Source organism: Paenibacillus paeoniae (assembly GCF_003388735.1).
Taxonomy (GTDB): domain Bacteria; phylum Bacillota; class Bacilli; order Paenibacillales; family Paenibacillaceae; genus Pristimantibacillus; species Pristimantibacillus paeoniae.
Genome location: NZ_QUBQ01000001.1, coordinates 1,210,332 through 1,267,756 on the forward strand (window position 1 = coordinate 1,210,332; position 57,425 = coordinate 1,267,756).

Annotated in this window: 64 protein-coding genes (2 of these 64 cut by a window edge); 62 read left to right on the plus strand and 2 right to left on the minus strand. The window is 50.0% G+C overall.

Translation table 11 applies throughout. From position 1 onward, the window contains the following. From smc to trmD, 8 genes are all read left to right on the plus strand, one after another. Nucleotides 1-72, plus strand: the 3' end of a protein-coding gene (gene smc / locus DX130_RS05415) for a chromosome segregation protein SMC (protein ID WP_116043443.1). Its footprint begins 3,507 nt before the window's first position; the window shows 72 of its 3,579 coding nt (coding positions 3,508-3,579); its start codon lies beyond the left edge, outside the window; the stop codon is at nt 70-72. A gap of 47 nt (nt 73-119) precedes the next feature. Further along, the gene (ftsY, locus tag DX130_RS05420) at nt 120-1,133 is read left to right on the plus strand and encodes a signal recognition particle-docking protein FtsY (protein WP_116043445.1); all 1,014 of its coding nucleotides are present in this window, start codon (nt 120-122) and stop codon (nt 1,131-1,133) included. Nucleotides 1,134-1,408: 275 nt separating this feature from the next. After that, on the plus strand, nt 1,409-1,819 hold the full coding sequence (locus tag DX130_RS05425) for a putative DNA-binding protein (RefSeq protein WP_116045758.1): 411 nt from the start codon (nt 1,409-1,411) through the stop codon (nt 1,817-1,819). Beyond that, complete coding sequence (ffh, locus tag DX130_RS05430) at nt 1,798-3,186, plus strand: signal recognition particle protein (RefSeq protein WP_116043446.1); 1,389 nt, start codon at nt 1,798-1,800, stop codon at nt 3,184-3,186. Before DX130_RS05425 ends, ffh begins: the two co-directional genes overlap by 22 nt. A gap of 33 nt (nt 3,187-3,219) precedes the next feature. Beyond that, nucleotides 3,220-3,492, plus strand: a complete 273-nt coding sequence (rpsP, locus tag DX130_RS05435; protein WP_116043448.1) for a 30S ribosomal protein S16 — start codon at nt 3,220-3,222, stop codon at nt 3,490-3,492. 25 nt (nt 3,493-3,517) lie between these two features. After that, nucleotides 3,518-3,748: a KH domain-containing protein gene (locus DX130_RS05440; protein ID WP_116043449.1), complete on the plus strand. Its 231-nt coding sequence runs from the start codon at nt 3,518-3,520 to the stop codon at nt 3,746-3,748. 88 nt (nt 3,749-3,836) lie between these two features. Then, complete coding sequence (rimM, locus tag DX130_RS05445; RefSeq protein WP_116043451.1) at nt 3,837-4,361, plus strand: ribosome maturation factor RimM; 525 nt, start codon at nt 3,837-3,839, stop codon at nt 4,359-4,361. 4 nt (nt 4,362-4,365) lie between these two features. Further along, complete coding sequence (trmD, locus tag DX130_RS05450) at nt 4,366-5,115, plus strand: tRNA (guanosine(37)-N1)-methyltransferase TrmD (RefSeq protein WP_116043452.1); 750 nt, start codon at nt 4,366-4,368, stop codon at nt 5,113-5,115. A gap of 48 nt (nt 5,116-5,163) precedes the next feature. On the opposite strand, the gene DX130_RS05455 is transcribed toward trmD, so the two are convergent. Next, nucleotides 5,164-6,618, minus strand: coding sequence for an S-layer homology domain-containing protein (locus tag DX130_RS05455; protein WP_165861173.1), 1,455 nt, complete (start codon nt 6,616-6,618; stop codon nt 5,164-5,166). A gap of 198 nt (nt 6,619-6,816) precedes the next feature. Here DX130_RS05455 and rplS point away from each other — a divergent pair, with 198 nt between their 5' ends. The 7 genes from rplS to DX130_RS05490 all read left to right on the plus strand — a co-directional run bounded on the left by rplS (nt 6,817) and on the right by DX130_RS05490 (nt 12,466). Next, nucleotides 6,817-7,158: a 50S ribosomal protein L19 gene (gene rplS, locus DX130_RS05460; protein WP_116043456.1), complete on the plus strand. Its 342-nt coding sequence runs from the start codon at nt 6,817-6,819 to the stop codon at nt 7,156-7,158. A 185-nt stretch (nt 7,159-7,343) separates the two neighbouring features. After that, a complete protein-coding gene (lepB, locus tag DX130_RS05465) occupies nt 7,344-7,964 on the plus strand; it encodes a signal peptidase I (RefSeq protein ID WP_240644467.1) in 621 nt (206 codons plus the stop codon). Nucleotides 7,965-7,979: 15 nt separating this feature from the next. After that, the gene (gene ylqF / locus DX130_RS05470; RefSeq protein WP_116043459.1) at nt 7,980-8,867 is read left to right on the plus strand and encodes a ribosome biogenesis GTPase YlqF; all 888 of its coding nucleotides are present in this window, start codon (nt 7,980-7,982) and stop codon (nt 8,865-8,867) included. 2 nt (nt 8,868-8,869) lie between these two features. Then, nucleotides 8,870-9,502 carry a ribonuclease HII gene (locus DX130_RS05475; RefSeq protein WP_116043460.1) on the plus strand — a complete coding sequence of 211 codons (633 nt, stop codon included), beginning with the start codon at nt 8,870-8,872 and terminating at the stop codon, nt 9,500-9,502. Between the two features lie 210 nt (nt 9,503-9,712). After that, nucleotides 9,713-11,797 carry a hypothetical protein gene (locus tag DX130_RS05480; protein WP_116043462.1) on the plus strand — a complete coding sequence of 695 codons (2,085 nt, stop codon included), beginning with the start codon at nt 9,713-9,715 and terminating at the stop codon, nt 11,795-11,797. Further along, on the plus strand, nt 11,794-12,105 hold the full coding sequence (locus DX130_RS05485) for an EscU/YscU/HrcU family type III secretion system export apparatus switch protein (protein WP_116043464.1): 312 nt from the start codon (nt 11,794-11,796) through the stop codon (nt 12,103-12,105). The genes DX130_RS05480 and DX130_RS05485 overlap by 4 nt, the downstream gene beginning before the upstream one ends. Then, nucleotides 12,095-12,466 (plus strand): YraN family protein, encoded by a 372-nt coding sequence (locus DX130_RS05490; protein ID WP_116043465.1) that lies wholly within the window; start codon nt 12,095-12,097, stop codon nt 12,464-12,466. The genes DX130_RS05485 and DX130_RS05490 overlap by 11 nt, the downstream gene beginning before the upstream one ends. A gap of 72 nt (nt 12,467-12,538) precedes the next feature. On the opposite strand, the gene DX130_RS05495 is transcribed toward DX130_RS05490, so the two are convergent. Beyond that, the gene (locus tag DX130_RS05495) at nt 12,539-14,098 is read right to left on the minus strand and encodes a YifB family Mg chelatase-like AAA ATPase (RefSeq protein WP_116043467.1); all 1,560 of its coding nucleotides are present in this window, start codon (nt 14,096-14,098) and stop codon (nt 12,539-12,541) included. A gap of 314 nt (nt 14,099-14,412) precedes the next feature. On the opposite strand from DX130_RS05495, the gene sucC reads away from it, so the two are divergent. The 47 genes from sucC to tsf form a co-directional block, all read left to right on the plus strand. Then, on the plus strand, nt 14,413-15,573 hold the full coding sequence (gene sucC, locus DX130_RS05500; RefSeq protein ID WP_116043468.1) for an ADP-forming succinate--CoA ligase subunit beta: 1,161 nt from the start codon (nt 14,413-14,415) through the stop codon (nt 15,571-15,573). Between the two features lie 60 nt (nt 15,574-15,633). Then, nucleotides 15,634-16,566: a succinate--CoA ligase subunit alpha gene (gene sucD / locus DX130_RS05505; RefSeq protein ID WP_116043470.1), complete on the plus strand. Its 933-nt coding sequence runs from the start codon at nt 15,634-15,636 to the stop codon at nt 16,564-16,566. A gap of 275 nt (nt 16,567-16,841) precedes the next feature. Then, nucleotides 16,842-17,966, plus strand: a complete 1,125-nt coding sequence (gene dprA / locus DX130_RS05510) for a DNA-processing protein DprA (protein ID WP_116043472.1) — start codon at nt 16,842-16,844, stop codon at nt 17,964-17,966. A gap of 28 nt (nt 17,967-17,994) precedes the next feature. Beyond that, nucleotides 17,995-20,094: a type I DNA topoisomerase gene (gene topA, locus DX130_RS05515; RefSeq protein ID WP_116043473.1), complete on the plus strand. Its 2,100-nt coding sequence runs from the start codon at nt 17,995-17,997 to the stop codon at nt 20,092-20,094. A 609-nt stretch (nt 20,095-20,703) separates the two neighbouring features. Then, complete coding sequence (gene trmFO, locus DX130_RS05520; RefSeq protein ID WP_116043475.1) at nt 20,704-22,032, plus strand: FADH(2)-oxidizing methylenetetrahydrofolate--tRNA-(uracil(54)-C(5))-methyltransferase TrmFO; 1,329 nt, start codon at nt 20,704-20,706, stop codon at nt 22,030-22,032. A 172-nt stretch (nt 22,033-22,204) separates the two neighbouring features. Further along, on the plus strand, nt 22,205-22,750 hold the full coding sequence (hslV, locus tag DX130_RS05525) for an ATP-dependent protease subunit HslV (RefSeq protein ID WP_116043476.1): 546 nt from the start codon (nt 22,205-22,207) through the stop codon (nt 22,748-22,750). 24 nt (nt 22,751-22,774) lie between these two features. Then, on the plus strand, nt 22,775-24,175 hold the full coding sequence (hslU, locus tag DX130_RS05530; protein ID WP_116043478.1) for an ATP-dependent protease ATPase subunit HslU: 1,401 nt from the start codon (nt 22,775-22,777) through the stop codon (nt 24,173-24,175). A gap of 28 nt (nt 24,176-24,203) precedes the next feature. Beyond that, entirely contained in the window at nt 24,204-24,974 is a 771-nt protein-coding gene (codY, locus tag DX130_RS05535) for a GTP-sensing pleiotropic transcriptional regulator CodY (protein WP_116043479.1), read from the plus strand. A gap of 220 nt (nt 24,975-25,194) precedes the next feature. Next, nucleotides 25,195-25,605, plus strand: coding sequence for a flagellar basal body rod protein FlgB (gene flgB / locus DX130_RS05540; protein ID WP_116043481.1), 411 nt, complete (start codon nt 25,195-25,197; stop codon nt 25,603-25,605). Between the two features lie 3 nt (nt 25,606-25,608). After that, nucleotides 25,609-26,061 carry a flagellar basal body rod protein FlgC gene (gene flgC / locus DX130_RS05545; protein ID WP_116043482.1) on the plus strand — a complete coding sequence of 151 codons (453 nt, stop codon included), beginning with the start codon at nt 25,609-25,611 and terminating at the stop codon, nt 26,059-26,061. Between the two features lie 26 nt (nt 26,062-26,087). Then, nucleotides 26,088-26,393: a flagellar hook-basal body complex protein FliE gene (gene fliE / locus DX130_RS05550; RefSeq protein ID WP_116043484.1), complete on the plus strand. Its 306-nt coding sequence runs from the start codon at nt 26,088-26,090 to the stop codon at nt 26,391-26,393. Between the two features lie 42 nt (nt 26,394-26,435). Beyond that, nucleotides 26,436-28,013, plus strand: coding sequence for a flagellar basal-body MS-ring/collar protein FliF (gene fliF / locus DX130_RS05555; protein ID WP_116043485.1), 1,578 nt, complete (start codon nt 26,436-26,438; stop codon nt 28,011-28,013). 11 nt (nt 28,014-28,024) lie between these two features. Further along, nucleotides 28,025-29,038 carry a flagellar motor switch protein FliG gene (gene fliG / locus DX130_RS05560; protein ID WP_116043487.1) on the plus strand — a complete coding sequence of 338 codons (1,014 nt, stop codon included), beginning with the start codon at nt 28,025-28,027 and terminating at the stop codon, nt 29,036-29,038. Continuing rightward, a complete protein-coding gene (locus DX130_RS05565; RefSeq protein ID WP_116043488.1) occupies nt 29,031-29,870 on the plus strand; it encodes a FliH/SctL family protein in 840 nt (279 codons plus the stop codon). Before fliG ends, DX130_RS05565 begins: the two co-directional genes overlap by 8 nt. After that, nucleotides 29,857-31,182, plus strand: a complete 1,326-nt coding sequence (fliI, locus tag DX130_RS05570; protein ID WP_116043490.1) for a flagellar protein export ATPase FliI — start codon at nt 29,857-29,859, stop codon at nt 31,180-31,182. Before DX130_RS05565 ends, fliI begins: the two co-directional genes overlap by 14 nt. A gap of 7 nt (nt 31,183-31,189) precedes the next feature. Continuing rightward, nucleotides 31,190-31,636 (plus strand): flagellar export protein FliJ, encoded by a 447-nt coding sequence (fliJ, locus tag DX130_RS05575; protein ID WP_116043491.1) that lies wholly within the window; start codon nt 31,190-31,192, stop codon nt 31,634-31,636. A 29-nt stretch (nt 31,637-31,665) separates the two neighbouring features. Then, complete coding sequence (locus DX130_RS05580; RefSeq protein ID WP_240644319.1) at nt 31,666-32,577, plus strand: MotE family protein; 912 nt, start codon at nt 31,666-31,668, stop codon at nt 32,575-32,577. Nucleotides 32,578-32,631: 54 nt separating this feature from the next. Beyond that, the gene (locus DX130_RS05585; protein ID WP_116043494.1) at nt 32,632-34,014 is read left to right on the plus strand and encodes a flagellar hook-length control protein FliK; all 1,383 of its coding nucleotides are present in this window, start codon (nt 32,632-32,634) and stop codon (nt 34,012-34,014) included. Nucleotides 34,015-34,052: 38 nt separating this feature from the next. After that, the gene (locus DX130_RS05590; RefSeq protein ID WP_116043496.1) at nt 34,053-34,529 is read left to right on the plus strand and encodes a flagellar hook capping FlgD N-terminal domain-containing protein; all 477 of its coding nucleotides are present in this window, start codon (nt 34,053-34,055) and stop codon (nt 34,527-34,529) included. A gap of 2 nt (nt 34,530-34,531) precedes the next feature. Continuing rightward, a complete protein-coding gene (locus tag DX130_RS05595) occupies nt 34,532-34,918 on the plus strand; it encodes a TIGR02530 family flagellar biosynthesis protein (protein WP_116043497.1) in 387 nt (128 codons plus the stop codon). Between the two features lie 86 nt (nt 34,919-35,004). Next, nucleotides 35,005-35,817, plus strand: coding sequence for a flagellar basal body rod protein FlgG (gene flgG / locus DX130_RS05600; protein WP_116043499.1), 813 nt, complete (start codon nt 35,005-35,007; stop codon nt 35,815-35,817). A gap of 58 nt (nt 35,818-35,875) precedes the next feature. Then, the gene (locus tag DX130_RS05605) at nt 35,876-36,082 is read left to right on the plus strand and encodes a flagellar FlbD family protein (protein WP_116043501.1); all 207 of its coding nucleotides are present in this window, start codon (nt 35,876-35,878) and stop codon (nt 36,080-36,082) included. A gap of 17 nt (nt 36,083-36,099) precedes the next feature. Further along, nucleotides 36,100-36,564 carry a flagellar basal body-associated FliL family protein gene (locus tag DX130_RS05610; RefSeq protein WP_116043502.1) on the plus strand — a complete coding sequence of 155 codons (465 nt, stop codon included), beginning with the start codon at nt 36,100-36,102 and terminating at the stop codon, nt 36,562-36,564. A gap of 38 nt (nt 36,565-36,602) precedes the next feature. Next, the gene (fliM, locus tag DX130_RS05615) at nt 36,603-37,604 is read left to right on the plus strand and encodes a flagellar motor switch protein FliM (protein WP_116043503.1); all 1,002 of its coding nucleotides are present in this window, start codon (nt 36,603-36,605) and stop codon (nt 37,602-37,604) included. Next, the gene (gene fliY, locus DX130_RS05620) at nt 37,594-38,814 is read left to right on the plus strand and encodes a flagellar motor switch phosphatase FliY (RefSeq protein ID WP_116043504.1); all 1,221 of its coding nucleotides are present in this window, start codon (nt 37,594-37,596) and stop codon (nt 38,812-38,814) included. The genes fliM and fliY overlap by 11 nt, the downstream gene beginning before the upstream one ends. Nucleotides 38,815-38,834: 20 nt before the next feature. Further along, on the plus strand, nt 38,835-39,197 hold the full coding sequence (locus DX130_RS05625; RefSeq protein WP_116043505.1) for a response regulator: 363 nt from the start codon (nt 38,835-38,837) through the stop codon (nt 39,195-39,197). 11 nt (nt 39,198-39,208) lie between these two features. Next, nucleotides 39,209-39,853: a flagellar biosynthetic protein FliO gene (locus tag DX130_RS05630; RefSeq protein WP_116043506.1), complete on the plus strand. Its 645-nt coding sequence runs from the start codon at nt 39,209-39,211 to the stop codon at nt 39,851-39,853. Then, nucleotides 39,843-40,598 (plus strand): flagellar type III secretion system pore protein FliP, encoded by a 756-nt coding sequence (gene fliP, locus DX130_RS05635; protein ID WP_116043507.1) that lies wholly within the window; start codon nt 39,843-39,845, stop codon nt 40,596-40,598. The genes DX130_RS05630 and fliP overlap by 11 nt, the downstream gene beginning before the upstream one ends. Before the next feature lie 21 nt (nt 40,599-40,619). After that, nucleotides 40,620-40,889 carry a flagellar biosynthesis protein FliQ gene (gene fliQ / locus DX130_RS05640; RefSeq protein ID WP_116043508.1) on the plus strand — a complete coding sequence of 90 codons (270 nt, stop codon included), beginning with the start codon at nt 40,620-40,622 and terminating at the stop codon, nt 40,887-40,889. An 11-nt stretch (nt 40,890-40,900) separates the two neighbouring features. After that, the gene (gene fliR, locus DX130_RS05645; RefSeq protein WP_116043510.1) at nt 40,901-41,698 is read left to right on the plus strand and encodes a flagellar biosynthetic protein FliR; all 798 of its coding nucleotides are present in this window, start codon (nt 40,901-40,903) and stop codon (nt 41,696-41,698) included. 12 nt (nt 41,699-41,710) lie between these two features. Then, entirely contained in the window at nt 41,711-42,796 is a 1,086-nt protein-coding gene (flhB, locus tag DX130_RS05650) for a flagellar biosynthesis protein FlhB (protein ID WP_116043511.1), read from the plus strand. Between the two features lie 43 nt (nt 42,797-42,839). Continuing rightward, nucleotides 42,840-44,870, plus strand: coding sequence for a flagellar biosynthesis protein FlhA (flhA, locus tag DX130_RS05655; RefSeq protein ID WP_116043513.1), 2,031 nt, complete (start codon nt 42,840-42,842; stop codon nt 44,868-44,870). After that, on the plus strand, nt 44,867-46,084 hold the full coding sequence (gene flhF / locus DX130_RS05660; RefSeq protein ID WP_116043514.1) for a flagellar biosynthesis GTPase FlhF: 1,218 nt from the start codon (nt 44,867-44,869) through the stop codon (nt 46,082-46,084). Before flhA ends, flhF begins: the two co-directional genes overlap by 4 nt. Further along, nucleotides 46,077-46,946, plus strand: a complete 870-nt coding sequence (locus DX130_RS05665) for a MinD/ParA family protein (protein WP_116043516.1) — start codon at nt 46,077-46,079, stop codon at nt 46,944-46,946. Before flhF ends, DX130_RS05665 begins: the two co-directional genes overlap by 8 nt. A 26-nt stretch (nt 46,947-46,972) precedes the next feature. Continuing rightward, nucleotides 46,973-48,268 carry a chemotaxis-specific protein-glutamate methyltransferase CheB gene (locus tag DX130_RS05670; protein ID WP_116043517.1) on the plus strand — a complete coding sequence of 432 codons (1,296 nt, stop codon included), beginning with the start codon at nt 46,973-46,975 and terminating at the stop codon, nt 48,266-48,268. Nucleotides 48,269-48,311: 43 nt separating this feature from the next. After that, the gene (locus DX130_RS05675; RefSeq protein ID WP_116043519.1) at nt 48,312-50,372 is read left to right on the plus strand and encodes a chemotaxis protein CheA; all 2,061 of its coding nucleotides are present in this window, start codon (nt 48,312-48,314) and stop codon (nt 50,370-50,372) included. Nucleotides 50,373-50,385: 13 nt separating this feature from the next. Then, complete coding sequence (locus tag DX130_RS05680; RefSeq protein WP_116043521.1) at nt 50,386-50,847, plus strand: chemotaxis protein CheW; 462 nt, start codon at nt 50,386-50,388, stop codon at nt 50,845-50,847. A 3-nt stretch (nt 50,848-50,850) separates the two neighbouring features. Beyond that, on the plus strand, nt 50,851-51,471 hold the full coding sequence (locus tag DX130_RS05685) for a chemotaxis protein CheC (protein ID WP_116043522.1): 621 nt from the start codon (nt 50,851-50,853) through the stop codon (nt 51,469-51,471). Next, a complete protein-coding gene (locus tag DX130_RS05690; protein ID WP_116043524.1) occupies nt 51,468-51,959 on the plus strand; it encodes a chemotaxis protein CheD in 492 nt (163 codons plus the stop codon). The genes DX130_RS05685 and DX130_RS05690 overlap by 4 nt, the downstream gene beginning before the upstream one ends. A gap of 1 nt (nt 51,960) precedes the next feature. Next, complete coding sequence (locus DX130_RS05695) at nt 51,961-52,410, plus strand: hypothetical protein (RefSeq protein WP_116043525.1); 450 nt, start codon at nt 51,961-51,963, stop codon at nt 52,408-52,410. A gap of 4 nt (nt 52,411-52,414) precedes the next feature. Next, nucleotides 52,415-53,200 (plus strand): FliA/WhiG family RNA polymerase sigma factor, encoded by a 786-nt coding sequence (locus DX130_RS05700; protein WP_116043527.1) that lies wholly within the window; start codon nt 52,415-52,417, stop codon nt 53,198-53,200. A gap of 15 nt (nt 53,201-53,215) precedes the next feature. After that, on the plus strand, nt 53,216-54,622 hold the full coding sequence (locus DX130_RS05705; RefSeq protein ID WP_116043528.1) for a DUF342 domain-containing protein: 1,407 nt from the start codon (nt 53,216-53,218) through the stop codon (nt 54,620-54,622). Between the two features lie 37 nt (nt 54,623-54,659). After that, complete coding sequence (locus tag DX130_RS05710) at nt 54,660-54,986, plus strand: hypothetical protein (protein WP_116043530.1); 327 nt, start codon at nt 54,660-54,662, stop codon at nt 54,984-54,986. Nucleotides 54,987-55,022: 36 nt separating this feature from the next. Further along, nucleotides 55,023-55,604: a helix-turn-helix domain-containing protein gene (locus DX130_RS05715; RefSeq protein ID WP_116043531.1), complete on the plus strand. Its 582-nt coding sequence runs from the start codon at nt 55,023-55,025 to the stop codon at nt 55,602-55,604. Beyond that, nucleotides 55,597-56,151, plus strand: coding sequence for a hypothetical protein (locus DX130_RS05720; protein WP_116043533.1), 555 nt, complete (start codon nt 55,597-55,599; stop codon nt 56,149-56,151). The genes DX130_RS05715 and DX130_RS05720 overlap by 8 nt, the downstream gene beginning before the upstream one ends. 413 nt (nt 56,152-56,564) lie before the next feature. Beyond that, complete coding sequence (gene rpsB, locus DX130_RS05725; RefSeq protein ID WP_116043535.1) at nt 56,565-57,263, plus strand: 30S ribosomal protein S2; 699 nt, start codon at nt 56,565-56,567, stop codon at nt 57,261-57,263. A gap of 113 nt (nt 57,264-57,376) precedes the next feature. Continuing rightward, nucleotides 57,377-57,425, plus strand: partial view of a translation elongation factor Ts gene (gene tsf, locus DX130_RS05730; protein WP_116043536.1) — the 5' end (the start) only. The gene runs 602 nt beyond the window's last position; only the first 49 of its 651 coding nucleotides appear in the window; the start codon lies at nt 57,377-57,379; the stop codon falls past the right edge of the window.

Consider the following 57,425-nt stretch of genomic DNA (forward strand, 5'->3'; position numbering starts at 1 on the left):
ATGGAAGAGGGCGGCGTATCCAAGCTCGTATCGGTACGTCTGGAAGAAGAGCAAGAGCCAGTATCGGCTTAAGCAATCATATACAAGCAGGTTAGGACAGGTCAGGAGGAACGGCTGGAATGAGTTTTTTTAAGAGGCTGAAAGAAAGCATCGCTTCCAAGACGGAAGCGGTCACGAATGTATTTAAGGAAGGTTTGGCGAAGACGCGTACAGCATTCATTGAGAAGGTCGAGGAGCTGATTACTCGACGCAAGAAGATCGATGAAGAGTTTTACGAGGAGCTTGAAGAGATTCTGATCGGCGCGGACGTAGGCGTCAACACGGTTATGACGCTAATCGATGATTTGCGAGCGGAAGTGAAGAAGCGCAAGATCGAAGATGCGTCTGATCTGCAGCCGGTGCTGTCAGAGAAGCTGATCGGGTTGCTGAAAGGCGACGATCATGCGGAGCTGAGAATCGCCCCACCAGGTCAAATTACGGTCATTCTGTTTGTGGGCGTAAATGGTGTGGGCAAGACGACGACGATCGGCAAGCTTGCTCATAAGTTTAAAAGCGAGGGCAAAAGCGTGCTGATGGCGGCAGGCGATACATTCCGCGCAGGCGCTATCGAACAGCTTGAAGTCTGGGGACAGCGTGTTGGCGTTGACGTCATCAAGCAATCATCAGGCTCAGACCCTGCAGCTGTAATGTTCGATGCTGTTCAGGCAGCCAAGCAGCGCAAGGTTGACGTATTGTTATGCGACACGGCAGGACGCCTGCAGAACAAGTCGAACCTGATGGAAGAGCTGAATAAAATATTCCGCGTCATTCAGCGCGAACTGCCGGAAGCGCCGCATGAAGTGTTGTTGGTGCTTGACGCAACGACGGGTCAGAACGCGCTTAGCCAAGCGAAGCTGTTCGGAGAGAAGAGCGGCGTTACGGGCCTTGTTCTTACGAAACTTGATGGTACAGCCAAGGGCGGTATCGTTATAGCGATTCGCAATGAGCTGAACTTGCCGGTGAAGCTGGTAGGATTGGGCGAGAAAATGGGCGACCTGCAAACCTTTGATTCGGAGCAGTTCGTGCATGCTTTATTTGCAGGCTTAATCAGCCGCGAGTCGGAAGAGGAGCAACAGCCTCCTGCTGCGACTTAAGCGCAGGAATGGAATAGCTAGAGGAAGCGTCTGGTGACGACCGTTTTGCGGGCGACATTGGGCGCTTTGATTTACCACAGATTAGTTGTGGTCTGCAACGGGAAACGCCGGGCATTTGCGGGGGGTATTGGTGCTGCTGAATTGGAGGAGTAGAGTGACAAGGTTAAAAGCTTGACAGGGCAAATGTCATCATGTATGATAAGAGTCGTTGCAAGCGTGTAAAGTATTTTTCCTTGACAGTATCATACAGCGAGACGAAGAAGGAGGCGAAGGGGATGAAGGAACATACACCGGATGCCTTAGCCAGAACGACAAGAGTCAATTTGCTGTTCGACTTCTACGAGAGCTTGCTTACAGATAAGCAGCGTACTATACTTACTTATTATTATCACGATGATTTCTCGCTTGGCGAGATTGCGTCCGAATTCGGGATCAGTCGTCAGGCGGTCTATGATAACATCAAGCGTGCTGAGGGTATTCTCGAGAGTTATGAAGAGAAATTATCCCTGCTGGCAAGGCATGAGCGGCTGATGCAAATGACGGATCAGCTGGAGCGTGATGTGAAGGCTATCGTGACGAATGAATGGGATAAACAGTCGATCATCGACGCCATCGGGCAGTTTCGAGTGGCGGAAGGAACGGCAAGAGAAGGGGGCGGGAGTTCATGGCAGCATTTGAAAGCTTAAGCAATCGGCTTCAGAATGTATTCAGCAAGCTGAAGGGCAAAGGCAAAGTATCCGAAGCCGATGTCAATGACGCAATGCGGGAGGTTCGCCTGGCGCTTCTGGAAGCCGACGTTAACTTTAAAGTCGTGAAAGACTTCATTGCCAAGGTAAAAGAAAAGGCCATCGGCTTGGATGTATCCAAGAGCTTTACTCCAGGCATGGTCATCATCGATATTGTAAACAAAGAATTGACAGAGCTGATGGGCGGCACACAGGTGAAGCTTGTCAAGGCGAACAAGCCTCCGACTGTTATTATGATGGTTGGTTTGCAGGGTGCAGGTAAGACCACCACTTCTGGGAAGCTCGCGAAGCTGCTTCAGAAGGGCAATCATAAGCCGCTTCTCGTAGCCTGCGATATTTACCGTCCTGCCGCGATCAAGCAGCTTCAAGTGCTTGGCGAGCAGATTGGCGCACCGGTATTCTCGCTTGGCGACAAGACTTCTCCAGTCGACATTGCGAAGGCTGGCCTGCAGCACGCAAAGGATAACGGCAATGATTACGTCATATTCGATACTGCGGGACGACTGCATATTGATGAAGAGCTGATGGATGAGCTGAAGCGAATTCATGAGCATGTGACGCCGGATGAAGTGCTTCTCGTTGTCGATGCGATGACAGGTCAAGACGCGGTCAACGTTGCGCAGAGCTTCCATGAACAGCTTGAGCTGTCGGGTGTCGTTCTGACGAAGCTTGATGGCGATACGCGAGGCGGCGCAGCACTCTCTGTCAAAGCTGTAACGGGTTGTCCGATCAAATTCGCGGCGATGGGCGAGAAGATTGATTCTCTGGAGCCGTTCCATCCGGAGAGAATGGCTTCGAGGATTCTCGGCATGGGCGACATGCTTTCCCTGATCGAGAAGGCTCAAGCCGGTATCGATGCGGACAAAGCGGCCGAGATGGAACGCAAGATGCGTACCGCGGAATTTACGTTTGATGACTTCCTTGACCAGATGGAGCAAGTTCGCAAGCTTGGACCGCTGGATCAGATTATGGATATGCTGCCTGGTATGAATAAGATGAAAGGCGGCATGAAGGATCTGAAGGTTGACGAGAAGCAGATTGGCCGCATTGAAGCGATTGTTCGCTCCATGACGAAGGAAGAGAAGCAGAAGCCGGAGCTTCTTAACCATAGCAGACGCAAACGTGTTGCGACTGGCAGCGGCACGACAATCGTGGAAGTTAACCGTTTGATCAAGCAGTTCGATGATATGCGCAAAATGATGAAGCAATTCTCGTCCATGATGGGTCCGAAAGGTCCAAAGGGACTCAAAGGCGGCAAAAAAGGCCTGAAGGGCATGCTTGGCCGCAATATGAAGTTCCCGTTTTAATCGCAGTTCATTTTTCGAAGGAGGTGAATGATAATGGCAGTACGTATTCGCTTGAAACGTATGGGTGCTCACAAGGCTCCTTTCTACCGCGTAGTGGTATCGGATTCCCGTTCCCCGCGTGATGGACGTTTTATTGAAGAGATTGGTACTTACAACCCGGTTGCACAGCCAGCTCAAGTTACAATCGACGAAGAGAAGGCTCTGAAATGGCTTCAAACTGGAGCACAGGCATCCGACACTGTTCGCGACCTGCTTTCCAAAGCTGGTGTTCTGAAAAAGTTCCATGAACTGAAGCTACAGAAGTAACGGTTGAAGAGCGGAGGGCTTTGTGATGAAAGAATTAATTCTTGTCATAGCGAAGGCTTTAGTGGATCATCCGGACGAAGTGCGGGTCGGTGTGAAGGATGATGAGCGCAGCACGATTTACGAGTTATCGGTACATCCCGATGATGTAGGCAAGGTCATTGGCAAGCAAGGGCGTATCGCGAAAGCGATGCGAACGGTCGTGACCTCCGCTTCCGTGAAATCAAGCAAGCGTGTCATTGTCGATATTCTTTCATAATAGACTGGTATCTTCAGGGTCGGGACGAATGTCCCGACCCTCTTTGTCATGTTATAATAACGTTAACCAAAGAAGAAGGAATGATAGCATGAACGGGAAATGGTATACGGTAGGCAAGATCGTTAATACACATGGTATCCGTGGCGATGTGAAAGTATTGCCTCAAACGGATTTTGCGGAGGAGCGTTTTGCGCCGGGCAGCAAGCTGCTAATAGTTAACGAGGAGAACGGCGAGTCTCGGGAAGTTAAGGTTACAAGCTCGCGCGAACAGAAGAACGTCTATTATCTAAAGCTTGACAGCTTCAACAACATTAATGATGTCGAGAAGTTTAAGGGCTGGCTGCTGAAGATACCGGAGTCGGAGCAAGGCGAGCTGGAGGAAGGTCAATACTACTACCATCAGATCATCGGCTGTACGGTCGTTACGGAAGACGGGGAAGAACTAGGTGTCATCTCCGAAATCTTGAGCCCTGGCGCTAATGATGTGTGGGTCGTTGATCGTCCGAAGTCGAAGGGTAAGCAGCTTCTGCTGCCTGTAATTGACGAAGTCGTATTGGATGTCAACGTAACGGACAAGCAGGTTACGGTAAAGCTGATGGAAGGGTTGGTCTAGCACTGTGAGAATCGACGTATTGACGTTGTTCCCGGAGATGTTCGAAGGTGTCTTCGGGGCGAGCATTTTGGGCAAAGCGAAGGCCAAAGGAATCGTATCGCTGGAAGCGGTCAACTTCCGCGATTATGCCAACAATAAGCATAACACGGTAGATGATTATCCGTACGGCGGGGGCGGGGGCATGGTGCTGAAGCCTGATCCGGTGTTCGCGGCCGTTGAGGATCTCCAGAATGAGGCAGATAGTAAACCGCGCGTCATTCTGATGTGTCCGCAAGGAGAGACGTTCACGCAGCAGAAGGCGGAAGAGCTGTCTAAGGAAAAGCATCTTGTACTCATCTGCGGACATTACGAAGGGTATGACGAGCGTATTCGAGAGCATCTTGTGACTGACGAGCTGTCCATTGGCGATTATGTACTCACTGGCGGCGAGATTCCAGCCATGACAGTCATTGATAGCGTCGTTCGACTGCTGCCTGGCGTGCTGGGTAATGAGACGTCAGCGATTACCGATTCGTATAGCACAGGACTGCTGGAGCATCCCCATTATACCCGTCCTCCGGAGTTCCGGGGCTGGAGTGTTCCGGATATTCTCGTATCCGGGCATCATGCGAATATCGAAGCCTGGCGCAGAGAGCAATCACTTCTGCGGACGCTGGAGCGACGTCCTGACCTGCTGCAGACAGCGGAGCTGACCGCGAAGGAGAAGAAGTGGCTGGCTTCCTTGCCCAAGCAAAGCAAGACAGAACAACAATAAGGGAATGCGGCTTCCAGTGGAGGCTGCATTCCCTTATTGGCTTAATGGCTAATCTGCCGAATGAAGCGGCGTATAAAAGTCCTGGGTATAATACACTTGATAATATCCGCCAATTGCAACACCTGTTCCCATATGAGTCAGCTTGGCATTGAGCAACGTTTCGCGATGGCCGGAAGTCGAATTAAGCAGCGTATAATGCGTAATGATACTATTATCGAAGCCTGCGGCAATGTTTTCCGAAGCTAATTGGTAGGTAATGCCTCTTGCTTTCATTCGGTCGAACGGTGTTTTGTTGTCCAGATTTTTATGGCTGAAGAACTGTTTGTCCCGCATGTTCTCGCTATGGCCTCTTGCTGCAGCTCCGGCAAGCTTGTCCCATTGCAAGACAGGAATGCCCCTCACAGCTCGCTCCGCATTAACGAGGTCGAACAATTGCCTCTCCAGCGCATCCCGGAAAGCAGCGGTGTTGGCTCGCGGGTCGAGTTTCGATAACGTCCCTTTTTGTCGCAGAATGCCTGAGATGTTGTCCTTATTTTGTGTGTCGATCAGTAAAGTGGTTCGGATTCCGTCGGCAGTATAGGCGTAATAGGAGTCCTTCGTCTCCGTGTCAGTTGCACCAGCCAATTGCTTCTTGGCCTCACCGAGCGTCAGACCTGTTGTCAGGCCGCCGGGAAGATTCCAGCTTTTCCTCGAAACGGAGAACTGTGCTGCGATCTTGCCGTCCATGACGCCGTACATTGCGAGCTCAGCATTGTTCTTGTTATAGACGTACCAGTTGTACGGATATTCGCTCGGGTCGATGCGATCCGGCTTACCGAGCCGGAAGGTGAGCTTCTCTACTTCATCGCCGATGTCAATGCCATGCAAGCCGATTGGTTGCTGCTGCACCTTGGTACCTGATAATTGTTTCGTGTGATCTTTGAGCATAAAGATAAAAGTCAGGGCTTCTGCACGCGTTACGCCGCCATCGGGTACGAACCCCTTAATGGTGGCCGAAGTACGGCCCTTCGAGATGCCTTCGTCCAGCAGCCACTGAATCGCTTCGTTTTCAGAGTAGCGTTTGCCGCCGGCAGCCGTTGCCATGATTAAGGCAGCTTGTCCTCTTCGGAAGCCTCCGCGTTTGTTATTGAAGGTTACGGGCCAACCGTATTGGTCGGCAAATTGGTAATAAGAGTCGTACCATTGACCACCTGCTCCACCAGCTTTAATGTCTGTTCCGTATGCGCGAAGCAGCATAGCGAGAAATTCAGCTTCGTTGACCGGTCTGTCTGGTTGAAAGCTTCCATCCTCGTAGCCTTTGGCCAAGCCTTCGTTCAAGGCTCGCTCGATATACGATGAAGCCCAGTGGCCTTCCGTATCCGACCTGACATCGGCTTGCGCTTGCCCTGCTGGAGCGAAGGGAGAGAGGAGCAAGCCTGTCACCGACATGATCATCATGATTTTTTTTGCCATTGGCATGGGGACTGATTTTGGTCCGGGTTCCTTCTGAATCGGTAACATCATACACCTCCAATTAACTCTTATGTCAATGACAGTATACATGAACAGGGCGGGTGGAAGGAACCAGTTGATTTGTGCATCTAACTATGGTAAAATTTCTAATGTTGTTCATAAAGTCGGACGGTCCGCTATAAGCGAAGATCGGGCTCAGGGGAGCCTAGGGAGCTTACATGAACGTCTATGGTGGAAGGAGTGAACTCAATGAATATCGTACAAGCAATTACTCAAGAACAATTGCGTAGTGATCTTCCAAGCTTCCGTCCTGGTGACACGCTGAAGGTTTACGTTAAAGTTATCGAGGGAACGCGCGAGCGTATCCAACTGTTCGAAGGCGTTGTTATTAAACGTCGCGGCGGCGGAATCAGCGAGACTTTTACGGTGCGTAAAATTTCTTACGGTGTTGGTGTGGAAAGAACTTTCCCAATCCATTCGCCTAAGCTTGACAAAATCGAAGTGGCTCGCCGTGGTAAAGTGCGTCGTGCTAAGCTGTACTACCTACGTAGTCTGCGCGGTAAAGCTGCTAGAATTAAAGAGATTCGCTAAGAAGAAACGTCAAGAGGGGCTTGCGCAAACAAGCTCCTTTTCGTTTTTTTATCGCTACCCTTACATACTACAGCGTTAAAGGAAAGAAGGCGAAATGGATGGATTCACAACATCGCAACGAAGAGAAGAACCCAAACGAAACGGTCGACACTCCTGACAATCATACGAACCGTCAGTCCGAAGAGATGACTGGACGTTCCACCAGGCAGCGTCCCGCTGGCAAAAAAGGGGGAGCGTACAAGGAGATTGTAGAATGGATTAAAGCGCTCGTCATTGCGGTTGTACTCGTGTTTTTCATTCGCCAGTTCCTGTTCTCGCCATTTATCGTGGATGGTCCGTCCATGGAACCTAACTTTGAATCGGGCGAGCGGCTGATTGTGAATAAAATTTTGTATACGTTCCGCGAGCCAAAGTTCGGGGAAGTCGTCGTTTTCGACGTTCCGGAACAAGGCCGTAAGTTTATAAAACGCGTCATTGGTGTGCCGGGTGATAAAATTAAGCTGGAAGGCGACAATTTGTACATTAACGACGAGCTGGTTGAGGAGCCTTATATTAAAGAAGCAATCGAAGCCGCTCATGCTAATGGAGAACTGTACAATGGTGACGGCACAAGCTACAATTTCCCGAACGATATGGTGCAAGAAATGGTGGTGCCTGAAGGCAAGATCTTCGCAATGGGTGATCATCGTGACAATAGCACAGACAGCCGTATGATCGGCTTTGTAGACGACAAAGAAGTTGTAGGACGGGCGGATGTCATTTTCTGGCCGCTCGACAAGATCAGTTTTATCAAGCATCGGTATTAGACATGAGGTGAAGGCATGGCCATTCAATGGTTTCCGGGTCATATGACCCGTGCCAGACGGCAAATTCAAGACAAACTTAAACTTATCGACATTGCCATAGAGCTGCTTGATGCGCGTGTACCGCTGTCAAGCCGAAACCCGATGGTGGACGATATTTTGCAAAACAAACCGAGATTGATTGTGCTGAACAAGTCTGATCTAGCCGATCCGAAGACAACGGAGAAGTGGATGACTTATTTCGCCCAAGAGGGTCATGAATGCGTCGCTGTCGATTCCCATACGGGGACTAGGGTGGGCGATATTCCGACTAAGGCGAAGGAGCTTTTGCACGAGAAGATATCGAGGCAAATTGCCAAAGGCATTAATCCGCGCGCGGTGCGGGGCTTGATCGTCGGTATTCCCAACGTAGGGAAATCTACGCTGATCAATCGCCTTGCAGGCCGCAATATTGCAGCTACCGGTGATAAGCCGGGTGTCACGAAGGGCCAGCAATGGATTAAAGTGGGCACGGAGATGGAGCTTCTGGATACGCCAGGTATTCTATGGCCGAAGTTCGAAGATCAGCTCGTTGGTTATCGACTTGCCATGACCGGTGCTATCCGGGAACAAATTCTGAATGTGGATGATATTGCGTTTTTCGCTGTTCGTGAGCTAGCTGATCGGTATTGGCCTGCACTGCAGGAGCGATACGATCTAGTGAAGCCGCCTTCGGATCCGGAAGACAGCGAAGAAATCGTACGCATCATGGAAGATATCGGTCGTAAGCGCGGCTGCTTAATGGGAGGCGGGCGCGTCGATCTGGAGAAGGCGTCGGGCATTATTCTGCGTGATCTCAGAGCGGGCAAGCTGGGCAGAATTACGCTGGAAGCTCCTTACGACGATATGCCTGTGAGAAAGCTGTAGAAATACAGCGTTTCGGGGAAACGGGGGAAAGTCACGTGTTGGGATTGGAGCGTGCGGTCTGGGACGAAGGAATTGTTCGGATTGCGGGTGTGGATGAAGTGGGGCGGGGATGCCTATTCGGCGATGTGGTAGCTGGCGCTGTCATTCTGCCTCCGGGCCTTGTCATAGAAGGAATTAATGATTCCAAGAAGCTGTCGGAGAAGAAACGTGAGTATTTGTACGATATTATTGCAGAGCAGGCCATCTCTTGGTCTGTCGCACACGTCGATGCCGAGACGGTGGATCGGATCAACATCAAGCAAGCGGCTAGGCTTGCGATGAAGCTTGCGGTGGAGTCGCTTAGCGTTTCTGCCCAATACTTGCTGGTTGATGCAGAGAAGATTGATCTGGAACTGCCCCAGCAAGCCATCATTAAGGGTGATGCGACTAGCCAGTCTATTGCTGCGGCTTCCATTATGGCCAAAGTGACCCGTGACCGGCTTTGTGCGGGCGAGTGGGAACAGCAATATCCCCATTACGGCATAGCCATACATAAAGGATACGCTACCAAACTGCATCAGCAACGGTTGCTTGAGATGGGGCCGTCTCCACTTCATCGGCGCATGTTTTTGCGCAAGCTGCTTGGAGAAGTATAAATTAGATAAAAGCTAGCTAACGCTTGTTATTCGGCGAAGAACGCCTTGTTCGTTCCGTTGCCGATTTGCGGGCGTTTTTTTGTGGAAAAATTCGTATAGGGCATAAAGAATTAATGGATCTCGATCGGGCCTTCATGGAAGGGGCCATAGGACCGATATAATAGATATCTTTAGCGTGGGAAGCAATCCGCGGGTCGGGGGAGAAACAGTATGAATATCAGTCAAATGATGCGAGGGTTGCTGGGTGATGCGGTGAGCGGGGAAACCCGTGCGATGGAATTAAAAGTCGGCCAGGTCGTAAGAGGCGTCGTGGTACAGACATTCGAAAATAATGAAGCGCTTATTCAAATAAATGGCGCGCAAGTCCGCGCCAAGCTGGAGATGCCGATGACGACAGGCCAGTCGGCTATGTTGCAGGTGCAGCCCGAATCTAATAGCTCGGTCGTTTTGCTGAAGGCAGTTGATATCAGCGCGTCCGGCCTGCTGGACGATACTTTTCGTGATTATGCCAAGCAGCTTGGCTTGCCGGATCAGCGCTGGGCGCTTGATATTGTGAAGGATCTTCGAAGGGAAGGCTTCCCGTTCAACCGTACAACAGCGCAGGCATTCCAAGCGGCGATTGCAGCCATGCCGCGAGGCGCCGATCAAGAGCAGTGGATGACAGCCGCTGCGGCCGCTTTCAAACGGGGCTTGCCTATGACGGCAACTACGATCGCGTCGATGGGCCAGGTCATGTTCGGCCGGGCGCCGCATGAGCTTATGGATTCGTTGCAGCGTCAGCTAGGTGCGTTTGTTGGAGGTTCTGGCATGCCGGAAGCGGGCGGCGAAGCTAGATCGGCCCAGCATGCGGGAGCGCGTGTACTGGCGCTGCTGATGCAAGGAGATGCATTGCTTCGGGGAGGTCTAGCTTCAAGCAACAGTGGCAGCTCGGCGGCTGCCCCTGCTGCTCAAGGGCAACCGGCTGCTGCGGCCGCACAGACAACAGTTCCGGGACAATTCGCTCCACAAGTTGCCGCGGGAGTGCCGACAGGCGGAAATAATGCAAACCCGGCAGACAGCGCCAACACAAGCCCAGCAGGGGGCACCAGCGCAAGTCTGGCCGGAACTAACACAAGTTCTGCAAGCAGCGCCAATCCAGGCCCTGCAGGCGGGATCCATGCAAGCTCTGCAGGTAATCCGGGCACTGGCCAAGCCTCCGCCGCATCAGGTGCCAGTACAAATTGGCTGGGCGGGATGATGAAGTGGCTGGGCGTCGACCATGAGCTTCAGCTTGCCAAAGCAGCGACCACAGTCGAGAATGGCAGTCAGTCGGGGGCGGCGCAGTCGTCGAGGCAAGCCGCAGTCGAGGCTGGCATGTTGCGTCCCCAGACTGGAGCAGCGAGCGGGCAGTCTCAAGGTGCGGTTGCAAGCCAAAGCCAGGCTTCGCCCCTTACGGCTGGAGCCAACGGGGAGACGCTGGCATCCGCTGCAGCCCGGCCTGAGGCGTCTGTAGCGGGAATGAGAAGCGATGCGGCTGTTATAGCGCCTAGAGGAGCCGAGTCAGGCGCAGCAGAAGCGGGAAGGTCGCTAGCGGCTAATGCGCAGCCAACTTCGTCGCCATCTGCACAAGGCGCACAGCCGCACCAACCGTCCATGGGAGATGGCTGGAGTCGCGGAGACCAGACGCCTGCAGCATCCCAGACCGTCCAGCATGCGGCTGCGGCATCTCCAAGCGCGGTGCCAACGGAGACGCTTAAGAACGCATTGCTCACACTTGTGGGGGCAAGCGACACGCCTCCGGCAATTAAGGAAACGGCTCAGCAACTGATCCATCAGATTACAGGTCAGCAGCTTCTGCTTACGCCGGAACGCAACAGCTCTGTGTTTACTCATGTGACGATGTTCATTCCGCTGAAGGATGCGAATGGCGGAACGACGGCGTCGGTCCATATTCAAACTCGTCGGGGAAAAAGAGGAGAGCTTGACGCCGACAATTGCCGTCTGCTGTTCAATCTGTCCATGGCCTCGCTAGGCGACACGTTAGTAGATGTGAATGTGACGAACAAAATCGTCAGCTTGAATATATGGAATGATCATCCTGCAATTGCGGAGCTTATCGAGGGCTCGCGGGGGAATATTGCCACGCGACTTCAGGAAACGGGCTATCAGCTGTTATCGCTGCGCGCTACTCCGCTCCCAAGTCCGGAAGATAGCGCGGAAGCAGCGACTGCTGCGAAAGATAAGAAGATGCAGGCTCCACCTGATCTCTCGCAATTTTCCTCTACGCGCTACAAAGGGGTGGATTATCGGATATGAGTCAGGAGAATGAAGGCAGGGATAGGCCGTCGCCCATGCGCAAGGCCGTGGCGCTTAAGTACGAGCCTGGTGATCGTACGGCTCCTGTACTTGTAGCAAAAGGACAAGGATTAATCGCGGATCAGATTCTGGAAAAAGCAAAAGAGAACGGAGTGCCGGTTCAGGAAGACCCATCGCTTGTTGAGGTGTTATCCAAGCTGGATGTGGATCAGGAAATTCCTGCCGAGCTCTACGCTCTGGTAGCGGAGATTTTAACGTTCGTTTATCAATCGGACCGCAAAGCGAAGGAGATGAACGATGAGCGTTAACCGTCAGAGGCTAGGACGGATAGGGGAAGCGGAGGCGAGGCGTCGTCTGGAGTTGCTAGGTTACGTCATCTTGGTTGCCAATTGGCGTACCAGGCATGGGGAGTTGGATGTGGTGGCTGTAGATGGCGAACGTCTTGTCTTTGTCGAAGTCAGATCGCGCAGCGCCGTCAGCGGGGGCAGATACGGCACGGCTGCAGAATCGGTCGATCCCCGCAAGCAAAGGCAGGTACGCCTGCTCGCACAGAGCTATATGCACTTTACGAACCGGTATGACGCCTCCGTGCGCTTCGATGTGATCGCTGTGACGATAGGCGAGGAAGACAACATTACAGATTACAGGCATTACAAAGCCGCATTCTGAGCCGGAGGATGATCTCTCATCCGGATTCATGATGCGGCTTTATGGCTTTATATAGATGTTGATTTGAGGCTGTTACGTGATGCGAGCATCCATACGGCGATATTGTATGGCCTCGGCAACATGCTCGGCTTCGACTGAATCGCTGTTCTCGATGTCAGCAATCGTCCGGGCGAGCTTCAGCAGACGGTCATAGGCGCGCATGCTGATGCCAAGAATCTGGAACGCATTCTCGAGAAGCTTGTGAGCGTCCGGCTTGAGCGACGCAGCCTTGCGCAGTCCCTCTCCGTACAGTTCTCCGTTGGTTACAGCGCCCCATCTTCGGTTTCTTTCCTGCTGGATGAAGCGAGCGATTTCCACTTTGCTTCTTAGTTCGGCTGTGGAGCATACGGATTCGTTGCTCGGCTTCTCGAAGGAAATCGGCCTAGGCACTTCGAGCTGAAGATCGAGACGGTCGAGCAATGGGCCGGACAGTTTAGAACGGTAACGGATGATGGCTGAAGGGCTGCAGGTGCACCGCTTCTCCCCGTAATCATGTCCACAGTAGCCGCATGGACATGGGTTGTAGGAAGCGGCAAGCATTATGTTGGCCGGGAATCGGACCGTAGCCCGCGCTCTCGCAATCGAGACGATGCGATCCTCCAGCGGCTGTCTCAGCAGCTCCAGCACGATGCGTGGAAACTCGGGCAGTTCATCCAAAAACAATACGCCGCGATGCGCGAGTGTAACCTCGCCCGGCTTTGGAATGGAGCCGCCTCCGATGAGGCCGCCTGTTGAGATGCTGTGATGTGGGGCGCGGAAGGGTGGGCGGTCGATCAGTCCTCCGGCTCCTTCCGAAAGCTTGCCGGCTACACTGTATATTTTGGTAACTTCCAGTGCCTCCTGCTCGGACAAGGGAGGCAGAATACCTGGAAGCCGCCGAATCATCATCGTCTTTCCGGTTCCTGGCGGACCGCATAACAGAATATTATGTTTGCCGGCAGCAGCGATCAGCATAGCGCGTTTGGCTTGATGCTGGCCGATAATGTCGGCGAAATCCTCGCCGTTCCGACTGAGCGTGTCTAGGCCGGGTGTCGCTTCCGAGATTATATCGGCTGGAGTGTCGTTGAACTGATCCCAATAGGAGACAAAGCCGCTCCTTGGTTTTAATTCTTGCAAGTGGGACAGCGCGAAAATCTCGATACCGGAAATCCAGGCGGCTTCCTTTCTGTTGGCAAGCGGAAGGAGTACGCGCCTGATCCCCATTCGTTTGGCTTGCTCCAGCATGGCGAGCACGCCCGTGACGGGTTTAATACCGCCATTCAGGGACAATTCCCCAATAAGCAGAACACCTTCCAGGAGCCCAGCTTCCAATTGCTCGCTTGCGGACAGAATACCGGCGGCAATCGCCAGATCGAAGGCGGTGCCTTCCTTCCGGAGATCAGCAGGAGCAAGGTTGACCGTAATACGATCCATAGGGAAAGAAAATCCGCTGTTTTTCAGTGCAGCCCTTACTCGCTCCACGGATTCGCGGACAGCGGGATCTGGCAATCCAACCACGCTCACTTGCGGCAGTCCGCTGCTAATGTCGACTTCCACCGAAATGTTCTTGCCCTCCACGCCGAATACGCTTGCGCTATGCATAACGCTAAACAATAAAAAGCACCTCCCATTGACAATTAAGCCAATCACGCAGGTGCTTCCTCACGGATCTGTTTTTTCGATTGATTTCTATATTAGCGGTATGAAACCAGGCTGTCAATAACAGTATACACTGCGATTAAAAGACATTGAATAGGCTATACTAGTTGGCGTATGTCGACTTTGATCTCATTTTGAGATGATATCCATATCAAAAAGGTTTGCGCTTTCAAGGAAAAACTAAGGTACTGGACAAGGAAAAGTGCTACAATGATAAAGGTTTGTGTACATATGACTGATTCAAGTCTGTGAAATGGAGGATTTCAACAATGAATATCCATGAGTATCAAGGCAAAGCGGTGCTGAAACAGTATGGTGTAGTCGTGCCGGAGGGCAAAGTCGCATTCTCCGTTGACGAAGCTGTCGAAGCGGCACAAGCGCTAGGAACACCGGTGGTTGTCGTGAAGGCGCAAATCCACGCAGGCGGCCGCGGTAAAGCGGGCGGCGTTAAAGTAGCTAAAAACCTGGATGAAGTTCGCGCTTTCGCGAGCGATATTTTGGGCAAAGTGCTTGTGACTCACCAAACGGGTCCAGAAGGCAAAGAAGTAAAACGTCTTCTAATCGAGCAAGGCTGCGATATTAAGAAAGAATACTATATTGGCGTCGTACTGGATCGCGGCACTGGCCGCGTGACGATGATGGCTTCTGAAGAGGGCGGCACGGAGATTGAAGAGGTAGCCGAGCATTCCCCTGAGAAAATCTTCAAAGAAGTTATTGATCCAGCTGTTGGCATGCAAGCTTTCCAAGCGCGCAAGCTGGCTTACGCGATCAATATTCCAAGCGAGCTGGTGAACAAGACAGTTAAGTTCATGCTGGCTCTATACACGGCATTCGTCGAGAAAGACTGCTCGATCGCCGAGATCAACCCGCTGGTTATAACAGGCGATGGTAACGTGATGGCGCTTGACGCCAAGCTGAACTTTGATTCCAATGCGCTGTACCGTCAAAAAGAAATTTTTGAGCTGCGCGACCTGGAAGAAGAAGACGCAAAAGAAATCGAAGCGTCCAAATATGATCTTAGCTACATTGCGCTTGATGGCAACATCGGCTGTATGGTTAACGGCGCAGGTCTTGCTATGGCTACAATGGACATTATTAAATATTACGGCGGCGACCCGGCCAACTTCCTGGACGTAGGGGGCGGTGCTACAAAAGAGAAAGTTACGGAAGCTTTCAAAATCATCCTGTCTGACGAGAAAGTAAAAGGCATTTTCGTCAACATTTTCGGCGGCATCATGAGATGCGACGTTATCGCGGAAGGCGTTATTGCAGCTGCAAAAGAGCTTGGCCTTGACCGTCCGCTTGTCGTTCGCCTGGAAGGCACGAACGTTGAGCTTGGCAAGAAGCTGCTGAACGAATCCGGTCTGAACATTGTCGCGGCTGATTCCATGGCTGACGGCGCGCAAAAAATTGTCGCACTCGTAAAATAAAGCCGCTGAACCTGCGGCTGACGATACGCATACGAATACAATCAGGGGATGTGAGTGAAGTTGAGTATTTTGGTCAATAAGGATACAAAAGTCATTACTCAAGGCATAACAGGCAAAACTGGCATGTTCCATGCAAAGGGAGCACTCGACTACGGCACGCAAATGGTAGGCGGCGTAACGCCTGGCAAAGGCGGCACGAACGTTGACATTACGCTGGAGAACGGCTCCGTCGTTTCCCTGCCGGTATTCAACACTGTTCTGGAAGCCAAAAATGCTACGGGCGCTACAGCATCCGTCATCTATGTTCCGCCAGCATTTGCAGCTGATTCCATCTTGGAAGCCGTAGATGCCGAGCTGGATCTGGTCATCTGTATTACAGAAGGCATTCCGGTTCTGGACATGGTGAAAGTGAAGCGCTACATGGAAGGCAGCAAGACGGTTCTGATCGGACCGAACTGCCCAGGCGTTATTACACCAGGAGAATGTAAAATCGGCATCATGCCGGGCTACATTCACACCGTTGGCCATGTAGGTGTCGTATCCCGCTCTGGAACATTGACATACGAAGCGGTTCATCAATTGACGACTCGCGGCATTGGACAATCTTCCGCTATCGGTATCGGCGGCGACCCGGTGAAAGGCTCCGAGTTTATCGATATTCTGAGCCGTTTCAACGATGACCCTGACACTTACGCGGTAATCATGATCGGTGAGATCGGCGGCACAGCTGAGGAAGAAGCGGCTGAGTGGATCAAAGCCAACATGAAGAAGCCAGTTGTCGGCTTCATCGGCGGCGCAACGGCGCCTCCGGGCAAACGTATGGGCCATGCAGGCGCGATCATCTCCGGCGGCAAAGGTACTGCGGCTGAGAAAATCGCTACGCTGGAAGCTTGCGGAATCAAAGTAGCTCCAACTCCATCCGAGATGGGCTCCACGCTCGTAAGCGTTCTGGAAGAGCAAGGCTTGCTTGAGAAATGCATTACTCGCAAATAAACCTATAATAAAGGTAAGCAACCTTTGGACACTATGTACGGTGTCTGAAGGTTGCTTTTTTCTGTTTCTGGGCAAAAAGCTGAATCGATATTAAGCTCTCTAAATGAACAAATAGAAGCATTTTTTTAAATGAAGAAACTGCCCAGTTAGATTGTAATTTTAAGAAAGCTTTGTATCGGCGCTGTACAAATTTGACGGCCGACTTGCATTCTGCTTCTCCGTAACGCACAATAGATAGGAATGCAGGCTGGCCCGTAAAGAAGAGGGTTGGTTATATGGATAACGAGCATACATTGCGCAGAAGAATGGTTATTGCCTTTTATGAGCTGCCGGGAATTGGTTGGCATGCCGTTCAGAAGGCGGTGCTCCATCAGTTATGGAACAAGCGAAGCTGGTCGATGCAGGAGCTGCTGGATATCGGTCTGAAGCGGGAACAAGCGGAGACGGCAGAGCGCTTTTTCAAGAACGCTTCATGGATGGAGACAGTTGCAAGACAACGGGGTGAAGGCGATGCGCTTGTGCTTACGCCTTTTGACGAGAACTATCCTTCCATATTGCTGGAGATTGCGCAGCCACCCTGGGTACTCTATGCCAAGGGGCGACTGGATTTGCTGGATCGGCCAGCCGTTGCTATAGTTGGTACGCGTGTGCCAACCGCTTATGGCAGACATATGGCTGCGACTATCGCTCAGGAGCTCTCTGAGGCGGGGATCACGGTTGTCAGTGGGTTAGCCCGGGGAATTGACTCGAAAGCTCATGAAGCGGCTATGGAGGGTCCTGGAGGCACGATTGCGGTGTTGCCTACGCCAATAGACACCTGTTACCCGGCGGAAAATGCGTCTTTATTCCGGCGATTGGCGGAGAGTGGCTTATTGCTGTCGGAGACCCCGATTGGTACGAAGCTTCATCCGGGTCAATTTCATCAGCGTAATCGGATAATAGCTGCGCTCAGCCGAGCGACTATTGTGGTCGAGGGTGCCCGCAAGAGCGGCTCGCTTATTACAGCCAAGCATGCGTTGCAGATGGATCGCGAGCTGTTCGCTGTACCGGGACAGATCACTTCCCCCAAAAGTGATGGGCCAAACGAGCTCATACGCGAAGGGAGAGCAAGATTAATAAGCGAGACGTCGCAGTTATTTGAAGAACTGCCTTGGCTCCGTGATCAAGCCGACCGATATGTGGATAGCGGCGGCGTGTCCGGGCAAGTCAATCAGGCAGCGGCGGTGCTAGAGCCGGAAGAGCGCAAATTAATTGCGTTTTTACAGGATCAGCCCCTGTCCATCAATGAATTGCACGAGCTGTCCGCTATTCCGTTTGGACATTTGAACGCACTTCTGCTAAATTTATGTATAAAACGGAAAATCGAGCTACAGCCCGGTTCCATATATATAGCATTGTAACTTGTCGTAGAGAGAGGAGGCACCTCGCATGGCAGATTCATTAGTCATTGTCGAATCACCGGCCAAAGCCAAAACAATTGGTAAATACTTGGGCAGCAAATACATTGTAAAAGCGTCCATGGGTCATATCAGGGATTTGCCTAAGAGCCAGATCGGCGTCGAGGTCGATAATAATTTTAATCCGAAATACATTACGATTCGTGGCAAAGGCAGTGTGCTCAAAGAGTTGAAGGATGCCAGCAAAAAAGTGAAGAACGTTTATCTTGCAGCTGACCCCGATCGCGAGGGAGAAGCGATTGCCTGGCACTTGGCTCATTACCTGGAGCTGAACGAAAAAGATACTTGCCGAGTCGTATTTAATGAAATAACCAAGCAAGCTGTAAAGGACGCGTTTAAAAACCCGCGGAAGATTAACTTGGATCTGGTTAATGCTCAACAGGCGAGACGGATATTGGATCGTTTGGTAGGCTACAAGATCAGTCCTCTATTATGGAAGAAAGTCAAAAAAGGACTGTCCGCAGGACGGGTACAATCCGTAGCGGTTAAGCTTATTATTGATCGCGAAAATGAGATTGACGCGTTTGTGCCGGAGGAATACTGGTCGATTACGGCGAAGCTGAATCATGGCGGCGTCGCATTCGATGCGAAGTATTATTCGGTTGACGGACAGAAGCGTGAGCTTGGCAAAGAAGCAGATGTGCAGGAAGTTCTGCAAGCTATGGGCGAAAGCCCGTTTACCGTTGCCGAAGTGAAGGAGAAGGAAAGGCTTCGCAATCCGGCTCCTCCGTTCATTACAAGCTCGCTTCAACAGGAAGCGGCACGCAAGAACGGTTTCCGTGCTTCCAAGACGATGTCCGTTGCCCAGCAGTTGTACGAGGGCGTAGAATTGGGGAAAGAAGGAACGGTTGGTCTCATTACGTATATGAGAACAGACTCGACCCGGATTTCACCAGTGGCGCAAGAAGAAGCAAAGGAATACATCGTTGAGAAATATGGTCCGAATTATTCGCCGGAGCAGCCGCGAGTTTATACGAAGAAAAACAGTAATGCCCAGGATGCGCATGAAGCGATTCGTCCGACTTCTATTCTCCGAGATCCGGAGACGATGAAGCCATTCCTGTCCAGAGATCAGTTCCGTTTGTACAAATTGGTCTGGGAGCGTTTCGTATCCAGTCAAATGTCCTCGGCAATTCTGGATACGATGACTGTTGATCTGGCATCTGGCAAGACGGTGTTCCGGGCAACCGGTTCCAAGGTGAAATTCGCCGGGTTTATGAAGGTGTACGTAGAAGGCAACGATGACGGCACCGTTGAAGAATATAAGTTTTTGCCGCAATTGGCAGCGGGTGACGTCGTTCAGACTGACGGACTTGAGCCGAAGCAGCATTTCACCCAGCCACCTCCACGTTATTCCGAGTCAAGGCTTGTCCGAACGCTTGAGGAGCTTGGCATAGGTCGTCCGAGCACATATGCGCCGACACTGGAGACGATTCAGAAGCGCGGATATGTAGCGATAGAAGAAAAGAAATTTATGCCGACCGAGCTTGGTGATCTGGTTATTCAGCTCATGGAGGAATTTTTCCCTGAGATACTGAATGCGGAATTTACAGCCAATATGGAAGATAACCTCGACCATGTCGAGGAGGGTACGGAAGATTGGGTAAAGGTTTTGGCTAATTTCTATGAATCCTTCGAGAAGCGCCTTGAAGTCGCGGAAGAAGAGATGAAGGAGATTGAAATCCAAGATGAGGTGTCTGACGAGATATGTGAGAAATGCGGCAGACACTTGGTTTACAAGATGGGGCGTTTCGGCAAGTTCCTTGCATGCTCCGGTTTCCCGGAATGTCGCAATACGAAGCCGATAGTAAAAGATATTGGCGTCGCTTGTCCAAAATGCGGCGATGGTCATATTATCGAGCGACGTAGTAAAAAAGGCCGTATATTCTACGGCTGCGACCAGTACCCGGGTTGCGATTATGTATCCTGGGATAAGCCGACCGACAAGCCGTGCCCGAATTGCGAGGCTATGCTAGTCGAGAAGCGAAATCGCAGCGGCGTGAAGCTGCAGTGCGTTTCCTGCGATTATTCGGAGGAAGTGCCGGACGAAGATCAAGAAGAACAGGCGTAAGAGGCCGGATGGCCATATTGCGTCGAGCTTGCATATTGCACACACGTAACCACACGTCCTCCCTTCATCAGGGAGGATGATGTTGTTCTAAGGACTTCCTCAGCTTTGGCACAGTTTCCCAACATAAGCTCATAATTTGCAAATCTAACGCATTCATCGCGCTATCCATTTATCCCATACGACATCACCACATTAATTATGGTATAATCGATCGTCTGTGCCCGAAAAGCAATTCAACAGGGCAGAGTTAGCTGAGCAGGTCTCATAGCACTGATAGAAGTAATAGTGTCATAACAACAAACATACCTGACCCTAACCAATCAATCTCTCCCAGCAATGACCCAAGCCCCAACCACTTGGTTTCCATAAGGGGCAAGTCCGCAGGGACTAGCCATAACCTGCACCAAAATGAAGCTTGTCCCGAAGGGGCTAAGCGTTCCTAGCAGGAAGTCTCATTGGGACTTCGCGGATGTTCACTCGTCATGCAGGCGGGTGCCCTGAGGAGCGCAGCACCTTGGGGCTCTCCCTTGGAAGGGAGGGTTTGGGAGGGGGCGAAAGCCCTTAAGGAAAGGGTATTGGGATTTAACTACTGGAAAGGAATGAACACCATTGACACAGAAAGTAACCGTAATCGGAGCCGGACTTGCCGGAAGTGAAGCAGCATGGCAAATCGCATCACAAGGCGTGCCCGTTACTTTATACGAAATGCGCCCGGTAAGACAAACGCCGGCCCATCATACGAAAAATTTTGCCGAGCTGGTATGCAGCAACAGCCTTCGCGCTAACGGCTTAGCTAATGCGGTTGGCGTCTTGAAGGAAGAAATGCGCAGATTGGACTCTATTATTTTAAGCAGTGCCGATCTGCATGCAGTTCCTGCAGGTGGAGCGCTTGCGGTTGACCGCGACGGCTTCTCCGGTGAGATTACGAGCAGACTGCATAATCATCCGTTAATTGAAGTGCGCAATGAAGAGGTAACGGAAATTCCGCAAGATGGAATTACGGTCATTGCTACCGGACCGCTCACGGCGCCGGATCTCTCCAAGCAAATACAGGGCCTGCTCGGAGAAGAGTATTTTTACTTCTATGACGCGGCAGCTCCAATTATCGACAAAGATTCGATTGACATGAGCAAAGTCTATCTGGCATCTAGATATGATAAAGGCGAAGCCGCATATTTGAACTGTCCCATGACCGAAGAAGAGTTCGACGTGTTTTACGAGGCGATCATTTCTGCAGAGAAGGCGGAGCTCAAAGAATTCGAGAAGGAAATTTATTTCGAAGGCTGCATGCCGATTGAGGTTATGATGAGCCGAGGCAAGCAGACTGCCTTGTTTGGCCCTATGAAGCCTGTGGGGCTAGTCAATCCTCATACCGGTAAGCTTCCGCATGCCGTCATTCAGCTCCGTCAGGATAACGCTGCGGGCACGCTGTACAATATGGTCGGTTTCCAAACCCATTTGAAATGGGGCGAGCAGAAGCGCGTATTCTCGCTTATTCCAGGACTTGAGAATGCGGAGTTTGTCCGCTATGGCGTCATGCACCGCAATACGTTCATCAATTCACCAAAGTTGTTGAAGCCAACCTATCAGACTCAGGGCAAGGAGACGTTATTTTTTGCCGGTCAAATGACAGGTGTGGAAGGATACGTGGAGTCGGCTGCATCCGGACTGATTGCAGGACTGAATGCCGCTCGTCTGGCGAAGGGCCTTGAGCCGCTTGTACTGCCTGAACAAACAGCTCTGGGCAGTATGGCGCAGTACATTACGACTGCCGATTTCAAGCATTTCCAGCCGATGAATGCCAACTTCGGCCTGTTCCCGCCGCTTGAGAATCGGATTCGGAATAAGAAAGAGAAAAATGAAGCGATAGCGAATCGCGCTTTAGAGGGCATTGAGCAATTTAAACAGGAACATTTATCGTCGGCCGCCGTACAGTAAAATAGGGATGTTCAGCCTACCTGGGCTTTTATTTGTTCCAAAAGGAGTATGTTGCAACACCGTGTTTCATAAAACTTAAGCATATGTGCCGGTTGCGATGATAAATGCGGCAAGAGATGATCCTACCTTTACGAAACAAATACGATTCTGATTACTTAAGGAGGCCTGGCCGATGGAAATGCAGTTTCATGCAACGACGATCTGTGCAGTTCGTCATGAGGGGAAAGGTGCTATTGCGGGCGACGGGCAAGTTACGTTCGGCAATAGCATGGTGATGAAAAATACAGCAAAAAAGGTTAGACGGCTCTATCGGGGTCAAGTCGTAGCCGGATTTGCGGGATCGGTAGCGGATGCAATCACGTTGTTTGAGAAATTCGAAGCGAAGCTGGAGGAGCATCATGGCAATTTGCAGCGCGCTGCTGTAGAGCTCGCTAAGGATTGGCGTTCCGATCGCATTCTGCGCAAGCTGGAGGCGATGATGCTTGTCATGGATAAGAGCGGCCTGCTGCTCATCTCCGGCAACGGGGAGATCATTGAGCCAGATGATGACATACTGGCAATAGGGTCCGGAGGTACATTCGCCTTATCGGCAGCAAGAGCGCTTAAACGCCATGCTCCTGGCATGGAGGCAAAAGACATTGCGAGGTCGTCGTTACAGATTGCGGCTGAGATATGCGTGTACACGAATCAAAATATTATTGTAGAAGAAATCGGCTAGACCAAGAAGCGGAGGCGATGGAGAATGGGAAATGACGCACTGACACCGCGCCAGATCGTCGCGGAGCTGGATAAATATATCGTTGGCCAAAAGGACGCCAAGCGTTCTGTTGCCGTAGCGCTTCGGAATCGTTATCGGAGAAGCAAGCTGGATGAGACCATTCGTGACGAGATCGTACCGAAAAACATATTAATGATCGGGCCAACGGGCGTAGGCAAGACGGAAATTGCACGCAGACTTGCCAAATTGGTAAAGGCGCCTTTTGTCAAACTGGAGGCTACTAAGTTTACAGAGGTCGGCTATGTAGGTCGCGACGTGGAGTCAATGGTTCGTGACTTGGTGGAAACTGCGATCCGTATGGTCAAGTCGGAAAAAACGGAAGGCGTTAAGGACAAGGCAGAGAAGCTTGCCAACGAGCGTGTTGTATTGCTTCTTGCTCCTTCCGCGGCCAAACCGAAGTCGAATAAAAATCCGTTCGAGATGCTGTTCGGCGGCGGGAGCGAAGAGAAGGAAGAAGAGACGGACCAGGAACAGGATCATTCTCTTCACGCCAAACGAAACCTGATCCGAGAACAGCTTGCAGCTGGCAAGCTCGAGAATGAAGTGATCGAGATTGAGGTGGAGGACACCTCGCCTAATATGCTTGATATGCTATCGGGCCAAGGTCCCGAAGGCATGGGCATGAATATGCAGGAGCTCTTCGGCCAGTTGATGCCTAAAAAACCTAAAAAACGCAAGCTTCCTGTGAAAGAAGCGCGTAAAGCGCTTATTCAGGAAGAAGCGAATAAGCTGATCGACATGGACGACGTCATCTCGGAATCGGTCATCCGTGCAGAGCAAAGCGGCATTATCTTTATCGATGAGATCGACAAGATTGCAAGCCCTTCTCGCGGCTCAGGGCCTGACGTATCGCGTGAGGGCGTACAAAGGGATATTCTCCCTATTGTCGAGGGATCGACGGTTATGACGAAGTACGGGCCTGTTAAAACGGACTACGTACTGTTCATAGCGGCAGGTGCGTTCCATGTTGCGAAGCCTTCGGATCTTATTCCGGAGCTGCAAGGACGGTTTCCGATTCGGGTGGAGTTGACCAGCCTTAGTCTGGATGACTTCATTAACATTTTGACCGAGCCGAGAAATGCATTAACGAAGCAGTATACGGCATTGCTGCAAACGGAAGGCATCGAAGTGGAATTTTCATCGGAAGCCATTCAAGAACTTGCATCTATAGCAGCTGATGTTAATCGCAATATGGAGAATATCGGCGCACGCAGGCTGCACACGATTTTGGAGAAGCTGCTGGAGGATCTGTCCTTCGAGGCTCCGGAGCTTTCTTTGGATAAAATGTTAATTACGCCGGAATATGTACGCGAGAAGCTTGGCAGCATTGCCAAGGATCGCGATCTGAGTCAATATATATTGTAATGGTTACAGTTTTGGGAGGCATTTAGAAATGAGTTTATTAAACAAGACAAGAACGCTGAACCGGCTGCTCCAGCGAGCGGCCGGCAAGGCACTCAGCTTTAAAGAAATGGCTGAAGTATTATGCTCCACCGTACAAAGCAATGTGTTTGTCGTTAGCCGCAGGGGCAAAATATTGGGTTCTGCAGCTGTAGACGTATATGATCACGACTTTATCCGCAATCTTACAGAGGACGAGCTTCGTTTCTCGCAAGAAACAAATGCGGGGTTCCTGGAGACGGGAGAGTCGATAACCAACGTCAAGCCTGAACCGGACATGTTCCAATCGCTGACCCGCCTGGGTGACCAGGAAGTAATGACAGTTGTACCGATTATTGGTGGAGGCGACCGTCTTGGTACGCTTGTGCTGACTAGGTCGTCAGGCGCATTTAATGATGATGATCTCGTGCTTGCCGAGTATGGCTCAACGATCGTCGGTATGGAAATTTTACGCGAACGCGCCGACGAGATCGAGCAGGAAGCGCGCAGCCGTGCTGTCGTGTCTGTAGCGGTAGGTTCCTTGTCCTTTAGCGAGCTTGAGGCTGTGGAGCATATCTTTGAGGAACTGGACGGGAAGGAAGGCCTGCTGGTCGCTTCGAAGATTGCCGATCGTGTAGGCATTACTCGTTCCGTCATCGTCAATGCGCTGCGCAAGCTGGAAAGCGCTGGTGTAATTGAGACAAGATCGCTCGGAATGAAGGGTACGTATATTCGAATTTTGAACCATCAATTGCTGCAAGAACTCGAAAAGATAAAATCATAGGACCTAGTCCGTATTAACCAGAGAAGCCCTATCTTTTAAACAAAGATAGGGCTATTTTCTTATTGTAATAATTTAGGTAATTGATGAAGATATTCGTGGTAGCACAAATCGACAGATTTATCTCATTTTTTTAATGTTTTTATGTCGAATGAAGAAGGAATGAAGATTATTCTGTTGAATAGGTAACGTAAGATTTCTATAGCGAAAGTGGTGAAACTACATGAAATTGTTGAATGGCGCAGCATTTCAACGAATGGAGGCTGCGGCCTACGCTGCAGAAGTCAGGCAGCGCGTCATCTCGAACAATATTGCTAACGCCGAGACGCCGCATTTCAAAAGATCAGAGTTAGTATTCGAACAATTGCTAGAAGAAACGATGGGAGCTGGCCGTAAATTGGCTGGACGAAGCAGTGACAGCAGGCATATCTCGATTGGCTCTAATGCCTCTAGGCTGCCAAGTTCTCAAGTTGTTACTGATGATTCGACTACGATGAACAACAACAAAAACAATGTCGATCCTGATCGCGAAATGTCGCTTCTTGCCAAGAACCAGCTGAGCTATTACCTGTACACTAAGCAAATTAATCATGAATTGAAAATGATGCGAACTGCAATCGAAGGGAGGGGCTAGACGATGAAAATGTCAACCGGATTTGACATTAGTGCCTCGGCGCTGACAGCACAGCGTATGCGAATGGATGTGATCTCCTCCAATATCGCCAATGCGGAGACTACTCGCGGAAGCTTTGTAAACGGAAAGTTTGAACCATACAAACGAAAGCTGGTCGTGTTGGAACCGAATGGTCAATCATTTTCGAATGTCCTTGCCAACGAGATGGGTCGCAACGGAACTGCACAAGGGGTTAAGGTTAGCCGTATTCAGGAAGACCATACGCCAAACAAGCTAGTATACAATCCGACGCACCCTGATGCAGATGAAAATGGTTATGTACATATGCCGAATGTTGATGTGGCAAAAGAAATGGTCGATATGATTGCAGCATCCAGAGCTTACGAAGCAAACGTTACAGCTATCAATGCTACAAAGTCGATGTTTATGAAGGCGCTCGAGATCGGTCGCCCTTAACAACATATATGACCGGAGGGAAAATGATGATTCAATCGATGTTATTGGGCCCGGCGGCCCCAGCTAAAATGGTACAGACCAAGCCGATTGAGCAAGCGACTCCGGCTGAATTAACAAAAAGCTTTGGCCAATACCTCCAGACGGCGCTTGAGAGCGTCAGCGCTCAGGAGAAAAGCATTCATAAATTAAATGATCAATATTTGGTCGGTCAAGTTGATGTAACGCAAGTGCTAGTGGCTGCAGAGCAAGCTCATCTCAGTTTGCAGTTTACCTCACAAATCCGCAACAAGGTTGTTGAGGCATATCAAGAAATGATGCGGATGCAAATTTAATCGTACTTTATTCCTAGCAAAGTATTTGGGTGAGGTGACAATGTGAACGAGAGATTCGCCCAATATCGCGAACGGCTGAAGCTGTTCTGGAGCCAGATGGGCAGAAAACAAAAAATATGGTTGGGGGCATCTATTAGCGGATTATTGTTGGCAGTCATTCTGCTGACAATCGTGTTCACGAGAACGGAATATGAACTTGCGTTCCAAAATTTGGACGCAACAGATTCCGCGGCAGTCATGAACTATTTGGACTCCAGCGGTATTCCTTATAAGCTTGAAGCGAATGGTACAAGCATAATGGTTCCTAGCAAGATGGCGTCCCGAGTGAAAATAGGTGCCGGCTCTGAAGGTTTGGTACAGAATGGTTCTATCGGATTTGAAATTTTCAGTTCCAATTCGTCCAAGCTCGGCACAACGGAAAATGAGTTCAACGTTCTCTACCAGAACGCACTCAACGGAGAAGTACAAAAGCTGCTTAACGGTCTTCAAGGGGTAGAAAGCTCCAAAGTATTAATTAACTCCCCTGAAGAAAGTGTCTTTCTAAGACCAGAGGATGCGACCAAAGCAACAGCTGCAATCGTCATGCAATTTAAGCCGGGTTACCGGCCAAATCAGAAAGAAATCGACGGTTATTACAATCTGGTTAGAGCTACAGTGGCGGATCTTGCCATCAAGGACATAACGATTTCTTCCAAGCAGCATGGCGAACTGGTTTCTTCCGAGGCAGGAGGAGTCGGGTCGGGCAGTACAGATCTGGTAGAAATGCAATTTCAGATTCAAAGCAAATATGAGTCAGACCTAAAGAAAAATATCCAACAGTTCCTTGGACCTATCGTAGGCAGCGAAAATTTGGTCGTCAGCATCTCCAGCAGCATGAACTTCGACAAGAAGTTGACGCAAGAGAGTCTGGTCAGACCGCTGCAAAATAACAACAACAACGGTATCGTCCTCAGCGAAGAGTTGAACAACTCGTCATCGACGGGATCTTCTACACAAGCGGGCGGTGTAGCGGGAACTGGCGAAACGGATATTCCGGGCTATGAAGCAGCAGGACAAGGCAACAATACATCGGAGACGAGCTCACAAATCCGGAACTACGAATTTGACCGGATCAATAATAGCATCGAATCCGGGCCTTTTGTCCTAAAGGACCTGTCTATTAGCATTGGTGTCGAAGCAGCTCAATTGAATGATGAAGATTCTAGGGCAGCTATTACGAATTATTTGACTACGCTGGTACGCTCCCAGCTTGCTGATTCAGGACAGGATGTTAATGATGACGTTCTGATTAACAAAAAAGTTTCGCTAATCGCAAGAAATTTTGCAGAAAGCGCGACAGCAACTCAAACAAGCGGTCTCTCATTGCCTTGGGCAATCGGAATTGGCGTTGCCGCACTGGCCATTATCGGCGGGCTTGTGGTTATGCTCACACGCAGACGCAAAGGGACGCAGGTTGAGGAAGTGGAAATGGCTGTAGCTCCATCGAAAGTGGAGTATCCGACACTTGATTTTGAAAGTGTCAATAACGATAGCCAAGCACGTAAAAATCTTGAAACACTCGCCAAACGCAAGCCTGACGAATTCGTCAACCTTCTTCGCACCTGGCTTGTGGATGAATAGAGGTGCTGTAATTGTCTAAACCGACGCAAGGTTTAACGGGACGTCAGAAGGCGGCCATTTTATTAATTACTTTGGGTCCAGAAGTATCGGCGCAAATTTTCAAGCATCTGCGAGATGAAGAGATCGAGCAGCTTACTCTTGAAATTGCAAACGTACGGAAGGTCGATAGTCAAGACCGCGAGCTGATTCTGAGTGAATTTCACCAGATTTGTCTGGCGCAGGAATATATATCGCAAGGCGGCATCTCGTATGCAAAGGATATTTTGGAGAAGGCGCTTGGCGAAGCGAAAGCGCAGGACGTTATCAATCGTCTGACGGCGACGCTTCAAGTACGGCCTTTTGATTTCGCAAGAAAAGCGGAACCGACCCAAATCCTGAACTTTATCCAAAATGAAAATTCACAGACGATTGCTCTCGTATTGTCGTATTTGCAATCCGAGCAATCCTCGCAAATTTTATCGTCCTTGCCGCAAGACAAGCAGGCGGATGTGGCAAGAAGAATTGCGCTTATGGACAGCACATCGCCGGAAGTCATTTCTCAAGTGGAGCGAGTACTGGAGCAGAAGCTGTCTGCGACGGTTACGCAGGATTACACGAATGCAGGCGGCATTGATTCCATCGTCCAAATTTTGAATGGTGTTGACCGCGGTACGGAACGGACTATTCTCGATGCGCTCGAGATTCAGGATCCGGAGTTGGCGGAAGAAATCAAAAAACGGATGTTCGTTTTCGAGGATATTGTCAATATCGACAATCGTTCCATCCAGCGTATCATCCGGGATATCGAAAACGCAGATTTGCAACTTGCGCTCAAGGTGGCCAGCGAAGAAGTACGCGAAGCGATCTTCCGCAATATGTCCAAGCGCATGGCCGAAACGTTCAAAGAAGAAATGGAATTCATGGGTCCTGTGCGGCTGCGTGACGTGGAAGAAGCCCAAACCAGAATCGTGGCTACGATTCGCAGGTTAGAAGAATCGGGTGAAATCATCATCGCACGCGGCGGAGGAGATGATATCATTGTCTAATTTGATCAAATCTTCCAGTGTTATCCCTTTGGATCATCTAAAGCAGTTGAGATGGACTAATCCATTCCAGGAACACGCACGTACAGATATGGATATGCAAATACAAGCGGAACCCGTCCCAGACGAAGAGACGGTAGCTCTCCGAGATCAGATCTTGGAGGATGCTGAAATTTTTGCTGAAAATAGGCTTCAGGAAACGGCGCAAGAATGCGAGAAAATGCTCGCAGATGCGCAAGCCCAGATTGATGTATGGTGGCTCGAAAAGCGGGAAGCAGACGAGATTGCCTCTGCAGAAGCACAAACATCAGGATACGAGCAAGGTTTTGCAGAAGGGACCGCAGCTTCGGAAGCGCAGCTGCGCGAGAGCTGGGAGTCCAAAATTGCGGAAGCAGCTGATGTGCTGAAGCATGCTTACGCTTCGCGAGAACAGATCATTCAGGAAGCTGAGCCGTTTCTGGTGGAGCTGAGCAGCGCCATTGCCGAGAAGGTTATCGGACAGCAGCTTTCATTGACGCCGGACGTCACGATCGAGATGATTCGCCGCTCTTTATCACGCAGACGGGAGCAGGGTGTCATTACGCTTTGTGTAGCTCCATCGCAGCTGACTTTCGTACAAGCTGCACGGGAAGAGCTTCATGCTGCGATTGATTCGCAAGCCGAGCTGCAGATTTTGCCGGATTCCTCCGTCAAGGATAACGGTTGTGTCATTCGCTCCGCTTACGGCAGCATTGACGCCCGAATTGATACCCAATTGTCGGAGATCAAGCGCGAGCTGATCACGCTTGCCCATCAGAATGATGCAGAAAGAGGACATGCGGATGAACGCGAGTAATCTGGACGCTATGAAGTATCTGGAGCATCTTAGACCGCTTGATCCGGTTCGCGTGAACGGTAAGGTAACGCAGGTTATTGGTTTAACCGTAGAATCGGAAGGGCCGGATGCGAGTATCGGCGATCTGTGCTATATCTATCCTTCGAAAAGCGCCAAGCCGCTTAAAGCGGAGGTGGTAGGCTTCAGGGACAACAAAGTTATTTTGATGCCGCTGGGTGATCTGCATGCCATTAGTCCCGGTTGCGACGTAGTCGGTACTGGCAAACCTTTGACTATACAGGTAGGTTCAGAGCTGCTTGGCAAAGTGCTGGACGGACTTGGCAATCCGCTTGACGGGTCGTACTTGCCTAGCCGGATGCATCACTATTCGACGCATAATGAGCCAAGCAATCCGCTCAGCCGCCCTCGGGTGACAGATCCGCTAAGCATCGGCGTACGGGCTATAGACGGACTGCTGACGGTGGGCCAGGGCCAACGGGTCGGCATTTTCGCGGGTTCCGGTGTAGGCAAGAGTACGCTGCTTGGCATGATCGCCAGAAATACATCAGCAGACGTGAACGTCATTGCACTCATCGGCGAACGCGGCCGCGAGGTGCTGGAGTTCATCGAGAAGGATCTGGGGCCGGAAGGTCTTGCAAGATCCGTTGTCATTGTCGCAACTTCCGATCAGCCGGCGCTAATCCGGATGAAAGGCGCGTTAATCGCAACAACCATTGCCGAGTATTTCCGTGACCGCGGTTTGAACGTGATGCTGATGATGGATTCCGTAACGCGTTATGCCATGGCCCTGCGTGAAGTCGGACTTGCCATTGGCGAACCTCCTGCTACGAGGGGTTATACACCATCTGTATTTGCCGCTTTGCCGAAACTGTTGGAACGCGCAGGGACAGGGCCGACAGGCTCCATTACCGCTTTCTACACGGTATTGGTCGATGGTGACGATATGAATGAGCCGATTGCCGACGCAGTTAGGGGCATCCTGGACGGACATATTGTACTTAGCCGCCACTTGGCCCATAAGGGACATTTTCCGGCGATTGACGTACTTGCTTCTGTCAGTCGCGTCATGAAAGAAATTGTGACCGAAGAGCAACAGGATGCGGCCAATGATCTGAAGCGACTTCTTTCTATTTATAAAGATTCGGAAGACCTAATCAATATCGGGGCGTATCAGCAAGGATCGAATAAAGAAATTGATCTAGCCCTCGAATATATCGACGCCATTCATTCCTTTACGAGGCAAAAGACGAATGAAAAAGTTACGCTTAGCGAAACGCAGGAACGATTGGTGAACGAATTTCACAGGAGTTGAGTCATAGGTGGCTTCCTTTCATTATTCATTTCAAAAAGTCGTTGATCTGAAAACAAGCGAAAAGACGCAGCAGGAATGGCTGTTATCAAGCGCTCTTGGCGCTTTGACCGCTGAGGAGAAATCGCTGAATGAGCTTCGGGAGACGAAGCTTGAATGGGAGGAGCGGCTTCAAGCCGCTTCGCAGCGATCTGTACCGCTCGCAGAATTGCAGATCATCGGTCAATATTTGGACTACTTGCAGACCTGCATTGAAAACAAGCTGCAAGATGTGAAGAAGGCCGAGCGGGTAGTTGAGCAGAACCGCTCCAAGCTGGCGGACAAAATGAAGGATGAGAAAGTTTGGCTCAAAGCAAAAGATCATGCCATGGATCGGTTCCGGCAAGCGCTGCAGCTCAAGGAGCAGAATGAGCTGGATGAGATGGCAACTGTCCGGTTTATCATGCCAACCCCTTAAATGAAGCGTAACACCGGCTAGAGGAGTGAGTGGAATTGGCGGATACTGAAGTAGAAAAACAAGGTTATAACGCATTTGAACGATTGATGTTTATGTTAATACCTATCCTGTTTGTCATCGTGTTGCTGGGCGTCCTCTACACCATGTTTGATGCAGATTTCCGCAATCGGGCGCTTCAATTCGGTCAATCGATTCCGGTTGTCAAAAATGTGTTGCCAGAGCCCAAGGTTACCGGCGGCTCCATGGATGACAGTCAAATCCGTTCTATTAAAATGACGGAGAAAATCGAAGAGCTGGAAACTGAACTGGCATCTGTAAAGCAGGAATTGGCGGCTGCTAACGGCGAGAAGGGCAGTCAGGCAGATGTTGTTCAGGATTTGCAGGCAGAGAACGCGCTGCTGAAGCAGCAAACAGAAGATAGTCGCATGGAAAATGAAGAATATGCGGCTAAAATTACGGAGCTGGCCAGCATGTTCTCCAAAATGACGCCTAGCAAGGCTGCGCCTATCGTACAAAATATGACGACGGATGAGATGGTGTTGCTGTTCTCCTCTATGCGTCCGGACGATCGGGTGCGCATCATGGAGAAGATGGATCCACGCCTAGCGGCTGAAGCCACAATGAAGATGAAAGATAGTCAGAGCGCGAAGGACATGCAAATTGCAGCGTTGCAATCGCGACTTGATCAGACGGAAAAAGCGGAGGAAAAGCCAGTATCCGCTACGTTGAATCAAGAACAGCTTAATGCAACCTTTACTTCGATGGATGCCAAAAGTGCGGGCGAGATGCTCATCAAAATGATGGAGATCAGTCCCAGCAAAGTAATCCGTATTTTAAACTCGGTAGATGATGCGGCGCGATCTGCAATCTTGACAGAAATGTCTAAATCAGATAAAGCCGTAGCTGCAAATATCATGACGAAGCTAATGTCCGGCACATAGAGTACTGAGCTCCTTCCAGAACACAACAGAACGGGAAAGGAGGTGAATACATATATGGAAATGATCATTCCTGGCATGGCAGTTGCAGGACAAGCCACTGCAATCAGCGGAACGGCAACGACAAAAACAGGTACTGGAACAGGAGCTGAAGCCAGCTTCAAGCAAGCGCTTGTTCAACAAATCGTTGGCGAATCTACTACAGCTAACGGGCAGACACAGCAATCGGGTGTCGTTGGTATGATTACGTCCCAGAATGGCATAGTCTCTCTGAATGCTGCTGAAACAGCCGTCTCAACAGAAGATTTAATGTCCTTGATTGACGGACTGATGGACAAGCTGGATACCGCAGCGGAGAACGAGGATGAGGATACGGGCAGCATGCTGGATCAGCTGCAATCGATGCTTTATTCGCTCCAGGCCTTGCTTGCGCTTCTTGGAATACCAGCTGCTCGCTCATCGAATAGCGGATGGGATGCCGACCAAGCGAGTGGACTAGCTGGGAACGCACAAGCACTTGAACAGACAAAGTCAAGTATGCAGGTTGGTCTGATTCAATTGCAGTCGCTTTTGCAGCAGGGTTCCCTGAGACAAGTTCAAGGGCAGGAACCGCATGCGTTGATCGCCAACCAACTGCAAGCACTGTCTGCAGCTCTATTGAATGAATCAAGCGGGGAAAACAAAGGACCTAGAGCCGAGGCTAACGCAGTACCTTCATGGTTGGTTGCTCAGTCTACACCATCCAAGGATGTAAGCAGCATGCTGCAGCGATTATCCCAACAAGCTGTACATCCATCAGCGTTTAACGCTATGATGTCCGCTGTAAACGAAGGGCCGCTCGTTCAACCGCAAGCGGATAACCAAGCTCAAGCTTCTGCAGAGCAATCAGCTACGGCTCAACTGCCGCTTATTGGACCGCATAATGTTCGGGACTTCGCACCGCTTCTTGGAAGAACGGCTGCGCCTACAGCATTTGTGCTTGCTGACAACTTCGCGGATACGATGAATGGGTTGATTGTACAGAAATTCAATGTTCGTGCGGTTGACGGTATGTCTGAAGCGAAGCTCAAGCTTTTTCCTGAACAACTCGGTCAAGTAGATGTTCGTATTTCGATGCAAAACGGCGTTTTGACAGCTCTTTTCCAAACGGATACTTCAAAGGCGAAAGATCTCTTGGAAAACCAGATGGCTCAATTAAGAGCAGCCCTGCAAGCGCAAGGTCTGAACGTTGAGAAGCTTGAGGTTACTCAAAGCCCTGCGTCAATGGAGCTGTCTCAACAGCATCATGGACAAGGACAGCAAGGTAAAGGGGCTTCTGACAATCGCAATGGACTGGGCGATGATGAAAATGTGACCGACAATGCCTTCGAATCCGAACTGGTCGAACAAGCTGTTATTCAAGGTTTAGGTTATGGGCGTGCCATTAATGAAACAGCATAACGGCTTGCGCGAGAAGCACCGATCGGAGGTGAATAGCAGTGGCAGAAAAGGTAAATCCGCGTTTAGTTTGGCCGGACTATCATAAAAACAACGTGCAAGCTGCATCTAAGAGAGAGCCGACGGATAAGCTTGGCAAGGATCAATTTCTATCGATTCTGGTTGCACAACTTCGGAACCAAGATCCGATGCAGCCTATGCAGGATAGGGAGTTTATTGCACAAATGGCTCAATTCACATCTGTTGAGCAGCTGATGAATATGAATACCGAGTTGTCGCTTATGCGCAATAGCATCGGTTCGGCATCCAGCTTGATCGGCAAATGGGTACAGTGGAATGAGTATGACGAGGCAGGTGCGGTGAAAACCTTAAGCGGCCAAGTCGATTCCATTCTTTCCAAGGATGGCATTCTCTATTCCAGAATTGGTAACAAGGAAGTTGCGCTTGATTATCTGTTGTCCATCTCAGAGAATCAACCTGATGATTCTGAGACTGATACCTCGGAAGAGGTGGAATGAGCATGAGCGACAGCATGAAGATCGGTCATCTGTATCCGATAAGAACAGCTCCATTGCAGCTTGAGAAGGCTGCGAGAGGACAGCAGGGAAAGACGCCTTCATCTACCGAATTCCGCGACTTGCTGGAATCGCAGGTATTGAAATTCAGCCATCATGCGGAGATGCGAATGGAGCAGAGAGGGATCAAGCTGCAGCCTGAATCGCTGAATCAAATTATGAGAGCTGTTGACGATGCTGCATCCAAGGGCGCTAAGGATTCGCTGATTGTTTTCAAAGACATTGCGATGATCGTCAATGTTCCGACGCGTACCGTCGTAACGGCGATGGATGGCAAGCAAATGCAGAGTAACGTATTTACACAGATTGATAGTGCTATTATTTTGTCTTGATAGAGGCTGGACCGTACAGGAAGCCTCAGGCTGCGGATCGACTGAAGCAGCCCCGAGTCAAATACAACCCATTGGAGGAATAAAGCATGCTCAGATCCATGTATTCAGGCGTTTCCGGTATGAGAGGGTTTCAAACCAAGCTTGACGTCATCGGCAACAATATTGCGAACGTCAACACGGTCGGCTTTAAAGCTGGACGCGTTATGTTCTCGGATATTCTAAGCCAGACGGTATCGGGTGTGACCGCTCCTGAGGAAGGTGAGCGCGGCGGCGTCAATGCTAAGCAAATCGGATTAGGCGTGTCGGTTGCTTCCATTGACACCATTCATACAGCAGGCAGCGCGATGACGACGAACCAGGCAAGAGACGTACGTATTGACGGCGACGGATTTTTTGTAGTATCCGCTGGCGACGGTGCTGAGATGATGCTGACGCGCGCAGGTAACTTCAACCTGGATGCGGCACGCCAATTGGTTACAGCCGACGGATTGTTCGTGTTAGGCATTGATGGCGCACCAATCGTTCTGGACGAGGAAGTTACGGCATTCAGCATCAGCCAGGACGGCACGATTCTTGGTGTTACGCCTGATGGTCAAGTAGAGGTAGCTCAACTCGGCATTGCGAAGGTTGTTAATCCAAGCGGTCTTGAAAAGCTTGGCGGCAATCTGTATCGCATGACGGTCAACGCGAACCCGGACGGTGAGTTTGAGCTTCTGGCAGCAAACGATCCCGAGTTTGGCACAGGCGCTATTATTGCTGGACAGCTTGAGATGTCGAACGTCGACTTGACGGCTGAATTTACAGAGATGATCGTTGCACAGCGCGGCTTCCAGGCCAACTCCAGAATCATTACAACTTCGGATGAGATTTTGCAGGAAGTTGTTAACCTGAAGCGTTAATAATGGAATGAACTAAGCGGGAGGCTATCAGCCTCCCCTACATAAGAGGGGGTAGCTGATGATTACCGTCACGCGTTTAAACGGAACGAAAGTTACAATAAATGCACTTTTTATTGAATTGATTGAAGAGGCTGCTGATACGGTAATAACACTTACGACCGGCAATAAGCTGGTTGTAAAAGAGAAGACTAGCGAGCTCATTGAGCTAAATCAGCAGTTTCTTCAAACAATTGGCCTCGTTGCAGCGGCCCAAAAGAGTGAATAACAGGAGGGTCCTTCGACATGAAAAAAATGTTGCCCTGGTTAATAACCATTTTGCTTTCCATTACGCTTATCGCAATCGTGGCCATCATTTTGTTCCGCTCGTTGATTAATGATCCGTCGGATACAGAGGCGGCGAAAAAGCCTGTAAAGATCGAAGTGTTGTCAGCGAAAGAACGCGTAGAGGTAACATCGGGATTAAAGGATTTCCGTCGTAATTTGATGGATTCCAAAAACGTTGTCATTGTGAGCTTTGCGTTTCAGTTGGATTCCAAGAAGGCAAAGGAAGATTTTGATAAGTTGCTGGAGATCGAGATTAAGCCGATTGTAAGTCGAACACTGGCGGACATGACAGCAGAAGATCTCAATGGCTCCGCAGGTGAAGATGCATTGGAAGCAAAATTATTGAACCTGATAAATCCGATTCTGCCGAAAGGCAAGCTGGTGAAGGTGGAAATTACGGATATTATGGTTGCGAAATTGTAATCCATGTATAGCGATATTCCTCGAAGGGGGTGAGAGAAGTGGTTGATGTTTTATCGCAGAACGAAATTGACGCGCTGCTCGCTGCGTTGTCCTCTGGTGAAATGGATGCAGAGGACTTAAAGAAGGAAGAAGTTTTGCGCAAGGTAAGTGTATATGACTTCAAGCGTGCCGTTCGTTTCTCGAAGGATCATATTCGAAGCTTGACACGCATTCACGAAAACTTCGCGCGATATTTGACAACCTATTTCTCGGCGCAACTTCGCACATTCGTTCAAATTAATGTTGTTGACGTAGAACAATTGCCTTATGACGAGTTCATCCGTTCCATTCCGAAAATGACGATTCTGAACATATTTGAGGCTGAGCCGCTCGAGGGTCGCATGGTGTTGGAGGTTCATCCGAACGTTGCTTACGCTATGCTGGACCGCATGCTTGGCGGACAGGGCATTGCACCTTCAAAAATTAACAATTTGACTGAAATTGAGACGACAGTTATGGAACGGATCTTCGCAAGAACGTTCGAGAGCTTGCAGGAAGCGTGGAAGACCGTGATTGATATTTCGCCAAGACTTGAAGCGCTGGAGACCAATCCTCAATTCATGCAGATCGTGTCTCCCAATGAAACGATTGCTCTTATCTCCTTCAGCACTAAGATCGGTGATACGACCGGTATGATCAATCTTTGTATCCCGCATGTGGTGCTGGAACCGATTATGCCAAGATTGTCCGTTCATCACTGGTTTGTGTCGCAGAAGAAAGAGCGAATCCCGGAAGAAGTTGAAATTCTGGAGCAGCGCGTCAACAAAGCCAAACTGCCTATCGTGGCAGAACTAGGCGAGACGTCGATAACGATCCATGAGTTCCTGAACCTGGGGATCGGCGATGTGCTAACACTCAATAAACCGGTTGATGAAGGTCTGAAAATAAAAGTTGGTGAAAAGTTGAAATTTATCGGCAGCCCGGGTTCGATTCGTGACAAGATGGCTGTTCAGGTGGAAGAGATTGTGAGCGAAGGAGCGGAAGAAGATTATGATGAGTAAAGATTATTTGTCACAAGAGGAAATCGACGCATTACTTCGTCAATCCTCCAATGAACCGGATGACGTATTGTCGCCATCGAATGAAGTGCAGCTTTCCGATTACCTGTCCTCCATGGAACAAGATGCTTTGGGCGAGATCGGCAATATTACGTTCGGCAGCGCGGCAACTGCACTCTCGACGTTGCTGGGCAAAAAAGTAGATATAACAACGCCTCAGGTTACGCTCGTGAGACGCGAGGAACTGGGTGATATATTTCCTAAGCCGCATGTAGCAGTTAGTGTGCAGTATGTAGACGGCTTCGAAGGTATCAACTCCCTGGTGATCCGTACGAAGGATGCCCAAGTTATCGCCGATCTTATGCTCGGTGGTGAAGGCGACGTAACCGTTCAAGAGTTGAATGAAATCCATATCAGCGCGGTTCAGGAAGCCATGAATCAGATGATGGGCTCGTCCGCAACGTCAATGTCCACTATCTTTAATCGGTTCGTCAACATTTCGCCGCCAGGCATTGATATTCTGGATGTGAACAATGGCGATGGCATGAATCACTTACCTCCAGTTGACGTTTTTATTAAAATTTCGTTTCATCTGACAATCGGGGACCTAATCGATTCGACAATTATGCAGCTGCTCCCGGTTTCATTCGCCAAGCAGATGGTTTCCACTCTAATGGGAACGGCTGAGGAGCCGCTGACGCCTTCGGATGCGCCGGCAACCCAGCAAATCGCAGCGGCTGCAGAACAACAAGCGGCTGCGTCCAGCATGACAGCCGCCCCTATACCGCCAATGACGCATCAGGCGCCGCCTCAGCATGCCGGACAGCCGGCAGCTGCAAATGATCCATATGGTGGGCCACCGGCTGGTTACGCTCAAAGCGCGAGCCGCAATGTCAATGTCCAGCCTGTACAATTTGCGAATTTCAGTCAGCCTGCGTATGCGCCGACTGACGGAACAAATTTGAATTTATTGCTCGACATTCCGCTGAAAGTCACTGTAGAATTAGGAAGGACCCAGAAGCAAATTAAGGATATTCTCGAGCTGTCGCAAGGATCGATCATCGAATTGGACAAGCTGGCAGGCGAGCCGGTTGACATTTTGGTCAACAACAAGCTCATCGCCAAGGGAGAAGTCGTCGTCATCGATGAGAACTTCGGCGTTCGTGTTACCGATATCGTAAGCCAATGGGACCGCATCCAAAAATTACAATAACATCCTAGGAGGAAATGAAGATGGCAAACCGCATTCTTATCGTAGATGATGCTGCATTCATGCGCATGATGATTCGCGATATTTTGTCAAAAAACGGATATGAAGTGGTGGGCGAAGCTCCGGACGGCGCGCAAGCGATCGAGAAATATAAGGAACTTAAGCCTGACCTTATCACAATGGATATTACAATGCCTGAGATGGACGGTATTTCCGCCCTGAAGGAAATTAAAAAGCTGGATGGCAATGCCAAAGTAATCATGTGCTCCGCGATGGGCCAACAAGCGATGGTCATTGACGCGATTCAAGCAGGCGCCAAAGATTTTATCGTTAAGCCTTTCCAAGCTGATCGTGTAATCGAAGCTATCAAGAAAACGCTCGGCTAACGGCGTTCCCTATGAAGAAATCAAGAATGCGCGCGGCGATCCTTACCATCATCGGGCTTGCGACTTTGCCAACAATCGCTGCTGCTGGCTCCAGCGGCAGCAACTCCGATTTCGATCAACCCATCGATATCGCGAATACAAGTCCAGGTGAACTGCTGGGCAATATGGTTTGGGTCATGGTGGCGCTTGCCATCGTCATCATTCTTATTATTTATGTTATCAAGTGGCTGTCCAAACGCAATCAGATCTGGGGGGCTAATCGTTCGATGCGTTCGCTCGGCGGTATAGCACTTGGACAGAACAGCTCGGTCCAGGTCGTAGAGATTGGCGGCCGGGTATATATCATTGGGGTAGGCCAACAGCTTACACTGCTGGACAAGCTTGTAGATCCCGATGAAGCTGCTGAATTAATAGCAGCTTTGGAAAACCAGCCGAATGCAGCTTGGTCACCAAAGGATTTGAAGGACATGGTGAAGCAATGGCGTAATCGACGTTCGGATCAAGCAGAACCGGGGAAAGAGCAATGGAATTCCGCCTCTTCCTTCGAGCAGATGCTGCAGGGCAAGCTGAGTAAGCAAGCTGATCGCAAGCAGCAGCTTGAGAACATGCTGCAAGACCAAAACAAGAATGAACGGTTGATGGATCATGAGAAATAAGAGGTGGCTTTCATTTGCAGCGATCCTGCTGCTGTCCCTCCTCATACATACTCAAGCATTTGCGGAACCGCTGCCTGATATCTCCATTAATATAGGAGGCAGCCAAGGGGATCAGCCGGGAACAAGCGCTTTGTCGCTTCTGCTGCTCATTACCGTATTAAGCATAGCGCCAGCCATAATGGTGCTGATGACAAGCTTCACCCGTATCGTCGTCGTGCTCGGTTTTGTTCGTACATCGCTAGGGACCCAACAGATGCCTCCCAATCAGGTGTTGATAGGGCTGGCGATGTTCCTGACCTTGTTCATCATGGCTCCGACCTTCGGGCAAGTAAATGAAGTAGCCTTGCAGCCTTATCTGAAAGGTGAAATCTCTCAGACGGAGGCATTCGAAAAAGCATCCGTGCCTATGAAGAAATTTATGTTTTCCCATACTCGGGAGAAAGACTTGCTTCTATTCATGAATTATACGAAAACGGAAAAGCCTGAATCCTTCGAGGATATCCCGCTTACCGTACTCATTCCCGCTTATGCAATCAGTGAATTGAAAACAGCATTCCAGATGGGCTTTATGATCTTTATCCCTTTCCTCGTTATTGATATGATCGTGGCCAGCACGCTTATGGCGATGGGGATGATGATGTTGCCGCCGATTATGATTTCCTTGCCGTTCAAGCTGTTGCTTTTCGTCTTGGTAGATGGCTGGTATCTGATTGTGAAGTCGCTGCTGCTCAGTTTCAATACATGATGAAAGCTGGAGGGGAACAGGATGAGTGCTGACTTTGTCATCGGATTGGCGGGCGAAGCGGTCTTTACGGTATTAAAAGCCAGCGCTCCGATGCTCGTTCTTGCGTTAGTTGTTGGTTTAATGGTAAGTGTGTTCCAAGCTACTACGCAAATCCAGGAGCAGACGCTCGCTTTTGTTCCAAAGATTGTGGCTGTCTTTATTTCAATTATCGTATTTGGACCGTGGATTCTGAATACGGTTGTCGACTTCACTTACCGTATACTGAACAATCTTCATCACTATATCGGTTAGGTTGTGAGTGAATGAATGCAATCGTACAAGGGTTTCCTATTTTTTTGCTAATCTTTTGTCGAATAACTGCGTTTTTCGTCGTCGCTCCGATCTTTTCATCGCGAAGCGTGCCGAATACGTTCAAGATTGGTCTCGGATTTTTTATGTCATTTATGGTGTTTCTGTCATATGGCACAAGTCAAACTATCGTGCCGGATGCAGCAGAGTATGTCGTTGTCATTATAAGAGAAATTTTAATCGGTCTTTTGATCGGATTTGTCGTCTATCTGTTTTTTGCGGTTGTGCAGACAGCGGGTGCTTTTATGGATATGCAGGTCGGCCTCGCCATGGCGAACATTGTCGATCCGCATACGGGCGTGTCTGCGCCGCTGCTGGGTAATTTCAAGTATATGCTGATGTTGATCGTATTTCTGATGATGAATGGCCATCATTATTTGTTATCGGGCCTTATGAACAGCTATAAATGGATACCTCTGGATAACGAGCTGTTCGCTCGTCTGCTAGGCGGCAGCATTACTGAATATTTGATTCGCATGTTCAGTAATACTTTCGTGTTGGCCTTACAGATAGCGGCCCCGCTTGTTGTAGCAATGTTTCTGGCGGATGTCGGACTTGGCTTTCTAACGAAGTCCGCGCCACAATTCAACGTATTCGTCGTCGGCATACCGCTGAAAATGTTACTTGGCCTGTTTCTGCTTATTTTGCTGATACCAGGACTGGCGATGTTATTCGACAAGCTGTTCACCATCATGTTTCAATCGATTGAAGGGCTGTTTGGTATCGTGCAAGGACCGTCTGCAGGGCAATAGGAGGCTGTATTGGTGCGACATTATCGCTTGAAGCTGGACTTGCAATTATTCAACCAAGAGAAAACAGAAAAAGCGACGCCCAAGAAGCGTCAGGACTCTAGAAAGAAGGGACAGGTCGCGAAGTCTTCCGACCTGCCGGGCGCATTCATTCTTATGTTCGCATTCGCTTCCTTCTTGATGCTAGGAGGCTACTACAAGTCCAATATTAGTAACCTGTTTGGCGGGTTGTTCGAAAACTGGCTGACGATGGAATTGACAACTGCAAATGTGATGGATCTGTTCTTAGGTATTACGAAACAAGTACTATTGATGTTGCTTCCAATATTCGCCATTGTTATGGTGATTGGCATCTTGGGCAATGTCATTCAATTTGGCTTCCTGTTAACCGGGGAGCCGCTCAAGCTGAAGCTGAACAAGCTGAATCCGATTGAAGGCTTTAAACGGATATTCTCTGTGCGCAGCTTGGTGGAGTTTTTCAAAAGTATTTTGAAAGTCAGTATTATCGGCATACTTGTTTACTCGACCATTACAAGCGAGTGGGACAAGCTGCTGTCGCTGTCGATGCAGCCCTTGGAACGAATTTTTTCATTCACAGCTGGGCTCACGATTAAGCTGGGTATTCAAATTGGCGCCGTACTTGCGGTGCTAGCGTTTCTGGATTTCCTTTATCAAAAATACGAGCATGAAAAAAGTATTAAAATGTCCAAGCAAGACATTAAGGACGAGTATAAAAAATCCGAGGGTGATCCCCTCATTAAAGGCCGCATTAAGGAGAGGCAGCGCAAAATGGCGTTGCAGCGCATGATGCAGGATGTACCCAAAGCAGACGTCGTTATTACGAACCCGACACACTTTGCCATCGCTTTGAAGTATGATGCTTCCAATATGGAAGCGCCGACCATATTGGCCAAAGGGATGGATCACGTGGCCTTGCGCATTAAAGAGATCGCCAAGGAAAACGGCGTTATCACGATGGAAAACAAGCCGCTGGCCAGAGCGCTATATGAGCAGGGCGAGATCGGGGATGTCATACCGGCAGATCTGTTCCAGGCTGTGGCCGAGGTGCTGGCTTACGTATATAAGATGAAGGGACGCTAGCCGCTGTTCCTGATCTCACATCGTTAGGGAGGAGGAAGACATCATGAAAGCTAAGGATTTAGTCATTATTCTCGGAATTATTGGAATCGTACTCATGATGATTATCCCGATCCCGATCTTCCTCATTGACGTGTTGCTTATTTTGAACATTTCGATTGCTCTAATGATTTTGCTCGTTGCCATGAATACGAAAGAAGCTTTGGATTTCTCAATCTTTCCAGCGATTTTGCTCATTACAACGCTTTTCCGACTTGCACTTAGTGTATCTACCACAAGAAGCATACTCCAAAATGCAGAAGCGGGTGAAGTTATCGCCACCTTCGGCAGCTGGGTCGGCGGGGGCGAAGTTGTTATCGGCTTTATCGTGTTCCTGATTCTCGTTGTCGTTCAGTTTATCGTTATTACGAAAGGTTCAGAGCGCGTGGCTGAGGTAGCGGCGAGATTTACACTCGATGCGATGCCGGGTAAGCAAATGAGTATTGACGCGGATTTGAACTCCGGCTTGATCAACGAGCAACAGGCGAGGGAACGCCGCTCGAAAATTGAGAGAGAAGCCGATTTCTACGGATCGATGGACGGGGCAAGTAAGTTCGTCAAAGGCGACGCCATTGCTAACATTATTATTTTGATTATTAACTTGATTGGCGGTTTTATCGTCGGTATGGCCATGCATGGCATGGAATTTGGTGAGTCGCTGAAGACGTTCTCGATTCTGACGATCGGTGATGGTTTGGTGGCACAAATACCGGCGCTTCTGATCTCTACCGCAGCAGGTCTAATTGTGACGCGCGCCGCATCCGATGGCACTTTGTCCGAGGATCTGACGTCGCAGTTGTTCAAATATCCGAAGATGCTCTATGTTGCGGCGGGTACTATTGCGGTTCTGGGCTTGACGCCAATCGGTATTTTCAGAACTTGGCCGTTTGCTATCATTTTAGCTGTTGGTGCTTATGTAATGCAGAAGAAGCAAACGAAGCAAATGGAGCAAGACGAATTGTTGGTGGAAGAACAGCAGATCGAAGAGGTTCGGAGTCCTGAGAGTGTCATCAGCTTGCTTCAGGTGGATCCGATCGAGTTCGAATTCGGCTATGGCCTAATCCCTCTCGCGGATACCCAGCAAGGCGGGGACTTGTTGGACCGTATCATAATGATTCGCAGGCAATGTGCGCTCGAACTGGGGTTGGTAGTTCCGGTTATTCGTATCCGTGACAACATCCAGCTCAAGCCGAATGAATATGTCATTAAAATTAAAGGAAACACCGTCGCTCGCGGTGACTTGCTGCTGAACCATTACTTGGCGATGAGCCCGGGCTTCGAGGATGACTCTGTCGTCGGGATTGAAACGATGGAGCCTGCGTTCGGATTGCCGGCCATCTGGATTGATGAGGCGATGAAGGAGCGCGCCGAGCTGTCGGGTTATACGGTTGTTGACCCGCCATCTGTTGTAGCGACTCATCTCACTGAAATTATTAAGCGCCACGCCCATGAGCTGATTGGCCGCCAGGAAGCGAAAATGATGGTCGAGAATGTGAGGGAATCGTATCCAGCGTTAATCGATGAGCTGATCCCGTCTATCCTGACCATTGGCGATGTGCAGAAAGTGCTTGCGAAGCTGCTTAAGGAAAAAATCTCGATCCGGGATTTGGTCACCATCTTCGAGACACTGGCCGATCACGGTCAATACACGAAGGATCCTGATATTCTGACGGAATATGTGCGTCAAGCGCTTTCTCGTCAGATTACGCAGCAATTCTCTCCTGGTGGAGATACTCTTCGTGTCATTACGGTTGGGCCTCAGCTTGAGAAGCGCATTGCGGAGTCGGTGCAGCAGACGGATCAGGGAAGCTATATAGCACTGGACCCGGTATCAACCCAGCAAATCTATCAGAAGCTTAACGAGCATGTAAGCCGTCAAATTCAATCCGGTCAGCAGCCGATCGTATTGGCATCGCCGACGATTCGGATGTACTTAAGACAGATTATTGAACGAACGATGCAAGAAGTGCCGGTATTGTCCTACAGCGAGCTAGAACCGAACATTGAAATCCAGAGCGTAGGGGTGGTTAATCTATGAGAGTAAAGCGATATGTTGTTAACGCTCTCCCCGAAGCGGTGTCAATGATTCGTACGGATCTTGGCAAAGACGCGGTTATTCTGGATACAAAGGAAATTAAGGTTGGCGGATTTATGGGCATGTTCCGCAAGAAACGAATGGAAGTCATAGCCGCTATTGAGTCAGATGCTTCAAAGCAAGTCGAGCTGCCGCAACGCAAGCCGTCTCCGGAAGTGAATGCGGTCGTCGAGCAAATCTTGCAAACCGCGCAGCGGGCTGGAGCGGCTGCGGCGGTCATGGAGCCTCCATCACCGCCTCAACCGGCTCCATTGGTATCCGAAAAGCGAATGGAGCGCGAGCAGTTCATTATTAACGAGATTCGTGATTTGCGAGAATACATGGTCAAGCTTTCCCGGCAGCAAAGCGATCTCCATTCCTTGTCCGAACCACTGATTGCGCTGAAGGAACGGTTGCAGGAGCAAGAGCTGGAGAGCGAGTGGAGCGACAAATTAATTGAAGCTTTGCAGGAATCCGAGAAGAATGCGGGCCGGGTTTATGACAGGCTTGAGGTGTGGAACGAATCCAAACGGATCCTGGTGGAGTGGCTTCGACCATACAGCAATGCCGAGATTAATAGAGAAGCGCGCGTCGTGCATTTTGTAGGTCCGACGGGAGTCGGCAAAACGACGACGATAGCCAAGCTGGCAGCAGAGCAGACCATCAAGCGCGGCAGGAACGTCGGATTCATTACGTCCGATACGTACCGGATTGCAGCAGTAGATCAGCTTAGAACGTATGCCAACATTTTGAATGTGCCGCTGGAGGTTGTATTCTCTCCAATGGATTTGCCCAAGGCTTACAAAGCGCTGTCAGAGCGTGATTTGATTCTAATGGATACGGCGGGGCGCAATTTCAGAAGCGAGCTTCATGTATCAGAGGTCATTAGTCTACTTCAATCCAATGAGCCGAATGAGACTGTGCTTGTTCTGAGTTTGACGGGCAAAACAACGGATATGGCGATTATCGCGGAGCGCTTCTCCAAATACGGCATTCAAAAAGTATTATTTACGAAGCTGGATGAAACGACAGTATACGGAGCCATCATGAACCTGGTTCTGACCCATGGCTTGAATCCTACCCACTTGGCAAGCGGCCAGAACGTGCCGGATGACATCGAGCGGTTCAAGGCTGGCAAATATGTAGATCTGCTACTTGGAGATGCGGAGCATGAATGATCAAGCCGAAGCATTGCGACATTTGATCAGACAGCAGGATAATCGCATGGATCGGAAGGATACGCGAGTTATTACGGTGACGAGCGGCAAGGGCGGCGTCGGCAAATCGAACTTTAGTTTAAATTTCTCGCTAGCGTTGCAGAGATTGGGCAAAAAAGTGCTGCTGTTCGACGCTGATATTGGGATGGCGAACATTGACGTGTTAATGGGTCAATCCTCTCCTTACAGTCTATATCATCTCTTGAAGCAGGAGAAGACGATCTGGGATATTGTATGCTCCGGACCGGAAGGGCTGCATTATATAGCAGGCGGCTCGGGCTTCATGGATTTGCTGGAGTTGTCGGAAGATCAAATAGCCAGATTCGTTTCCGAAGTTGAGAAGCTTCATGGTGAATACGATGTCATTCTATTTGATACAGGAGCGGGCTTATCCAAGGAAACGGTCAAGTTCATTACGGCAGCGCAAGAGACGATCGTTGTTACGACGCCTGAGCCTACATCGCTTACAGACGCATACGCATTGATCAAGATGGTGAAGTCCATTGATCCCAGTGTCGCGTTCAAACTGATCGTCAACCGCGCATCCGACGAACGGGAAGGGAGAGCGACTGCGCAGAAAATCAGCCTTGTAGCGAGCCGTTTTCTTCAATCCGATATACCGGCGCTTGGCATGATTCCAGATGATCCGTATGTATCGAAGGCGGTGAAAAGGCAAGTGCCGTTCTTGATCGGCTATCCCGATTGCGTGTCTGCGGCAGCAGTAGAGCGTATAGCCCAATCCTTTTTGGACATGCCGGCAGTTCGCCGGGATTCGGGCGGAGTCAAAGGATTTTTTACAAAATGGTTCAGACTTTCGAGATAATCCTTTGGAATTGAGGTGAGAAACGATTGACAACCTATCGCGTTCTAGTTGTGGACGATTCCGCGTTTATGCGGACCATCATCAGCGATCTCATCTTGCAAGATAAGCAATTTGTTATCGCTGCGACAGCTGCCAACGGAGCAGAAGCCGTAGCCGCTGCAGCCCAGCATAAACCGGACGTGATCACTATGGATCTGGAGATGCCTATATTGAACGGCATTGAAGCTCTGCAGCTCATTATGAAGGAGACTCCGACGCCGGTCATCATGCTCTCTGGCATCAGTGAGGATAATGCGCGCGACACGATTAAGGCGCTGCAGTACGGCGCGCTGGACTTTATTCGCAAGCCGTCCACTTCCAAGACAGGTGATATCCATCAAGTAGGCGAGCAACTGCTTGAGAAGCTGCGAATCGCGGTATTTGCAAGACGGAGCAGAACGGGAGCCTTGCCGGAGAGACCGAAGGTTGACATAGCGCCGTTGGAGAAAAAACCGGAGCCGCGCGTGAAGCCTAGGCTGAAGCCGCCTGATACACTTTCTCCACCGGCAGCCCCTTTACATAAAGCCAAGTTGGAACGTAAGCCGGAAGAGAAACGAGGGGCAGCGTTAACGAAGCCGCCCGATGGGACGATTCATCGTGAGAAGCGGTTGGCAGCGCCAAACGCCGGTTTGCCCGCACAACAGCCGACCGCTTCTCCACCAGTGGAGCAGCAGCCGATTGTGCGGAGGGTGCAACATTCAGGTGCGTTCAAACATATTGTAGCCATCGGTACATCAACCGGCGGTCCAAGAGCGCTCCATGAAGTCATATGCTCCTTGCCAAACGGTTTCCCGGCACCCGTGCTCGTCGTACAGCATATGCCGCCCAAATTCACGAAATCATTAGCGCAACGCTTGGACAGCTTCAGCGCTTTAACCGTCGTGGAAGCGGAACAAGGGATGCGGGTCAGCGCCAGCTTCGTATACGTTGCTCCAGGCGGAAAGCATATGGAACTAGACAAGGATGCTGCGGGGTACTTCATTCGATTGACTGATCAACCGCAACGCAATGGACACCGTCCATCGGTAGACGTTATGTTTGAATCGCTGTTGCCCTTCCCTGAGATTCAGCGACATGCCGTCATTATGACGGGGATGGGAAGCGACGGTGCCAAGGGGCTTAAAGCTCTGGCCGAGGGCGGAGCAGCAACAACGATCGCAGAATCCGAAGAAACATGTATCGTATACGGCATGCCTCGAGCAGCCGTTGAATGCGGAGCGGCACAGCATGTCCTGCCTTTGCACGGCATTGCTCAGCAGCTCGCTTGCACAGTTTTGACATAAGAGTAGTTCCGATTACGATCATTCTAACAGGAGGTGCTAGGAAATGGATATGAACGCGTATTTGTCCATGTTTATCGACGAATCCAACGATCATCTTCAATCCTTGAACGAAAACCTGCTTCAATTGGAAAGTGACCCTGATGATTTAAGTATTGTGCAATCGATCTTCCGTTCAGCGCATACGCTGAAAGGGATGTCGGCCACGATGGGATTTGAAGATTTGGCCGCTTTGACGCATGAAATGGAAAATGTGCTTGATCTGGTGCGCAATAGCAAGCTGAAAATGGACAGCTTTATCTTCGACACGCTGTTCAAGGGGCTGGATGCTCTTGAAGCCATGGTTCAAGATATCGTAGAAGGAGGCACTGGCAAGGCAGATGTCACGTCGATAGTCGCTTCTCTTCAGACCATTATGAAAAGCGACTACAAGAGCGGTGATGCTTCGCCCACAACAGTGCCTGCTGCAGCTGCAGCTCCGTCCATCTCAACTAATGCCGCTCTCCTGGACCAGTTTCAGTCGTCCATTCTGCTGCAATCGATGGAAAGCGGCCATCAGCCGTTCTTCATTCAAGTATCTTTGGAGGAAACTTGCGTACTAAAGGCTGCCCGCGCTTATATGGTTTTTGATCTGTTGGAGCGCAATGGCGAGATTGTGAAGTCAGATCCAGCGGTACAGGATTTGGAGCAAGAAAAGTTTGATCGCTCATTCTCCATCTTTACGATATCGTCTCTGAAAGAGTCGGAGCTGATGGAGCAGATCGGCAACATATCGGAAATTGCGACGGTTCAGGTTACGCCCCTTGATCCGGAATCCCTGGCAGCCCTGACTACAGCGCCAGCGGCTGCGGCAGTTGAGACGATCAGTGCACCTGCGGCGGCGCCTGCAGCGGCAAGTCCGGTGAAGCAAGCGGCAGAGCCGGCCAAGAAGTCGCCACAGGCGTCTGGTGGGGCAGTAGCCAGAACGATTCGCGTCGATATCGATCGTCTGGATACGCTGATGAACTTGTTCAGCGAACTGCTTATCGACCGCGTTCGTCTGGAGCAACTGGCTAGTGAAGTAAAGCGCAACGATCTGACGGAGACGGTCGAGCATATGGCCAGAGTTAGCTCCGATCTGCAAAATATAGTATTGAAATTAAGAATGGTTCCCGTTGATTCCGTGTTCAACCGTTTCCCGAGAATGATTCGGGATCTTGCCAAGTCACTGGACAAGAAGATCGAGCTAGTGATTACAGGTGCAGATACCGAGCTTGACCGCACGGTAATCGACGAGATCGGTGATCCGCTTGTACATTTGCTCCGAAACTCCGTGGATCATGGGATCGAGACGATTGCGGATCGCATCGCTGCAGGCAAGCCGGAAACAGGCACCATTCATCTGCGCGCTTATCATAGCGGCAATCATGTCTTCATCGAAGTGGAAGAAGACGGCAACGGTATTAATCAGGAGAAAGTGCTTAAGATCGCGATTAAAAACGGCGTTCTTACAGAAGAGGCAGGTCGCAACCTGACTCCGGATGAGATCAATATGCTGATCTTTGCTCCAGGATTCAGTACCGCGGATAAAATCTCTGATATTTCCGGACGCGGTGTCGGACTTGATGTCGTGAAGACGAAGATCACTTCGCTTGGCGGCAACGTAACCGTCGATTCGGTATACGGCAGAGGCACGAAGTTCTCGGTCCAATTGCCGCTTACGCTTTCGATTATATCGGCAATGCTCATAAAGCTGGGATCGGAGAAATATGCAATTCCTTTGACTTCAATCGTCGAGACTGGAATCGTGAAGCGTGCCGACATTCTTCAAGTTCATGGCAATCAGATGATACAGTTCCGCAACTCGATCATTCCGCTGGTATCGCTCAGCCGAGTGCTGGAGTCGCCTGATTACGATGAGTCAACAGAAGTTGAGACTGAAATAATCGTGATTCGCAAAGGTGAAAAGTGGGCGGCGATTATGGTAGACGAGTTCATCGGTCAAAGTGAGATTGTTTTAAAGACATTAGGACAATACCTGACTCATATTCATGCGATTTCCGGTGCTACCATTCTGGGCGACGGACAGGTTGCGCTAATCATCGATCCGAATGCACTGATTAAATAAGGAGGGGTTTTCGATGGGAGAAGAATTAAAGGTTATCGTGTTCGCGCTTGGCAAAGAGGAGTATGGGATTGAAGTTGATAAAGTTCGTACGATCGAAAGATTATCACCTATTACTCGCGTGCCGAAGACCGCATCCTTCATTAAAGGAGTCATCAATCTGCGCGGAATCGTAGTTCCTGTCATCGATCTGAGAGGACGATTCAATTTGTCCGAGACAGAGCATACGGAACACTCCCGTATCATTGTCGTTGCCGTTGCTGATCTCGAAGTTGGCTTTATCGTTGACTCTGCGAACGATGTAATCGATATCGATACAGATATGATCGATTCTCCGCCAGAGATCGTAGGCGGCATCAAAGCGAAGTATCTTCGCGGCATTGCCAAGCTCGGGGAAGGACGCTTGCTTATTATGCTGAACCTTTCGGAAGTGCTCAACAAAAACGAAATCATTCAGCTTGAGCAGCTTGAGGTATAGTCTGTGTCGCTATTTGAATCTTTTAAAGCTTTTGAATGGGATGTGCTGAAGGAAGTCGGCAACATCGGGGCGGGCAATGCGGCAACCGCGTTGTCCAAACTGCTGGACAAGCCCGTTGACATGGGGGTTCCGAAGGTTAGCTTGCTCCCATTCGAGGAAGTGGCGGAACGCGTAGGCGGAGCCGAGCAGATCGTAATTGCCGTCTTTCTGAGAGTGGAGGGCGACGCTCCTGGCAATATGTTCTTTATTATCGAGGAGCAGTCCGCCAAACGTATGTTGAATCAGCTTCTATCGATGAACCATCAGGAAGACGAAGGCTATTCAGAGATGGAACTGTCTGCTTTATGCGAAATTGGCAATATACTGGCGGGTTCCTACTTGTCCTCGCTTGCCGATTTCACCCAGCTGCCGATGGTGCCATCCGTTCCTGCAATCGCTCATGATATGGCCGGCGCGATATTAAGCTACGGGTTAATGCAGTACGGAGAAATGGGCGACTCTGCTTTATTAATTGAGACTACGTTTCTGGAGGATCGACAATCGCTTGAGGGACATTTCTTCTTGATCCCCGATCCGGAATCATTTAACAAAATTTTCAAGGCATTGGGAGTCGAGCTGGGATGACAGGGCAAACGTTGGTGAAGGTGGGCATGGCAGATCTGAATATTGCGATGGAAGGTGCCGTTCTGAAAACAACGGGGTTAGGATCTTGCGTTGGCCTGACGCTGTTTGATCCCCAGAGCAAGGTGGCCGGCATGGCGCATGTGATGCTCCCTTCCTCCGAGATCGCTCGCGAGTCGCAGCTTAATATCGCGAAGTACGCAGATACTGCTATTCCGGAGCTGCTGGGCAGGATGGAAGCAGTGGGTGCGCGTTTAGGCCGTATAGAAGCTAAGATGGCGGGCGGGGCCCAAATGTTCGCGCTCGGCGGTTCGGATACGCTTCGAATCGGGCCTCGTAATGTAGAGTCCTGCAAGGTAATCTTGCAGCACTATCGCATCCCGATACTTGGGATGGATACGGGAGGCAATTACGGCAGAACTGTAGAGTTTGACAGTTACAAGGGTATTTTGCTCATCAGAAGCGTGCAGCATGGTGTAAAGGAGATTTAAGATGCAAGGAACTTGGCGATGGAATGTGGTATTCGGCATGACGGGTATAGTTCTGACGGTTCTCTTCTCCATCGGCAACAATCCGTTATCGGTAATCATGCTTAGAAGTCTTTATGCGTTCATTGCGTTTTTTGTGCTTGCGTACCCGATTCGTTATGTTTTGGCTTTTATATTGAAGCCTCCGGCAATGATCGGGGATGTGCAAGAGAACGAAGAGACGAAGGGCAGTTCGCTTGATCTGACAACCCCTGATGAGGGCGAGGATTTAAACGATCTGTTGAAGGCGCAGATGCTGGGAGCTGCAAATCCGGCGGAGCAGGAACAACAGAGCTCCTCCAATCAAGAGGCGGACCCGGCGTTCCGTCCGCTTGCGCCTCCGCAATTTGTATCTACAACTAATAAACAGCCGGAAGATTTGGCGAAGGCATTACGTCACCTGACAGGAGAGTGAGTCGATGGCTGAGCTGAAGACGCCTCATTTGACTAACATCCAGATGTGGCAAGCTTGGAAAGAATACGGTGATATTGAAGCGAAGAAGGCATTGATTGAAACCTATTTGCCTTTGGTCGAATATGTAACGAATCGAATGGCAATCGGACTGCCGAAGAACGTCATAAAGGACGATCTTGCCAGCAATGGCGTCATGGGGCTGATCGATGCGATTGAGAAGTTTGATTACTTGCGCGGACTGCAGTTCGAGACGTACGCTTCATGGCGCATTCGCGGCTCTATTATTGATGGCTTGCGTCAAGGCGACTGGGTGCCGCGTTCCGTTCGTGAGAAAGCAAAACGGGTCGAAGAGGCGTACCAGCATCTGGAGCAGCAATATATGCGCTCGGTTACAGATCTGGAGGTAAGCTCGTACTTGCAAGTATCCGAAAAAGAATTTACCAATATGCTTCAGGACATCTCCGTCGCGACGATCTGCTCACTGGAAGACCCCATCCGCGAAGAAGAATCGGAGACGCGCATGTCGTTGCTTGTAGATGACAAGGCGAAAAATCCGGATTATAAAGTGCATGAGTTTTATTTGAAAGAATCGCTGGTTAAAGGCATTGAACGATTGACGGAGAAGGAAAGAACGGTTGTATCGCTGTTTTATTACGAAGAATTGTCGTTAAGCGAAATTGCGGAAGTGATGTCGCTATCCCCTTCGAGAATCTCCCAGCTCCATTCCAAAGCTATATTGAGGCTGCGTGGAGCGTTGGCTAAACATAAAGATCAACTAATGCAGCATTAGAGAGGAGGGAGTAAGGTGGACAATATTCAATTAGATTCCTATCTGCGTATTCAGACTTCAGCTGACAAGCTGTCTGCCTTCCTAACATTCAGTCGGATAACGGAAGATTTTGTATGTGCTTCTTCGGACATGGAACAATATGTGCGCAGCAAGGGCGTTGTCCATGGACTCCGAATCGATGTGCTGGATCAAATATGCAGAAATCCGCTGGCTTACTGCAGAGAACAGACTCTGATCGCACAAGGGGAAGCTCCTGGAGAAGGAAAGGACGGAGCCATACGCTTCGTCTATGATATGGAGGATAAAAAGCAGCATAAGCCTGCTGAGGATCAAGACGGAAAAGTAGATCTGAAAGAAGTAACGAGGCTGAAAAACGTCATGCGTGGACAATTGATCGCAGAACTAGTGGAGCCGACGTCCGGTTCCTCGGGCAAGATGGTAACCGGTGAACTCATACCTCCGAAGTTCGGCAAGAAAGTCCGATTCAAAATCGGGAAAAATGTTGTGCAAAATGGCGAAATCGCTCTCTATGCGGCGATCGACGGATTGATTACGATTACCGATAAAGGAAAGATCAACGTATTTCCTGTGTATGAGGTGAATGGCGATGTGGATTACAGCATCGGCAATATCGATTTTGTCGGAACGGTTGTTATTCGCGGGAATGTGTTGAATGGCTTCCGAGTGAGGGCTTCGGGCGATATTCGTGTCGTTGGCGGCGTAGAGGGAGCGGAGCTGGAGTCAGACGGATCTATTGAAATTACAGGTGGCATTATGGCGAGCAACAAGGGACATATCAAAGCGGGCCGCAATGTTCGAAGCTCCTTTATACAAGACGGACATGTTTTTGCTGGAGAGGATGTAATCGTCTCGCAAAGTATCATGCATTCAGTCGTCAAAGCGGGTAGAAATGTCATTTGTTCCGGGGCGAAAGGGCTCGTAGTAGGAGGCCTCATACAGGCAGGGGAGCAGGTTGTCGCACGTACGCTCGGCAACGCTATGTCTACTGCGACGGCAATAGAGGTCGGTGTAAACCCACAGCTTCGTGAGGAACTGCTGGAACTCCGTGCTACCATTAAGCAATCCTACGAAAGCAATGAGAAGACCGAGAAGGCGCTTGTCATACTGGATCAAATGGCGGCCGCCGGCCAACTGACGCCTGACAGGCTGGAGCTTCGTGCTAAGCTTAATGCAACCAAGCGGCAGACGAGCGTTTTGGTCGAGGAGTCTAAGGCGCGCATGCTGGAGATCGAGAAAACGCTGGAGGATACCAACCGTTCCAAAATAAATGTAAGCGGAACCGCGTACGGCGGCATCAAAATTGTAATCGGACGTTATACCAAGTTTGTTAAAGACAGCGCTCAGCGTGTTTCCTTCCGATTAATGGATGGAGATGTCGCGATGGTGCCCTATAATCCTTAACACCCCATAAGTCTAAAAAGCGGGAGGTGCGGTTTGAATGACCTTTAAGCCACTGGATCTTCAAATGTCCGTTCCGCGCACGCAGGAGTTTAGCGGTATGCAGCAGCAAGCTGCGCAGCGGCCGCTAACGGAGCAGAACATGCTGGCGAATCAGGCGTCGAAGCAAACGGAAGAGATGCGCAACCAGAATACAGCGGTTGAGAAGTCCTCGAATCCTCAAGTGCGTGCGGATCAAGACGGGGCAAATGATGGCGGATACAAACGGGGAAACCGTAAAAAAGGCGTGGGCACGGAAGAGGAATCGGGAGTCGATGAACCTCCGGTGCATCCGTATAAAGGACATCATCTAGATATTAAGCTGTAGACCAGCAGTATAAGCAAAAGAGGCGGGATGCTACACATGGAACCATGGCAATATATCGTACTCGTTGGAGCGGTCGTCGTTGTAGGCGCCCTCATCATGCCGCGAAAGAAGCCGGACGGCAATGAGGCCCCGCAGTCTGTCCGCAATATGGAGACGGCGCTTGATCAGTTCATGGAAAACATGGAGAAGGACAACGAGCATCTGGTTCAGCTAATTGCGGATTCCCAGCAAGCGGCCAAGCAGGAGGCCAATAGCAAAGATATGCGGATTGCTACATTAGAAGAGCGCTGCGGGCAATTGGAGAAGCTATTGCAAGAAACGCTTGTCAAGCCCGCTGAAGCTCGCATACAGGCGGCGGAGCAGCCTGTCGCTGCCGGCATGGCGGGGCAAGCGGCCTCTGTACCCGCCAATCACCCTGATAGGTACGAAGGGGTGAAAATTGCGATTGAGGATCAGAATCCCAAATCCAACTCGATCCATGATCGCTATTCGGAGTTGTTCCGTCTATACGCGGAAGGAAAATCGATTGAGGCGATTGCCAAAAGACTGGGCATGAATAAAGGGGAAGTTCAGCTTATAATCGGCTTGTCCAAACAGGAGGGTTCGCTCCATGTTTAACAAACGATCCTTTGTGCTGGGGCTTGGCGTTGGCATTATCGTGGGAGTCCTGTTGCTGGAGCTGTTCATGCTGGGACAGAACAGTCAGAATAAGCTGAACATATTGGAGCAGGAGATGAGTCAAGTCAACCTGCAAGAGGAAGGTTTCTCAGGCGGAGAACCAACACCAGATCCCTCCTCCGTGCCGGATCATGTCGCAACGGAAACTCCAGAAGCGACGTTTGAGACGCCGCAAACGGAGAATGAGGCGAGCGAGACGCCAGTTGCCGATGCGCAGACAGAAGTACTGGAGGAGGCTAAGCGAGTCGAGCGATTGATTCGAATCGAACCAGGTTTTGATCTGACCAAAACGTCGGAGCTTCTGCTTGCCAATGACATCATTGATAATGCGCCTGCATTCGTCAAACAAATGAAAGCCAAAAACAAGCAGGCCAGAGCCGGTTATTTTTTGCTTGCAGAGAATGCCGGAATTGAGGGAGCAGTCAAAGGCGTGACCGGACAGCCGATCAGCAAGGCTGATGCGGAGGCCTGGCTTGCCGCTCAATGATCGTTTTCTTATAGAGTTTGTTCAAAAAGTCCATTTTTGATCACGAAGTGGATCAGGAAGCCTATTCGACAGCGAATATGGCATTCAGCCGAAACCTCCGGTGCTCACGTAGCCTCCGCTATGCTACGCTCCTCATTTCCTGGCTTCATCCCGTCTTCTGCGGCGTTTTAAAAAAAACGCATCATCGGAAGCATAAGCTCATGTGCTGAAAACCGGACTTTTTGAACATGCACCTATGACGGAAATGGCAAAGTGTTCTTGCATGGACAAGTTATCTATGATATATTAAATGACGGTGTTAAAATCACACGCAGATCAATTCCGTCAATGGTGCTTTTGCCTGGCGAAAGTTTTGTCGGAAGGCGCGATCTAGCGGAGGGACACACAATAACCATTACAGGAGGTGTTGAAGAATGGCGGTTATTTCCATGAAACAGCTTCTAGAAGCTGGGGTACACTTCGGTCACCAGACTCGTCGTTGGAACCCGAAGATGGATCGTTATATCTTCACAGAAAGAAACGGAATTTACATTATCGACTTGCAAAAAACGGTTAAGAAAGTTGACGAGGCTTACAACTTTGTTAAATCCGTAGCGGCTGAAGGCGGCACTATGCTGTTCGTCGGCACGAAGAAGCAAGCTCAAGATTCGGTTAAAGAAGAAGCAGAGCGTTGCGGCAACTTCTACATCAACCAACGCTGGTTGGGTGGCACGCTGACGAATTTCCAAACCATTCAAAAGCGTATCGACCGTTTGAAACAGCTTGAGAAGTGGGAAGAGGACGGCACGTTCGAAGTTCTTCCTAAGAAAGAAGTTATCATTCTTCGCAAAGAAAAAGACCGTCTTGAGAAATTCTTGGGCGGCATCAAAGGCATGAAGGGCCTGCCAAGCGCGTTGTTCATTATCGATCCGCGCAAAGAGCGCATTGCAGTAGCTGAAGCTCGCAAATTGGGTATCCCAATCGTAGGTATCGTTGATACAAACTGCGATCCGGACGAAATCGACTACGTTATCCCTGGTAACGACGATGCCATCCGTGCAGTTAAGCTTCTTACAGCTAAAATGGCTGATGCAATTATCGAAGCGAACCAAGGCGAGCAAACGACAGCCTAAATTGCAAAAGTATAACATAATTTCGTAACAACAAAGGGTGGTCAGATGGTGCAAACCTCTCACTACCCTTTTTTTGAACAAAATTCCGATGTAAACTTTTAGGAGGGTTATTCATGGCAGTTAGTGCAAGCGCGGTAAAGGAACTTCGTGAGAGAACAGGAG

Bases quoted from the DNA above. Each gene is read 5' to 3' on its own strand.
- ftsY (WP_116043445.1), top strand. From the start codon at position 120: ATGAGTTTTTTTAAGAGGCTGAAAGAAAGCATCGCTTCCAAGACGGAA.
- DX130_RS05425 (WP_116045758.1), top strand. From the start codon at position 1,409: ATGAAGGAACATACACCGGATGCCTTAGCCAGAACGACAAGAGTCAAT.
- ffh (WP_116043446.1), top strand. From the start codon at position 1,798: ATGGCAGCATTTGAAAGCTTAAGCAATCGGCTTCAGAATGTATTCAGC.
- rpsP (WP_116043448.1), top strand. From the start codon at position 3,220: ATGGCAGTACGTATTCGCTTGAAACGTATGGGTGCTCACAAGGCTCCT.
- DX130_RS05440 (WP_116043449.1), top strand. From the start codon at position 3,518: ATGAAAGAATTAATTCTTGTCATAGCGAAGGCTTTAGTGGATCATCCG.
- rimM (WP_116043451.1), top strand. From the start codon at position 3,837: ATGAACGGGAAATGGTATACGGTAGGCAAGATCGTTAATACACATGGT.
- DX130_RS05455 (WP_165861173.1), bottom strand. From the start codon at position 6,618: ATGATGTTACCGATTCAGAAGGAACCCGGACCAAAATCAGTCCCCATG.
- rplS (WP_116043456.1), top strand. From the start codon at position 6,817: ATGAATATCGTACAAGCAATTACTCAAGAACAATTGCGTAGTGATCTT.
- lepB (WP_240644467.1), top strand. From the start codon at position 7,344: ATGACTGGACGTTCCACCAGGCAGCGTCCCGCTGGCAAAAAAGGGGGA.
- ylqF (WP_116043459.1), top strand. From the start codon at position 7,980: ATGGCCATTCAATGGTTTCCGGGTCATATGACCCGTGCCAGACGGCAA.
- DX130_RS05480 (WP_116043462.1), top strand. From the start codon at position 9,713: ATGAATATCAGTCAAATGATGCGAGGGTTGCTGGGTGATGCGGTGAGC.
- DX130_RS05485 (WP_116043464.1), top strand. From the start codon at position 11,794: ATGAGTCAGGAGAATGAAGGCAGGGATAGGCCGTCGCCCATGCGCAAG.
- DX130_RS05490 (WP_116043465.1), top strand. From the start codon at position 12,095: ATGAGCGTTAACCGTCAGAGGCTAGGACGGATAGGGGAAGCGGAGGCG.
- sucC (WP_116043468.1), top strand. From the start codon at position 14,413: ATGAATATCCATGAGTATCAAGGCAAAGCGGTGCTGAAACAGTATGGT.
- dprA (WP_116043472.1), top strand. From the start codon at position 16,842: ATGGATAACGAGCATACATTGCGCAGAAGAATGGTTATTGCCTTTTAT.
- topA (WP_116043473.1), top strand. From the start codon at position 17,995: ATGGCAGATTCATTAGTCATTGTCGAATCACCGGCCAAAGCCAAAACA.
- hslV (WP_116043476.1), top strand. From the start codon at position 22,205: ATGGAAATGCAGTTTCATGCAACGACGATCTGTGCAGTTCGTCATGAG.
- hslU (WP_116043478.1), top strand. From the start codon at position 22,775: ATGGGAAATGACGCACTGACACCGCGCCAGATCGTCGCGGAGCTGGAT.
- codY (WP_116043479.1), top strand. From the start codon at position 24,204: ATGAGTTTATTAAACAAGACAAGAACGCTGAACCGGCTGCTCCAGCGA.
- flgB (WP_116043481.1), top strand. From the start codon at position 25,195: ATGAAATTGTTGAATGGCGCAGCATTTCAACGAATGGAGGCTGCGGCC.
- flgC (WP_116043482.1), top strand. From the start codon at position 25,609: ATGAAAATGTCAACCGGATTTGACATTAGTGCCTCGGCGCTGACAGCA.
- fliE (WP_116043484.1), top strand. From the start codon at position 26,088: ATGATTCAATCGATGTTATTGGGCCCGGCGGCCCCAGCTAAAATGGTA.
- fliI (WP_116043490.1), top strand. From the start codon at position 29,857: ATGAACGCGAGTAATCTGGACGCTATGAAGTATCTGGAGCATCTTAGA.
- DX130_RS05585 (WP_116043494.1), top strand. From the start codon at position 32,632: ATGGAAATGATCATTCCTGGCATGGCAGTTGCAGGACAAGCCACTGCA.
- DX130_RS05595 (WP_116043497.1), top strand. From the start codon at position 34,532: ATGAGCGACAGCATGAAGATCGGTCATCTGTATCCGATAAGAACAGCT.
- flgG (WP_116043499.1), top strand. From the start codon at position 35,005: ATGCTCAGATCCATGTATTCAGGCGTTTCCGGTATGAGAGGGTTTCAA.
- DX130_RS05605 (WP_116043501.1), top strand. From the start codon at position 35,876: ATGATTACCGTCACGCGTTTAAACGGAACGAAAGTTACAATAAATGCA.
- DX130_RS05610 (WP_116043502.1), top strand. From the start codon at position 36,100: ATGAAAAAAATGTTGCCCTGGTTAATAACCATTTTGCTTTCCATTACG.
- fliY (WP_116043504.1), top strand. From the start codon at position 37,594: ATGATGAGTAAAGATTATTTGTCACAAGAGGAAATCGACGCATTACTT.
- DX130_RS05625 (WP_116043505.1), top strand. From the start codon at position 38,835: ATGGCAAACCGCATTCTTATCGTAGATGATGCTGCATTCATGCGCATG.
- DX130_RS05630 (WP_116043506.1), top strand. From the start codon at position 39,209: ATGAAGAAATCAAGAATGCGCGCGGCGATCCTTACCATCATCGGGCTT.
- fliP (WP_116043507.1), top strand. From the start codon at position 39,843: ATGAGAAATAAGAGGTGGCTTTCATTTGCAGCGATCCTGCTGCTGTCC.
- fliQ (WP_116043508.1), top strand. From the start codon at position 40,620: ATGAGTGCTGACTTTGTCATCGGATTGGCGGGCGAAGCGGTCTTTACG.
- fliR (WP_116043510.1), top strand. From the start codon at position 40,901: ATGAATGCAATCGTACAAGGGTTTCCTATTTTTTTGCTAATCTTTTGT.
- flhA (WP_116043513.1), top strand. From the start codon at position 42,840: ATGAAAGCTAAGGATTTAGTCATTATTCTCGGAATTATTGGAATCGTA.
- flhF (WP_116043514.1), top strand. From the start codon at position 44,867: ATGAGAGTAAAGCGATATGTTGTTAACGCTCTCCCCGAAGCGGTGTCA.
- DX130_RS05665 (WP_116043516.1), top strand. From the start codon at position 46,077: ATGAATGATCAAGCCGAAGCATTGCGACATTTGATCAGACAGCAGGAT.
- DX130_RS05675 (WP_116043519.1), top strand. From the start codon at position 48,312: ATGGATATGAACGCGTATTTGTCCATGTTTATCGACGAATCCAACGAT.
- DX130_RS05680 (WP_116043521.1), top strand. From the start codon at position 50,386: ATGGGAGAAGAATTAAAGGTTATCGTGTTCGCGCTTGGCAAAGAGGAG.
- DX130_RS05690 (WP_116043524.1), top strand. From the start codon at position 51,468: ATGACAGGGCAAACGTTGGTGAAGGTGGGCATGGCAGATCTGAATATT.
- DX130_RS05695 (WP_116043525.1), top strand. From the start codon at position 51,961: ATGCAAGGAACTTGGCGATGGAATGTGGTATTCGGCATGACGGGTATA.
- DX130_RS05700 (WP_116043527.1), top strand. From the start codon at position 52,415: ATGGCTGAGCTGAAGACGCCTCATTTGACTAACATCCAGATGTGGCAA.
- DX130_RS05710 (WP_116043530.1), top strand. From the start codon at position 54,660: ATGACCTTTAAGCCACTGGATCTTCAAATGTCCGTTCCGCGCACGCAG.
- DX130_RS05715 (WP_116043531.1), top strand. From the start codon at position 55,023: ATGGAACCATGGCAATATATCGTACTCGTTGGAGCGGTCGTCGTTGTA.
- DX130_RS05720 (WP_116043533.1), top strand. From the start codon at position 55,597: ATGTTTAACAAACGATCCTTTGTGCTGGGGCTTGGCGTTGGCATTATC.
- rpsB (WP_116043535.1), top strand. From the start codon at position 56,565: ATGGCGGTTATTTCCATGAAACAGCTTCTAGAAGCTGGGGTACACTTC.